Annotated in this window: 39 protein-coding genes, 2 tRNA genes and 1 pseudogene (1 of these 42 cut by a window edge); 25 read left to right on the top strand and 17 right to left on the bottom strand. The window is 67.2% G+C overall.

The window, feature by feature from the left end; all coding sequences use genetic code 11:
- Positions 1-8: 8 nt before the first annotated feature.
- Both VK682_RS17870 and VK682_RS17865 read right to left on the bottom strand, forming a co-directional pair.
- Positions 9-1,130, bottom strand: coding sequence for a YhaZ family DNA alkylation repair protein (locus tag VK682_RS17870; protein ID WP_324782298.1), 1,122 nt, complete (start codon positions 1,128-1,130; stop codon positions 9-11).
- Entirely contained in the window at positions 1,130-1,909 is a 780-nt protein-coding gene (locus tag VK682_RS17865) for an SDR family oxidoreductase (protein ID WP_324782297.1), read from the bottom strand. The genes VK682_RS17870 and VK682_RS17865 overlap by 1 nt, the downstream gene beginning before the upstream one ends.
- A 129-nt stretch (positions 1,910-2,038) precedes the next feature.
- On the opposite strand from VK682_RS17865, the gene VK682_RS17860 reads away from it, so the two are divergent.
- Entirely contained in the window at positions 2,039-3,055 is a 1,017-nt protein-coding gene (locus VK682_RS17860) for a Hint domain-containing protein (protein WP_230797859.1), read from the top strand.
- Between the two features lie 144 nt (positions 3,056-3,199).
- On the opposite strand, the gene VK682_RS17855 is transcribed toward VK682_RS17860, so the two are convergent.
- A complete protein-coding gene (locus tag VK682_RS17855) occupies positions 3,200-3,463 on the bottom strand; it encodes a DUF7218 family protein (protein ID WP_230797858.1) in 264 nt (87 codons plus the stop codon).
- A 122-nt stretch (positions 3,464-3,585) separates the two neighbouring features.
- Here VK682_RS17855 and VK682_RS17850 point away from each other — a divergent pair, with 122 nt between their 5' ends.
- From VK682_RS17850 to VK682_RS17835, 4 genes and pseudogenes are all read left to right on the top strand, one after another.
- A complete protein-coding gene (locus VK682_RS17850; protein WP_230797857.1) occupies positions 3,586-5,193 on the top strand; it encodes a peptide chain release factor 3 in 1,608 nt (535 codons plus the stop codon).
- A 141-nt stretch (positions 5,194-5,334) separates the two neighbouring features.
- A complete protein-coding gene (locus VK682_RS17845) occupies positions 5,335-5,826 on the top strand; it encodes a GNAT family N-acetyltransferase (protein WP_230797856.1) in 492 nt (163 codons plus the stop codon).
- 155 nt (positions 5,827-5,981) lie between these two features.
- Positions 5,982-6,149, top strand: coding sequence for an apolipoprotein acyltransferase (locus tag VK682_RS17840; protein ID WP_089851051.1), 168 nt, complete (start codon positions 5,982-5,984; stop codon positions 6,147-6,149).
- A 126-nt stretch (positions 6,150-6,275) separates the two neighbouring features.
- Positions 6,276-7,079: pseudogene (locus VK682_RS17835) on the top strand (VWA domain-containing protein); the annotation flags it as partial.
- Between the two features lie 384 nt (positions 7,080-7,463).
- Here the strand turns inward: VK682_RS17835 and VK682_RS17830 are convergent.
- The gene (locus VK682_RS17830; protein WP_230797854.1) at positions 7,464-8,120 is read right to left on the bottom strand and encodes a glutathione S-transferase family protein; all 657 of its coding nucleotides are present in this window, start codon (positions 8,118-8,120) and stop codon (positions 7,464-7,466) included.
- A gap of 101 nt (positions 8,121-8,221) precedes the next feature.
- On the opposite strand from VK682_RS17830, the gene VK682_RS17825 reads away from it, so the two are divergent.
- Complete coding sequence (locus VK682_RS17825; RefSeq protein WP_324782295.1) at positions 8,222-9,433, top strand: polyhydroxyalkanoate depolymerase; 1,212 nt, start codon at positions 8,222-8,224, stop codon at positions 9,431-9,433.
- Between the two features lie 656 nt (positions 9,434-10,089).
- Here VK682_RS17825 and VK682_RS17820 read toward each other — a convergent pair.
- A tRNA-Val gene (locus VK682_RS17820) sits at positions 10,090-10,165 on the bottom strand.
- 222 nt (positions 10,166-10,387) lie between these two features.
- On the opposite strand from VK682_RS17820, the gene VK682_RS17815 reads away from it, so the two are divergent.
- The 6 genes from VK682_RS17815 to VK682_RS17790 all read left to right on the top strand — a co-directional run bounded on the left by VK682_RS17815 (position 10,388) and on the right by VK682_RS17790 (position 16,758).
- A complete protein-coding gene (locus tag VK682_RS17815) occupies positions 10,388-13,489 on the top strand; it encodes a CheR family methyltransferase (protein WP_230797556.1) in 3,102 nt (1,033 codons plus the stop codon).
- Positions 13,490-13,611: 122 nt separating this feature from the next.
- Complete coding sequence (locus VK682_RS17810) at positions 13,612-13,770, top strand: hypothetical protein (protein WP_165616937.1); 159 nt, start codon at positions 13,612-13,614, stop codon at positions 13,768-13,770.
- Positions 13,771-13,908: 138 nt separating this feature from the next.
- Positions 13,909-14,493 carry a response regulator gene (locus VK682_RS17805; RefSeq protein ID WP_230797555.1) on the top strand — a complete coding sequence of 195 codons (585 nt, stop codon included), beginning with the start codon at positions 13,909-13,911 and terminating at the stop codon, positions 14,491-14,493.
- 76 nt (positions 14,494-14,569) lie between these two features.
- Positions 14,570-15,130 carry a DUF421 domain-containing protein gene (locus VK682_RS17800; RefSeq protein ID WP_230797554.1) on the top strand — a complete coding sequence of 187 codons (561 nt, stop codon included), beginning with the start codon at positions 14,570-14,572 and terminating at the stop codon, positions 15,128-15,130.
- A 377-nt stretch (positions 15,131-15,507) separates the two neighbouring features.
- Entirely contained in the window at positions 15,508-16,425 is a 918-nt protein-coding gene (locus VK682_RS17795; protein WP_324782294.1) for a sulfotransferase, read from the top strand.
- A 138-nt stretch (positions 16,426-16,563) separates the two neighbouring features.
- Positions 16,564-16,758 carry a hypothetical protein gene (locus VK682_RS17790; protein ID WP_089852210.1) on the top strand — a complete coding sequence of 65 codons (195 nt, stop codon included), beginning with the start codon at positions 16,564-16,566 and terminating at the stop codon, positions 16,756-16,758.
- Positions 16,759-16,844: 86 nt separating this feature from the next.
- Here VK682_RS17790 and VK682_RS17785 read toward each other — a convergent pair whose 3' ends face one another.
- Entirely contained in the window at positions 16,845-17,594 is a 750-nt protein-coding gene (locus VK682_RS17785) for a PRC-barrel domain-containing protein (RefSeq protein WP_324782293.1), read from the bottom strand.
- A gap of 314 nt (positions 17,595-17,908) precedes the next feature.
- Entirely contained in the window at positions 17,909-18,304 is a 396-nt protein-coding gene (gene copM / locus VK682_RS17780) for a CopM family metallochaperone (protein WP_230797569.1), read from the bottom strand.
- Positions 18,305-18,455: 151 nt separating this feature from the next.
- Here copM and cueR point away from each other — a divergent pair, with 151 nt between their 5' ends.
- The 4 genes from cueR to VK682_RS17760 all read left to right on the top strand — a co-directional run bounded on the left by cueR (position 18,456) and on the right by VK682_RS17760 (position 22,352).
- Positions 18,456-18,914: a Cu(I)-responsive transcriptional regulator gene (gene cueR / locus VK682_RS17775; protein ID WP_324782292.1), complete on the top strand. Its 459-nt coding sequence runs from the start codon at positions 18,456-18,458 to the stop codon at positions 18,912-18,914.
- 691 nt (positions 18,915-19,605) lie between these two features.
- Complete coding sequence (locus VK682_RS17770) at positions 19,606-19,863, top strand: hypothetical protein (RefSeq protein ID WP_230797550.1); 258 nt, start codon at positions 19,606-19,608, stop codon at positions 19,861-19,863.
- Between the two features lie 531 nt (positions 19,864-20,394).
- Entirely contained in the window at positions 20,395-21,507 is a 1,113-nt protein-coding gene (locus VK682_RS17765; RefSeq protein WP_230797549.1) for a zinc-binding dehydrogenase, read from the top strand.
- A gap of 473 nt (positions 21,508-21,980) precedes the next feature.
- On the top strand, positions 21,981-22,352 hold the full coding sequence (locus VK682_RS17760) for a hypothetical protein (protein WP_230797548.1): 372 nt from the start codon (positions 21,981-21,983) through the stop codon (positions 22,350-22,352).
- A gap of 671 nt (positions 22,353-23,023) precedes the next feature.
- Here VK682_RS17760 and VK682_RS17755 read toward each other — a convergent pair.
- From VK682_RS17755 to tgt, 4 genes are all read right to left on the bottom strand, one after another.
- Positions 23,024-23,098, bottom strand: a tRNA-Val gene (locus VK682_RS17755).
- A gap of 170 nt (positions 23,099-23,268) precedes the next feature.
- Complete coding sequence (gene lon, locus VK682_RS17750; protein ID WP_089844120.1) at positions 23,269-25,674, bottom strand: endopeptidase La; 2,406 nt, start codon at positions 25,672-25,674, stop codon at positions 23,269-23,271.
- A 262-nt stretch (positions 25,675-25,936) separates the two neighbouring features.
- A complete protein-coding gene (locus tag VK682_RS17745) occupies positions 25,937-27,028 on the bottom strand; it encodes an alkene reductase (RefSeq protein WP_089844123.1) in 1,092 nt (363 codons plus the stop codon).
- Positions 27,029-27,155: 127 nt separating this feature from the next.
- The gene (tgt, locus tag VK682_RS17740) at positions 27,156-28,283 is read right to left on the bottom strand and encodes a tRNA guanosine(34) transglycosylase Tgt (RefSeq protein WP_324782291.1); all 1,128 of its coding nucleotides are present in this window, start codon (positions 28,281-28,283) and stop codon (positions 27,156-27,158) included.
- A gap of 136 nt (positions 28,284-28,419) precedes the next feature.
- Here tgt and VK682_RS17735 point away from each other — a divergent pair, with 136 nt between their 5' ends.
- The 3 genes from VK682_RS17735 (at position 28,420) to VK682_RS17725 (ending at position 31,493) form a co-directional block, all read left to right on the top strand.
- On the top strand, positions 28,420-28,695 hold the full coding sequence (locus tag VK682_RS17735; protein ID WP_242656630.1) for a hypothetical protein: 276 nt from the start codon (positions 28,420-28,422) through the stop codon (positions 28,693-28,695).
- 84 nt (positions 28,696-28,779) lie between these two features.
- Positions 28,780-30,552: a glycosyltransferase family 2 protein gene (locus tag VK682_RS17730; protein ID WP_324782290.1), complete on the top strand. Its 1,773-nt coding sequence runs from the start codon at positions 28,780-28,782 to the stop codon at positions 30,550-30,552.
- Positions 30,549-31,493 (top strand): glycosyltransferase family 2 protein, encoded by a 945-nt coding sequence (locus tag VK682_RS17725; RefSeq protein WP_324782288.1) that lies wholly within the window; start codon positions 30,549-30,551, stop codon positions 31,491-31,493. The genes VK682_RS17730 and VK682_RS17725 overlap by 4 nt, the downstream gene beginning before the upstream one ends.
- On the opposite strand, the gene VK682_RS17720 is transcribed toward VK682_RS17725, so the two are convergent.
- From VK682_RS17720 to VK682_RS17710, 3 genes are all read right to left on the bottom strand, one after another.
- Complete coding sequence (locus VK682_RS17720; protein WP_324782286.1) at positions 31,490-32,575, bottom strand: ABC transporter ATP-binding protein; 1,086 nt, start codon at positions 32,573-32,575, stop codon at positions 31,490-31,492. The genes VK682_RS17725 and VK682_RS17720 overlap by 4 nt on opposite strands.
- A gap of 212 nt (positions 32,576-32,787) precedes the next feature.
- Positions 32,788-33,330 (bottom strand): RSP_2648 family PIN domain-containing protein, encoded by a 543-nt coding sequence (locus VK682_RS17715; RefSeq protein ID WP_230797541.1) that lies wholly within the window; start codon positions 33,328-33,330, stop codon positions 32,788-32,790.
- Positions 33,327-34,523, bottom strand: coding sequence for an RSP_2647 family RNA methyltransferase (locus VK682_RS17710; RefSeq protein WP_230797540.1), 1,197 nt, complete (start codon positions 34,521-34,523; stop codon positions 33,327-33,329). The genes VK682_RS17715 and VK682_RS17710 overlap by 4 nt, the downstream gene beginning before the upstream one ends.
- A gap of 271 nt (positions 34,524-34,794) precedes the next feature.
- On the opposite strand from VK682_RS17710, the gene edd reads away from it, so the two are divergent.
- Together edd and eda are read left to right on the top strand one after the other, a co-directional pair.
- Positions 34,795-36,600 carry a phosphogluconate dehydratase gene (gene edd, locus VK682_RS17705; RefSeq protein WP_230797539.1) on the top strand — a complete coding sequence of 602 codons (1,806 nt, stop codon included), beginning with the start codon at positions 34,795-34,797 and terminating at the stop codon, positions 36,598-36,600.
- A 73-nt stretch (positions 36,601-36,673) separates the two neighbouring features.
- Entirely contained in the window at positions 36,674-37,318 is a 645-nt protein-coding gene (gene eda / locus VK682_RS17700) for a bifunctional 4-hydroxy-2-oxoglutarate aldolase/2-dehydro-3-deoxy-phosphogluconate aldolase (RefSeq protein ID WP_089844625.1), read from the top strand.
- A 92-nt stretch (positions 37,319-37,410) separates the two neighbouring features.
- Here the strand turns inward: eda and VK682_RS17695 are convergent, their stop codons facing one another.
- On the bottom strand, positions 37,411-40,215 hold the full coding sequence (locus VK682_RS17695; RefSeq protein WP_324782285.1) for a [protein-PII] uridylyltransferase family protein: 2,805 nt from the start codon (positions 40,213-40,215) through the stop codon (positions 37,411-37,413).
- Positions 40,216-40,315: 100 nt separating this feature from the next.
- On the opposite strand from VK682_RS17695, the gene VK682_RS17690 reads away from it, so the two are divergent.
- The 4 genes from VK682_RS17690 to VK682_RS17675 all read left to right on the top strand — a co-directional run bounded on the left by VK682_RS17690 (position 40,316) and on the right by VK682_RS17675 (position 42,968).
- Entirely contained in the window at positions 40,316-40,822 is a 507-nt protein-coding gene (locus tag VK682_RS17690; protein WP_230797537.1) for a YbaK/EbsC family protein, read from the top strand.
- Between the two features lie 102 nt (positions 40,823-40,924).
- Positions 40,925-41,359: a DUF2852 domain-containing protein gene (locus VK682_RS17685; RefSeq protein ID WP_089844140.1), complete on the top strand. Its 435-nt coding sequence runs from the start codon at positions 40,925-40,927 to the stop codon at positions 41,357-41,359.
- Positions 41,360-41,442: 83 nt separating this feature from the next.
- Positions 41,443-41,898, top strand: a complete 456-nt coding sequence (locus tag VK682_RS17680) for an RDD family protein (protein ID WP_089844142.1) — start codon at positions 41,443-41,445, stop codon at positions 41,896-41,898.
- A gap of 257 nt (positions 41,899-42,155) precedes the next feature.
- A complete protein-coding gene (locus VK682_RS17675) occupies positions 42,156-42,968 on the top strand; it encodes an arginyltransferase (RefSeq protein ID WP_230797536.1) in 813 nt (270 codons plus the stop codon).
- A 246-nt stretch (positions 42,969-43,214) separates the two neighbouring features.
- Here VK682_RS17675 and VK682_RS17670 read toward each other — a convergent pair whose 3' ends face one another.
- Positions 43,215-45,569 (bottom strand): TRAP transporter large permease, encoded by a 2,355-nt coding sequence (locus VK682_RS17670; protein WP_324782284.1) that lies wholly within the window; start codon positions 45,567-45,569, stop codon positions 43,215-43,217.
- Between the two features lie 17 nt (positions 45,570-45,586).
- On the bottom strand, positions 45,587-45,643 hold the end of the coding sequence (locus VK682_RS17665; RefSeq protein WP_089844147.1) for a TRAP transporter small permease subunit. It continues 873 nt past the right edge of the window; 57 of the gene's 930 nt are visible here — the last part of the coding sequence; its start codon lies off the right edge, out of view — the gene reads right to left on this strand; it ends in the stop codon at positions 45,587-45,589.

Genomic DNA, 45,643 nt, shown 5'->3' with positions numbered 1-45,643 from the left:
CCCCGGGATCACGCCTCCAGCTGAAATGCCGCTTCGGCCACGTCCCGGCCATTGACCTGCAGGATCACCGCATGTCGTCCGGGATGCAGGGTAAAGGTGGTGGCATCGCCCTTCAGCCGGTGACGTTTGACCACGCGCAGCGGCGCCTGCCCCGCCTTCAGCTTGAACACCTTTTCCGCCGGGCCCCCGGGCCGGTGAAAGCGCAGCCGGTAATCGACCAGCACCGGCCCGCTGCCTTCGATCTCGGCGGTGAATTCCAGCACCTCGCCGATGCGCAGACGGTCCTGCGCCAGCACCAGCCGCCCCGTCACCGCCAGATCCGCCGCATAGCCCAGATGTGCCAGCGCCCCCGGCTCGCCACGCTTGACGGCGGTGCGCAGCGCGTGGCGCGTCAGCCAGTCCAGCTCTGCCGCCTTTGCCCTGCGCTCGGCACGCCAGCGCGCCAGCCGCTCCAGCACCGCCTCGGGCGCGGGACGGCTGAGGTCATTGAGGTGATTGGCCACCGACCGCGTGACAAACCGGGTGGGATCGGCATGCAGCACGTCCAGCCAGCGCAACGGGACAAGCGGATCCAGCGTGATCCCCGCGCCCCATGGCAGCCGGGGCCGCGTGCCTTCCGACACCAGCCGCCGCACATGATAATGCGGATCCTCCACCCACTGATCCATCCGCGCCGCCACCTGATCCGGCCAGCGGTTGAGGAAGGGCCGGATCGCGTATTCCATGCTGAAGCGCTTGGTCGCCGCGTAGAGCAGATCCAGCGCCTCCTCCGGATGATCGAGCCCGTGCCGCGCCGCCAGAACGCCGGGCACGGCATGGATGAAGCGGCCAAAATCATCGTCGCGGCGCGTGGGATCAAGCTCGGGCGGCAGCGCGGCCTGCACCCGTTCGGCCATGGCCGGAAACTCCTGCGGCAGCTGCCGCGCCAGTTCCTCGGCCAGCACCGCCAGCCGCGCATGCACGCCCAGCCCCGGCAGACGCGGCAGCGCGGCTTCAACAAAGCGCTCCGCGTCAAAGCCGGGCAGCACCACAAAATCGCGCGCCAGATCGCTCAGCGACGCGCGGTTGAAAAGCTGGTCGGCGAGCGAGAATCCCGCGCCGCCGCCGGTGCCGTCCGGTCCGCGTGCCATCAGATCGTGGCGATGGTTTCGCCGCCATCCAGCACGATGTTCTGCCCGACGATGTAGCGGGCATGGACCGAGCAGAGGAAAGCGCACATCCGGCCAAAATCCTCGGCCTGACCGTAGTGCCGGGTGGGGATACCTGCCGCGCGCGCAGCGCTGACCTCGGCCAGCGCTTTGCCGGTGGCTTTCGACTCATGCGCGTCCATCTGGCGGATGCGGTCGGTCTCGTGCACGCCGGGCAGCAGGTTGTTGATGGTCACGCCCTTTTCCGCCACCTGCCGCGAGGTGCCCGCGACAAAGCCGGTCAGACCCGCCCGCGCCGAATTGGACAGGCCAAGCGCAAGGATCGGCGCCTTGACCGACCGCGAGGTGATGTTGACCACCCGGCCCCAGCCGCGCTCCATCATGCCGGGCAGCAGCGCCTGCATCAGCGCCACCGGCGTCAGCATGTTGGCATCCAGCGCCTTGATGAAATCCTCGCGGTCCCAGTCGGACCACAGCCCCGGCGGCGGGCCGCCCGCATTGGTCACGAGGATCTCGGCGCCCTCAGCCTTCTCCAGCACCCGGGCGCGGCCCTCGGGCGAGACGATGTCGGCGGCCACCGTCACCACCTCGACGCCATAGCTGGCGCGGATATGGGCGGCGGTCTCCTCCAGCGCCTCGGCGCCGCGGGCGTTCATCACCAGACGGCAGCCCGCTTCGGCCAGCGCCTCGGCGCAGCCGCGCCCCAGCCCCTTGGACGAGGCGCAGACCAGCGCCGTCTTTCCTGAAATTCCCAGATCCATCTCAATCCTCCTCGTGCCGGCAAATGGCCGGATGCAAACCCATATGATGACACATTTTAATCGGATACAATGGGGACAGGTCCAGCGGACCGCCGCAGAACCGCCACCCCCACAGGGAGAAGACAGGGCATGGCCGAGGCCTTGCAGAGCGTCCCCGCCCATAGCGTCGCGATCTATTGCGCCGACCAGTTCCGCGTCTGCGAAGGCGCCAATCTGGGCGATGGCGTCAGCTTTGCCGCAGAGCTGGAGCTGAACGACATCTACCAGCTGTCGCCCCGGGCGGAGCCGCAGCGGCTGAGCCTCATTCCCACCGCCGCCTCTCCCTTCCGGCTTGCGCCCGGCACAAAGACCGGAACGCCGGGTGCGGCGCTGCATCTGGACTGCTGCCTGACCTTCATGACCGGGTCCGGCGCCACCACCGAAGCGCTGGTGCTGGTGGAAACCGACGCGCAGGGCGGCGTGGTGGCGGTGTTCCTGCTGCCGCTGGGGCCGCTGGTGGCGCGACAGGATTACGCGCTGGTGGGCATCTCGACCGAGGAGGCGCTGGGGCGTTTTGCGCAGGCCGCCTGCACCGCCTTCAGCCGCGGCACCGCCATCACGCTGGCCACCGGCGCGCAATGCCCGGTGGAGGCGCTGCGCGTGGGCGACATGGTCCTGACCCGCGATGACGGCCCGCAGCCGATCCGCTGGATCGGCCAGCGCACCCAGCGCGCCACCGGAGATTTTGCGCCGGTGCTGATCCGGGCAGGCACGCTCAACACCGCGCGCGACCTGCTGGTGAGCCCCGATCACCGGCTGTTCATCTATCAGCGCGAGGACCGGCTGGGCGCGGGCCGGGCCGAACTGCTGGTGCGGGCGCGGCATCTGGTCAATGGCCGCAGCATCCGCCGCGTCGATGGCGGATTCGTCGAGTATTACCAGATGCTGTTCGACCATCACCAGATCATCTACGCCGAAGGCATCGCGGCGGAATCGCTGCTGGTGGACAGCCGCACCCGTGCCGCCCTGCCCGGCGAGCTGACCCCCGCGCTGGCAGCGCTGCTGCCGCGCCACAGCCAGAGCGACCAGAGCGGGTTCGAAGTGCAGGAGGCGCTGCTGCGCCGCAGCGACGCGGCGGATCTGCTGCGGCGCGCCTCCACCGGCTGAGGCGCGGGGCGGAGGGGAAGCCGGGGGCGCTGCCCCCGGCCGCGCAGGCGCGGCCTCCCCCGGGATATTTGGGGCCAATGGAAACGCGCAGGCTTCATCTTGCCCGGCAAACTCCCGCCGGAGGCTTCAGGCGCGCGGCGCGGATCAGTGGCGGCGCAGCGCCGCGATCAGCTCGTCCTTGGTCATGTCGGACCGGCCTTCGATGCCGATCTCGCGGGCGCGGTCGTAAAGCTCGTCCTTGGTCCAGTCCTCATAGGCCGGGGCCGCACCGCCCTTGCGGGACGGGTGCATGTCGGGATTGGCCTTGGCATTGGCGATGCGGGCGGATTTCTCCTTGGAATTGCCCTTCTCGCGCAGGTCTTCGTAAAGCTTGTCATCCTTGATGGCGGGGCCGTGGTCGCGGGTCATGACGTCTGTCCTTTCGGGCTGAAGCTTGGGCCGGATCCGGGGCCAGTTCTGAGGCAGGAACCGCCCGGCGCGCGCTTGGTTCCCCATGGACAAGCGGGCGCGCGCGCCCTATAGCCGCCTCCATGCTGGACAGTGCCTCGAACCGCCCCGACCTGCCGCCCGAAATCGCGCGGCGCCGCACCTTCGCGATCATCTCGCATCCGGATGCGGGCAAGACCACGCTGACCGAAAAGTTCCTGCTGTTCGGTGGCGCGATCCAGATGGCGGGACAGGTGCGCGCCAAGGGCGAGGCCCGGCGCACCCGCTCTGACTTCATGAAGATGGAGCAGGAGCGCGGCATCTCTGTCTCCGCCTCGGCCATGTCGTTCGATTACGGGAATTTCCGCTACAATCTGGTGGACACGCCCGGTCACAGCGATTTTTCCGAAGACACCTATCGCACGCTGACGGCGGTGGATGCGGCGATCATGGTGATCGACGGCGCCAAGGGGGTCGAAAGCCAGACCCGGAAGCTGTTCGAGGTCTGCCGCCTGCGCGATCTGCCGATCCTGACCTTCTGCAACAAGATGGACCGTGAGGCGCGCGAGACTTTCGAGATCATCGACGAGATTCAGGAAAACCTTGCCATCGACGTGACGCCGGCAAGCTGGCCCATCGGCATGGGCCGCGAGTTTCTGGGCTGTTACGACATGATCCATGACCGGCTGGAGCTGATGGACCGCGCCGACCGCAACCGGGTGGCGGAATCGATCAAGATCTCGGGGCTCGACGATCCCAAGCTCGCCGAGCATATCCCCGCCGACCTGCTGGAGAAGCTCCGCGAGGAGGTGGAGATGGCGCGCGCGCTGCTGCCCGCGCTTGACCCGCAATCGGTGCTGGAGGGGCATATGACCCCGATCTGGTTCGGCTCGGCCATCAACTCCTTCGGCGTGAAGGAACTGATGGACGGCATCGGCGAACTGGCCCCCGAACCGCAGCCGACCCGCGCCACCCCGCGCGAGATCGCCCCCGAAGAGACGAAGGTCACCGGTTTCGTGTTCAAGGTGCAGGCCAATATGGACCCCAAGCACCGCGACCGCGTGGCCTTTGTCCGGCTCGCCTCCGGGCATTTCGAGCGCGGCATGAAGCTGACCCATGTGCGCAGCAAGAAGCCCATGTCCATCTCCAACCCGGTGCTGTTTCTGGCCGCCGACCGCGAACTGGCCGAAGAGGCCTGGGCGGGCGACATCATCGGCATTCCGAACCATGGCCAGCTGCGCATCGGCGACACGCTGACCGAGGGCGAGGTGCTGAAGGTGACGGGCATTCCGAGCTTTGCGCCGGAACTGCTGCAGACCGTGCGCGCGGGCGATCCGATGAAGGCCAAGCATCTGGAAAAGGCGCTGTTCCAGTTCGCCGAAGAGGGTGCCGCCAAGGTGTTCAAGCCCGCCATCGGGTCGGGGTTCATCGTGGGCGTGGTGGGCGCGCTGCAGTTCGAGGTGCTGGGTGCGCGGATCGAGCAGGAATATGCCCTGCCGGTGCGGTTCGACATGTCGCAGTTCACCTCTGCCCGCTGGGTGCATGGCGAGAAGGCCGCCGTCGACCGGTTCGTGACCGCCAACAAGCAGCATATCGCCCATGACAATGATGGCGACATCGTCTTCCTGACCCGCCTGCAATGGGACATCGACCGCGTGGTGCGCGACTATCCCGACGTGCGGCTGTCGGCCACCAAGGAAATGATGGTCTGAGGCAGGCTGCCGCCCCCGGGTCGGGGCGGCGGGATCCGGGCTTGCGCCGCAGGGGGGCTTTGCCCCTATAGTCGGGGCATCAGGCAGACATGCGCCCCGATCCGCAGGCATCCGGGGCCCCAGACAGGCAGGCCCCGCCCCATGACCCATTCCGACACCCCGTCTTCCGCGCCCGCCCCGGGTGCCTCCTCCGGCATCGTCGTGCGTCCGCTTTTGGCGCAGGACCGCGAGGACTGGGGGCGGCTCTGGGCCGCCTATCTGGAATTCTACGAGACCTCCGTGCCGCTGACCGTGGCCGACACCACCTTTGCCCGGCTGCTGGGGGACGAGGCGCAGGATTTCCGCGCGCTGGTCGCCGAACTGGACGGGCGCCCGGTGGGGATCGCGCATTATCTGATGCACCGGCACTGCTGGCGGATCGAGAATGTCTGCTATCTGCAGGATCTTTATGCCGATGCCTCCTGCCGCGGGCGCGGCGTGGGGCGCGCGCTGATCGAGGCGGTCTATGCCGAGGCCGATGCTGCGGGCGCGCCGCAGGTCTACTGGCTGACGCAGGAGTTCAACACCCCGGCCCGGCAGCTTTACGACCGCATCGGCCGCGTGACCCCCTTCATCAAGTATCAGCGCAGCTGAGCAGAGCCTTGGCGCGGCGGGACACTCTGCCGCGCCCCGGGCGGCGCGGCTGGACTTTCGGGGGGGACCGGGATAGGGCTCCGGCTCTGATCGGGCCCTGCGGCGCCACCCGCGCCGCCCGTCGCCCGAGGCTGTGAGAGGAAGCTGAGACCGCCATGATCGTGATCGCTGCCGCCCTTCTGGGCGCTGTCATCGGCGGGCTGACCGCCCGCCGCCGCAAGGGCAACCGGGCCGATATCGCGCAGTTTGCCGCCGTCTATGCCATTGCCTTCGGGCTGGGCGGGGTCATCCTGACGCTGATCCTTGAAAAGCTTCTCGCCTGATCCCGACGCCGAGGGGGCTCTGCCCCCAGCCCGCCTGCGGCGGTCTTCCCCCGGAGTTTTTCCGGCAAGATGAAAGCGGGTTGTGGCGCGGGCTGCGGGGCGCCATGATGGGGCGCGAGGTGGCGCATGTTTCTGACCTTCTTCGACAGGCTGCGGCGCGCCGGGGTGCCGGTATCGCTGCGCGAATTCCTGACCTTTCTGGAGGCGCTGCAGGCGGGGCTGGCGCGCTATGACGTGGAAGGGTTCTATTATCTGGCGCGCGCCGCGCTGGTGAAGGACGAGCGGCATCTGGACCGCTTCGATCAGGCCTTTTCCGAAAGCTTCAGGGGCGCCGAGGCGCTGACGCTGGAGCAGGTGCTGGAGGCGGTGGATCTGCCCGCCGACTGGCTGGCGCGCATGGCGGAGAAACATCTGACCGAGGCGGAGCGCGCCGAGATCGCGGCGCTTGGCGGGTTCGAGGCGCTGATGGAGACGCTGCGGGCGCGGCTGCGCGAGCAGCACGACCGGCATCAGGGCGGCAGCAAATGGATCGGCACGGCGGGCACCTCGCCTTTTGGCGCCTTTGGCTACAATCCCGAGGGCGTGCGCATCGGGCAGGACCAGAGCCGCCACCGCCGCGCCGTCAAGGTCTGGGACCGGCGGGAGTTCCGCAATCTGGATGACGGTCTGGATCTGGGTCCGCGCACGCTCAAGATGGCGCTGCGCCGCCTGCGGGCCTGGGCGCGGGAGGGGGCGGCGGAGGAGCTGGATCTGGATGGCACCATCCGTGCCAGCGCCAAGGCCGGATATCTGGACGTGATGACCCGGCCCGAGCGGCGCAATGCGGTGAAGGTGCTGCTGTTTCTGGATGTGGGCGGGTCGATGGACGACCATGTGCAGGCGGTCGAAGAGCTGTTTTCCGCCGCGCGCAGCGAGTTCCGGCATCTGGAGCATCATTATTTCCACAACTGCCTGTATGAAGGCGTGTGGCGCGACAACCGCCGCCGCTGGGACGCGCAGACCCCCACATGGGAGGTGCTGCACCGCTATGGCCCGGACTGGAAATGCATCTTTGTCGGCGATGCCTCGATGAGCCCTTACGAGATCGCCTATCCGGGCGGCGCCAACGAGCACTGGAACCCCGAGCCCGGGCAGGTCTGGCTGGAGCGGGCGCGCGACCAGTGGCCGGACCATCTGTGGATCAACCCGGTGCCGGAACGGCAATGGGAGCAGACCCAGTCCATTACGATGATCCGCGAGATCTTTGCCGGGCGCATGGTGCCCATGACGCTGGCGGGGCTGGAGCGCGGCATCCGCGATCTGGCGCGCTAGGGTCTAGAACTCCACCTCCAGTTCCACGATCTCTTCGGGCTCGGCCAGCGCTGCCCTGGTCCAGTCCAGCATCGGCGGCCAGGTCAGGATCGTGTCCGCATAGGCCTGCAGCGCCGGATCCAGCGGCACGGCATAGGTGCGGAAGCGGGTGCAGACCGGGGCATACATGGCATCGGCCACGCTGGGGCGGGCGCCGAACAGGAACGGCCCGCCGAAGCGGTCAAGGCAGTCGTGCCAGATAGCCTTGACCCGTTCCACATCGGGCCGCGCGCCGGAGAAGATCCGGAATCTGTCATGCCGCGCCCTGAGGTTCATCGGCAGCGCCGAGCGCAGGTTGTAAAAGCCCGAATGCATCTCTCCGGACACTGCGCGGCAGAGCGCGCGGGCGGCCACATCCGCGGGATAGAGCCCGGCCTTGGGGAAGGTCTCGTGCAGGTATTCGGCGATGGCCAGCGTGTCCCAGACCGCGACATCGCCATGGGTCAGCCGCGGCACCAGCACCGAGGGCGTGAGCAGCAGCAGTTCCTGCCGCGCCGAGGCTTCGGTCATGTCCACCGGTTCTTCGGTGACGTCGAGCCCGGCCATCCGGCACAGCAGCCAGCCGCGCAGCGACCATGAGGAGTAGTTTTTCGATGAAATGGTGAGCGTTGCCTTGGACATGATGTCTCCACGCGCGACGGGGCCGGTCTGCCTGCCGGAATTTTGTCGCAGGCGCCCGGCGATGTGGCTAGCGTTTTTGCAGGACAACGGGCGAGGCCGCCGTGCTTTATGCAACTTATCAAGGCTTTGATGATTTTGTGGCGCCTTTTCGCACCGCAGCGCTGCTGGGGCTTGCGGGGATGCCGCGCCCGGCGGGGCCATGGGCCGATCTGCTGCGGCGGCAGGCGGCGCTGGCGGAGATGGTGTCGCGCTTCCGGCTGAGCCACAGCCGCCCGGCTTTTGGCATCACCGGCGTGCCGGTCGACAACCGCGTGGTGCCGGTGACCGAGGAGGTGGTGCTGGATCTGCCCTTTGCGCGGCTGCTGCGCTTTGCCAAGGACATGGACAGCCCGCAGCCCAAGGTGCTGGTGACGGCGCCGCTGTCGGGCCATTTCGCCACGCTGCTGGCGGGCACGGTGCGCACCCTGCTGCGCGATCACGAGGTCTATGTCACCGACTGGAAAAACGCCCGCGACGTGCCCCGCACCGAAGGCGCCTTCGGCGTGGATGACTACGTGGCCTATGTGATCCGCTGTCTGGAGGAGATCGGCCCCGGTGCGCATGTGCTGGCGGTCTGCCAGCCCTGCGTGCAGGCGCTGGCGGCGGTGGCGGTCATGTCCGAGGACGGCCATCCCGCCACGCCGCGCAGCATGGTGCTGATGGCGGGGCCGGTGGATGTGCGCGAAAGCCCCACCGCCGTCAACGCGCTGGCGCAGGAGAGGCCGCTGTCATGGTTCGCGCGCAACGTGATCGCCACCGTGCCCGGGCGCTATGCGGGCGGCGGGCGGCGGGTCTATCCCGGCTTTCTGCAGCTGACCGCCTTCATGGCGATGAACATGGACCGGCATCAGGCGCAGCACCGCAAGCTTTACGATCATCTTGCCGCCGGAGAGCAGGCGCCTGCCGCGCGCATCAAGGAATTTTATGACGAGTATTTCGCCGTTCTTGATCTGACCGAGGAATTTTATCTCGAAACCATAGACCGCGTGTTTCAGAAAGCCGATCTGGCGCGGGGGGAATTTTACTGGCGCGGGCGGCGGGTCGATCCGGGCCAGATTCGCAAGACCGCGCTGCTGACCGTGGAGGGCGGGCGCGACGATATCTGCGGGCTGGGGCAGACCTCTGCGGCGCATGATCTTTGCGGCAGCCTGCGCCCGCATCTCAAACGCCACCATCTTCAGGCCAATGTCGGCCATTATGGCGTGTTCAACGGGCGGAAATGGGAAAACGAGATTTATCCGGTGGTGCGGAACATGATTCTGGCGATGGATTAGGGTGGCGCGGGTTGCATGAGGCGGGACCGGGCGAGTGCCGTAAACAGGCCCTGCCCCGCCTCATGGCTTCAGGCAAGCTGCACTATGGCAATCCACATCGCGAACAGCACCACGGCCAGCCCCACCAGCCACCAGACCCAGACACGGTTATAGACTGGTGCTGGCTGATAGCAGGAGCCACAATGCGAAGCCCCAAATCGCATCATGTGATTGCAGAACCGGCATTGGAAATAGCGCCTTACTTGTGCGGCCATCATTTTTGTAACCCCGTTTTCTTCTGATAAGTCGATCACCGGTCAAACGGTTGTGCGGGCTGGTCTGCCCAGAACCTGATACAGAAAGCCCAACCCTAGATCTCAACCTCACCAGCAATTGCACAGTTTTTACAAACTACGTGAATACTCGTATTCTTGTTTCGCAACAAAAGCATATCGTTCGCGCGCGAGCGGCGGACAGACATATCTTTTCCAGACCGCATGCGGATGCGATCTGACTGCGTCGGCCAGATTTAGGGATCATTGTCCCGCATTTTTCGGAATTTTGATAAGGCCGTGTGAGAACGCAGTAGGTGAAATGTCGATCTGCAAGCTTATTCCGCAGCGAGGAAATGCCACGCACACGGATCGCACACTCGTTTCAGCAACTGACCACCGAACTGGTGGGTGATGAGAGACTCGAACTCCCGACATCTTCGGTGTAAACGAAGCGCTCTACCAACTGAGCTAATCACCCGATGGGCTGCGGTGTAGCTCTCCTGACGGCGGGGTTCAACGGTTTTGAAACTATCCGCTCGGATTTGATCCTATCCATAGGGATAGGATCACCCCTCGCCTCACCACGGGTTGGCGCGACCTTGCCGCCTGCCGCTGCAGACCTCATAAGCCGTGGACAGCGCCCTTGGGATGCGGTGCAACTGGGCTTGAACCTTGTCCTGCCTGCTGGAAGGATCGCCGGATGACCTCCAACACTCCTCTTGTCGTGGGCATTGGCGCCACTGCTGCCGGGATTTCGGCCCTGGAAGGGTTTTTTGGCGCGCTGCGGGACGCGCAGGGCATGGCCTTTGTGGTGGTGACCCCGGCGGGGGCCGACCAGCAGGGCCCGCTGGCCGAGCTGCTGGGGCGGGCCACCCGCCTGCCGGTGCGTCTGGCCGAGGACGGGCTGAAGCTGCGCGCCGAAACGGTCTATGTCCTGCCCGAAGGTGCGGTGCCGTCGCTGCGGCGCGGCTGCCTGCTGCTGCGCCATGACCTGCCCGGCGGGCGTGACCGCAAGCCCATCGATACCTTCCTGTCCTCGCTGGGCCGCGATCAGGGCGAAAATGCCGTGGCGGTCGTGCTGTCCGACCGCACCGTCGACGGCATGCTGGGCGCCAAGGTCGTGAAGGAACATGGCGGCATCACCATGGCGCAGCTGCCGGAGGATGCCACCATCCCCGGCGGCAAGCCGGACCCGGACAGCGTGATCGCAAGCGGCCTGATCGACTTTGCCGAACCCGCCCACCGGATGCCGGAGCGGCTGCTGCAGATCCGGGATGGCATCAACCTGCTCGACGTGCTGGCCGAAGGCGATGCAGAGCATCTGCAGGGCGCCGAGGCGGAGCGGGTGCAGGCCACCATCTCCACCCTGCTGCACAGCCATTCCGGCCATGATTTTTCCGGCTACAAGCCCCGCACCTTCATGCGGCGGGTCGGGCGGCGGATGAAGGTGCTGCAGCTTCAGGCGGTGGATGACTATATCGCGCAGCTGCGCGAGGATCCCGCCGAGGTCATGTCGCTGTTCCGCGACCTGCTGATCAACGTCACCAATTTCTTCCGCGACCCCGACGCCTTTGCGGTGCTGCGCACGCAGGTGATCCCCAAGCTGTTCGAAGGGCGCGGCGCCGAGGAGACGATCCGGCTCTGGGTGCCGGGCTGTGCCACCGGCGAGGAGGTCTATTCGCTGGGCATCCTGATGCGCGACCACATGGCCGGGCTGGAGGGCCCGCCGCGGGTGCAGATCTTTGCCACGGACATCGACGAGGATGCGCTGGCCGTGGCCCGTGCCGGGCAGTATCCCGAACCGCTGCTGACGGATATGGACGACGCGCTGCGCCGCGCCTTCTTCACCAAGCAGGGCAGCAGCTATACCATCTGCAAGGAGGTGCGCGACCTGTGCATCTTCTCGCCGCATAACGTCATTTCCGATCCGCCATTTTCGCGCATGGATCTGGTCTCCTGCCGCAACCTGCTGATCTATCTGGGGCCGGTGCTGCAAAATCAGGTGATCCCCACCTTTCACTATGCGCTGAAACCGGGCGGCTACCTGTTTCTGGGCACGTCGGAAAGCGTCAGCCGCCACAGCGACCTGTTCGCGCCGGTGGACAAGACGCACCGCATCTTCCAGAGCCGCGACCATGGGCCCCTGCCCCGGCGCCTGCCCATGACGCTGGAACAGCCCAATGCGCCGCGCCCGGCACTGGCCGACCGCAGGCCCGGCGCGCCGCTGCGCCAGAACCTGCGCCAGCGGGTCGAGGCGCAGGTGCTGGACCGCCATGTGCCCGCGCATGTGGTCACCACCCATAGTGGCGAGATCCTGTATTTCTCCAACGGCACGGGCAGCTATCTGCAGATGCCGCGCGGCGCGCCCAACCGGCAGCTGTTCGAACTGGCGCGGCGCGAACTGCGCGCCGAACTGCGCGCCCTGCTGCGTCGCGCCATGGAAACCGCGGCCCCTGTCGACCGGCAGGTGCTGCTGCCCGACGCGGATGGCGAAACCGGTCGCGTCATCACGCTGAAGGTCGAACCGCTGGACGGCCCCGGTCAGGGCGAGGCGCTGTATCTGGTGCTGTTCCTGCCCTCGGCCACGCGACAGCCGGTGCAGGCCCGCCCCGGCACTGGCAGCGGCGGATCGGATCAGGAGGCGGCGCTGGAGCAGGAGGTGCGCGATCTGCGCGAACGGCTGCAATCCACCGTCGAGGAATACGAGACCGCGCTGGAGGAGCTGAAATCCTCCAACGAGGAACTGATCTCGGTCAATCAGGAGGCGCAGTCCACCAACGAGGAACTTGAAGCCTCCAAGGAGGAGATGCAGTCGCTCAACGAAGAGCTGTCGACGATCAACAGCGAGCTGGCCAGCAGCATCGAGGATCTGGACCGCACCCATACCGATCTGCGCAATCTTTATGCCGCCACCGAAATCGCCACGGTGTTTTTGGACGGCAACCTTGTGATCCGCAGCTTCACCCCCGCCGCCTCCAAGGTGTTCAGGCTGCGCGACAGCGATCTGGGCCGTCCGCTGACCGATCTTTCCGGCCCGCTGGATCATCCGGATCTGCAGGCTCTGGTCCGGCAGGTCTGCGATACCGGCCAGCCGCTGGAACAGCGCCTGCCCCCCGATGCCGAGGACCGGCATTTCCTGCTGCGGCTCATCCCCTATCGCACCCATGCCGACGAGGCGGAGGGGGTCGTGGTGACGATCCTCGACATCACCACGCTAGCCCGCGCCGAGCTTCAGCAGCAGGTGCTGATTTCCGAACTCAACCACCGGGTCAAGAACATGCTGTCGGTGGTGATCAGCGTCGTGAACAACACCCGCAAGATGGCGCCCTCGCCCGAGGAATTTGCCGACAAGCTGATCGCGCGGCTGCATGGCATGGCGCGGGCCTATGCGCTTCTGGCGCAGTCGCACTGGTCTGCCGTAGCGCTGCGCGATCTTGTCCAGACCGAGGCCGATGTGTTTGGCCGCGAGCGCATCAGGACCGAAGGCCCGGATCTGCGGCTGCCGCCGCGCGACGCGCTGGCGCTGGGGATGGTGCTGCACGAACTGGCCACCAACGCTGCCAAATATGGTGCGCTGTCCAATGACGCCGGTCTGGTGCAGATCATGTGGCGGCAGGAGGCGCAGCAGGTGCTGCTGCACTGGCAGGAAAGCGGCGGCCCGCAGGTGCGGCCCCCCGTGGAAAACGGATTCGGCTTCAAGCTGATCGACGGTCAGGTCACCGCGCAGATGGATGGCGAGATCGACACCACCTTCGCCCCCGAAGGGCTGCAGATAAAGCTGCGGTTTCCGCTGCGCGTGTAAGCGTTGGCGCAACAGCGGGCAGGCTTTGCTGCGGCAGGACGTGAAGCGGCACAAAAAACCTGCTACACCGGACTACACGCTTGGGGTACCTCCCTCTGGCGCGACAATCAGAAGAGTGACCCATGGCTCAGGACCAGAGACCCATTCGCGAGGACGACCAGCGGGATTTAGAGCTGCCGCTGTCGCAATTGCTGAATGCGATCCAGAAAGAAGAACCGCCCGAGCGGCTGCAGGCGCTGGCCCGCAACCTGCAGGATCTGCTGGCCCGGCGCAGCGAGTAGACAGGCCGGATTTTTCCCTCATTTCAGGGCATTTTTCGGGAACCAGACACCCGAAAACGCGTTGGACCACATAAGATGGGTTCCGCCCGACACCTGCCCGCCCTGCGGCGCAGGGTCGGGCAAGCGTGAAGGATCATGATGCCCCCCCTGTCCCGACGTGTCCTCGTCGTCGAAGACGACTATCTGCAAGCTCTGGATATCGGACGATTCGTAAGTGGGACGGGTGCCAGTGTTCTGGGCCCTGCCACCACGCTTGAAAAAGGTCTGCGGCTTGCGCCACAGGCCGATGCGGCGGTTCTGGACATTGATCTGGGCGACCATCAGGTGTTCCCGCTCGCCGATCTGCTGCTGGATCGCGGCGTGCCCTTCATCTTCTATTCCGGCGCCACCGGCGAGACACCGATGCCGCAGCGGTTCTGGCATGTGCCGCTGATCCGCAAGCCGGTGCAGACCCTGACCGATGCCGCCATCGTCACGCTGACCGCCTTTCCCGCCGACCGCGAGCCCGACATCGAGGTGCTGCTGCCCAAGCTGCGGCTGGCGGCGCGGCTGATCTATGGCGAACAGGCCGTGGCCGACCGGCTGGTGGAACGGCTGCTGGTCGATGCCATCCAGCATGTGCAGGCCGGGCATGATCTGGGCCCGCGCGACTGCCGGGCTGACTGGCTGCTGCGGCGGATGCGGCTCATCCTCAAGGAAAGCGGCAGCAGCCTGATGAACTGAGCCCGGCCCGCACGGGAACCTTGCCCCGCCGCGCCTGTTCCTGTCCCGGGGACAGGCCCGGCAGGAAAGGCACCGCATGGACTGGAGCGAGATGATCTATCAGGACTGGAGCGGTCTGGTGCGCACGGTGATCGTGGGCACGCTGGCCTATGCCGCGCTGGTCGCGGCGCTGCGCGCCTCCGGCAAACGGACGCTGGCCAAGCTGAACGCCTTTGATCTGGTGGTGACGGTGGCCTTGGGCTCCACCCTGTCGGCGATCCTGCTGAACGAAAGCATCGCTCTGGCCGAAGGTCTGGTGGCGCTTGGCCTGCTGATCGGGCTGCAATACGCGGTGGCCTTCTTCTCTGTCCGCTCGAAGGGGTTCGCCCAGCTGGTCCGCTCGGAACCCAGCCTGCTGATGCGCCGGGGCACACCGCTGCCCGCCGCGCTGCGGCAGGCGCGGGTCACCCGCAGCGAGCTTGATTCCGTGATCCGCACCCATGGCAGCCAGAACCGCGATGCGGTGGCTTCGGTCATTCTGGAATCGGACGGCTCGTTTTCGGTCATTCTGGAACAGGACGGTCAGCGCGTCACGCCCCTGCCCACCGCGGATTTTGATCCGCCCTCTGCCGCAGACCCAGCCCCCAAAGCGGGCTGAGCGGCAAGCCCGTCAGGCGCTGCCGTCCCCGTCCAGACGGACATAGTGACAGCGCAGCCCCTCCGCCGCCGCGAAGACGAGCGCAAGACAGATCAGTTTCACGACTACGACGGTCATCGGCAGGCCCGGTGGTGAGTCTTCGTTCAGCAATCCCTGGGAGAGTGCTAGACACGAGGCGCAGCCGAAACGAGTGCCCAAAGGGAGGGGAGGCCTATCCCTTCGGATAGGACTCTCGCTGCCGCCCATCCGGATCCCGGCCCCGCGCTGGCATTGCCACCCGGCTGACGCGGATCAGCTTGACGGCGAACCGCCGGCGCATAAGGTGCCGCTGCCCGACCCATCCTCAGGCCGGACGCCGTTCAGCGCGCAGGATGACGATGACCCTCCATACCCCCACGGCGCCCCTGTCGACCGGACAGGCAGACCAAAGCGCGTGCGTGCCCGCGTCCCTCGGATCGCACGCCCCCGCCCGCCAGCCCGCGCTCAGGACCCGTGTCGTCACCATCCTTGGGCTTGAGCATAGCGGCACGACGCTGCTGGCGCGGATGCTGGGCACACATCCCGATGCGGTCGCCATCGGCGGGCTCAAGAACTTCGCCAGCTTCGTGCAGCACAGGAAACGCTGCTCCTGCGGCGGCGACCCGGACAGCTGCGCGTTCTGGCTGCCGGTGCTCGACCATCTCCGCAAGGACGGGCGGGATCCAGCGGAGCTCGCCACTGCCCTGTCGGGGCGCCGAACCGCCGCTGTCCCGGCGCGGCAGGCCGCAGGCCAGCTGATCGCCGCCATCGCCGCCGCCAGCGGTGCCGCGGTGATTGTCGATGCCTCCCGCGATCCGGAATGGTCGCAGCTGCTGCGCCCGCTGGCCGGGATCGAGGTGGTGCCCGTGCATATCTTCAAATCCCCGCTGGCGCAGGCCGCATCGGCCAAGCGGAAAGAACGGTCGGTCTATGGCGAGCTTGCCAAATACATCTCGCGCAGCCGCGCCTGCCGGGCGGAGACGCGCCGCGCCACCGCCGCCGTCACGCTGGCGCATGAGGATCTTTGCGCCTCGCCCGGACCGCTGATCGCGCGGATCATGGACAGGCTCGGACTTGACCCCGACCCCCGGCAGGTGGCGGACTGGGGCAGCCGCCCGCTGCATATGCTGGGTGGCAACCGGATGCGCAGGTCCACCAGCTCCGACATCCAGTCCGACCGGGGCTGGTCCGGCATCCTCTCCCCGCTGGAGATCACGCTCGTCCGGATCGCCGGGGGCGCTGCCTATGCCGCCAACCAGCGCCAGAGCCAGCGCTAGGCGCCGTCCTGCGCGCCAAGCCGCCTGCCCCGCCGACCGATGCAGGCACCGCTGGGGCGACTCGATCTTCTCTGCTACCCTTGCTTCAGGCAGCCCTGCGACCGGTCGAGCAGTGAGGCACGACACAAGGAGAGCGCAATGCAGGACGTCTGGATCACGACCCGCGTGGTGGAATGCTGCGCGACGAATGGCGAACGTATCACGGTGATCGAACAGGGCGACGGAACCCGGCCGCGTTACGTTCTGGGCAATGGCCGCGCCGTTGTGGCGCAGCAGGACGGAAGCTTTGTCCTGCCCGGCACCGATGCGGTGCTGCGGGCGATAGCGTCCTGAGGCCATGACAGACATGAACGCGCCCGGCAGAGGGGATCCTCGCCGGGCGCGTCAGGGAGCGTGATATCCTCAGCCGGTCGGGCCGGTCACTCGGTCGCGGGGGCGCCGCCGGTCATGCCGCTGCCGGTGCCGGTGCCAGTGCCAGTGCCCATTCCGGAGCCCGTGCCGCCCGTGCCCATGGCATCCCCGGCGGGCTGCGCCGAAGGCGGCGTTTCCTTTTCGCGATACTGGTATTCAGGCGCCTCTTCCGCCTGTTCACGGGTCATCGCAAGCTCGATCGCGTCGCCGTCATACTGGATGTCCAGCTGGCTGTAATCGACCGCGATGTCCTTTTCGCCAATGCCAAGGAAGCCGCCGACCCCAAGGATGACGCCGGTGATCTGGCCCTCCTCGGTGATGATGAAATCCTTGATGCTGCCGATGGTCTCACCCTCGGGCGAGATCACGCCGGTGCTCAGCAGCCAGTCGCCCAGCATCTCGGCGCTGTCCTGCTGCGACACGACCGCATCCGCATTCTCCGCGCCGCCTTCCGACGGCACGGCGTCTGCGGGGGCATCGCTGGCCATCTCGCCGGTGGCGGGGGCGTCCCCGGTCATGTCGGTGCCCTCGGCGTCCATGTCGCCCTCGGCGTCCATCTCGCCTTCGGCCTCCATGTCTTCCGTCATGTCCTCTGCCGGAGCCTGATCGGTGGACATGCCCGTCGCGCTGTCAGGGCTTTCGCTGTCCATCTGCTCCGTCGGCGCCGGATCGGCGGGCGGGGTGGTGGTGTCCTGTGCCCAAGCCGAACCGGCGGCAAAGGGCAGCGTGATGGCGGTGATGTAAAGATACTTTTTCATGGTTTCGGTCCTCCTGCCAAACCCACCTAGGGTCTTTCCGGCAGAGGACAGGGCCGCCCAGCGATCCCGTGCCAGAAGGGCCGATCTTTGCCGATCCCGACCCGCCGCTGCGGCAGATAAGCGCCTGTTTTTGCACGCACGCCGCGCCACCGGAACCCCGGCTTCATGCCCGGCGTTAACTCTTTTGGCTGAAGGTGGCGGGACCGGGCAGGCCATTGGCGTCAGGCGCAGGACGGACAGCATTTCCCGCCGAAGGCATCCCGGATCACGCAGCTTTGGTGACCCGGGATCCCCTTGGCTACTCCGGCCAGGCCCTACTCTTCCCGCTCGGCGAGCCACGCCCGCATCATCGCGATCTCGGCTTCCTGAGCGGCGATGACCTCCTCGGCCAGCGCCCGGACCTCCGGATCGCTGCCATGCTCCAGCACGATGCGCGCCATGTCGATCGCGCCCTGGTGATGCGGGATCATGCCGCGCATGAAGTCGATATCGGCATCGCCGCTATAGGCCACATCCATATCGGTATGCATCTGCGCCATGGCGGCGCGATAGGCGGTGGTCGACGGGCCGTCATGCGACATGGCGCTGTCGCCATGGGTCGCATGATCCGTCTGCGCCATGCCCCCATGGCCGGAATGGTCTGCCGCCTCTTGGGCAAAGCTCGGCACCGCGACGGCAAGGCCGGCCAGCAGAACGGGGACAAATCTCATCATGGCGATTACGCTCCTCTATTGCAGTCTGACAGAGATAGTCCTTCCCAGTGTTGTAAGGTCAACGGCACCACGGATCTTTGATCGGGCTCTTGACCTTCCTATGATGGGAAGCCCCAGATCCCGGCTGTCTGCAAGATGGAGCCCTGCCATGAACATCGGAGATGCCGCGACCCGCTCGGGCGTATCGGCCAAGATGATCCGCTATTACGAACAGATCGGCCTGATCCCGCCCGCCGCCCGGACCGCGTCCGGCTATCGCAGCTATGGGACCAGCGAGGTGCACATGCTGCGCTTCATCGCCCGCGCCCGAGATCTGGGCTTTTCGATTCGCGAGATCACCGGCCTGCTGGACCTGTGGCGCAAAAAGGACAGGCGCAGCGCCGATGTGAAGGCGCTGGCGCAGGCCCGGGTCCGGGATCTGCGCGACAAGATCGAACGCATGCAGGACATGGCCGATACGCTGGAGGATCTGGCCAATGCCTGCGCTGGCAACGAGCGCCCCAGCTGCCCGATCCTCCAGCGATTGGAAACGACGGAAGCCTCTGGTGAAGACAGCCCGGCCCGGCCAAGCAGAAGCGGGGGGTTCAAGGACAGGGGCGGGTCATGAATGTCACCGCAGGTTTCTGCGGCTGACAGAATTGCTGCGGACAAGAGTCATCTAAAAAAACAGCTTAAAACCCGAAAACCCGCACGGCGAAAGATTCCAGGAATAGTTACATTCTGAACCGCCGGCACGGCTCTGCAGAGGCCGACCTATCCTTATGGATATGTCTTCCCTCATAAGGGTAGATAACTTTTTCTTGTTTTGCCAAAGCCCTGCTTATACAACGGCTAACAGACCAACCGGGACTGTGTTTTTCCGGTATCCCGACAGGACCGGCGCAGAGTGGCCAAGTCCTGTTAGAATGGTCAGTAAGGTTTTCCAAATCACAAAAGAGTTTGGGCCGTTCCGAGTGTTCCACTCGCTGGATTTTCTGCAGTCATGCCTTTTCTCCGACCTAGAAATACAAGCCATCCGGCTCAGGCACTGGAGTTTTAAGTTGCTGGAACGAAACGGCGATCGCATTCACACATCTGATGGCACAAAACGCTATTTCAGCTGTCATTACTGCGAACACCAGCTCAGATTTGGCTCGGCCTATTGCGGGTCCTGCTATCAGCCGACGCCGCTTTATAACCGTCGCTGGATCTGGATCCTTGGCGCATTGAGCGCAACAGTTGGCGTCTTGGTCTTGGCACTGCTGACGCATGTCTAATTAAATCACCCTTCAGAAGACGCCAGACCAAGGAAGCCGTGGATGGCCGCATACGAAGACTGCCGCGCAAGATCCCGTCACGGACGCGTACCCGCAAAACAACAGCGCCCCGCACGTCCACGCGCCATTCCCGCTGATATGGCCTCAGAGGTCGAGAAGGCCGCCTGGTTTTACCTTTCCGCCCAGCAAAGCGCTGCCGCCGCACAGGCGGCACCCTCTTATACGGCTTTGAAGCAAAAGCATGGCGAGCAGTTTGACGTGGTCCTCGCCCGCGTCTGGCCCATCTTTGCAGACAGCTGACCCGTGACAACGCGGCCTCAGCGCCTCGCCATGGACCGCCAAGGCGAGGTGCTTTTCTCCCCGACCTTCGACCGGCGGGTTCTGAAATCTGCCGCCTGTCTGATACTGACGGGTGGCGCCAGCGGGTAGGGCATCGGGCACGGCGCTGTCCATCCGCGCTGTGGGGGCTGATCTTTGGGATCGCGTTCAGGCTCAGGCCTCCTCCCGGGAAGAGGACAGGCGCTGTTTTACGCGGCGCGTCCGCTCCATCGGCTGAACCCAACGGGGTCTCAGGCCACAAGATGAAACGACTGAAGGGGCATTCCGGGCGGATCAGATGCCTGCGCCCGGGCCCCTGCGCGACGACATCGGGGCACCGCGCGAGTGATCCAATAAAGGTCGCTGGCATCGCTGGCGCTTTCCGTTCGTCTTGGCCAGCGCCAGCGCTATCTGACAGCGCGACAGCAAGTCGGGCCAAGGCTGGGCTCCGGGTCATTCCGGCGGCCAGTACGGCCGTCTTGCATCGCGAAACTGGAACGTGGAGATTCCGCAATGGCAACCACAGGCAAGCAACTGTTCACAACTCTGGACGCGGACGGCACCCTGACCGTCGCGATCGAGGACGTGACCTTTCCCGATCCGACCGGAAATCAGGTGCTCGTGAAAATGGAAGCGGCACCGATCAACCCCTCGGATCTGGCCATTCTGGTCGGCGCCGCCGATCTGGAAAACGCGAGCTACACGCCGGGCAAGTTCGTCGCGACCGTGCCCGAGCCGTTCAATGCAGGCTCGAAAGCCCGCCACGGCCTCAAGCTGCCCGCCGGGAACGAAGGCGCGGGCACGGTGTTCGCGGCGGGCGACAGTGACGCGGCCAAGGCGCTGGTCGGGCAACGCGTCTCCTGTGTTCCGGGCAATGCCTACAGCCAGTACTGTATCGCCGATGCGTCCATGTGCCTCGCCCTAGGCGATCACACAGCCGAAGATGGCGCAAGCGCCTTCGTCAATCCCATGACTGCCCTCGGCTTTGTCGAGACGGCCAGAGCCGACAGGCAGGACGCGATGCTGCACACGGTCGGGGCCTCCAATCTGGGCCAGATGCTGACCCGCATCTGCAAGGAAGATGGCATCGGTCTGGTCAATATCGTCCGGAAGACCAGCCAGGCCGACCTGCTCGCAGGGCTGGGATCCACGCATGTCGTCAATTCTTCGGAAGACGGTTTCATGCAGCAGCTGTGCTCTGCCATCGAAGACACCGGCGCCTTTTACGGCTTTGATCCGATTGGCGGCGGTCATGCGGTCGACACGGCCTTCAAGGCCATGGAACAGGTCGCGGTCAGCAGAATGACCGAATATTCGCGCTATGGCTCGAACCAGCCGAAACGCATGTTCATCTATGGGCGTCTGGACACGGGCCCCACGATCCTGACGCCAAGCTACGGCTTTGGCTGGACCCTGTCGGGATGGCTGCTGTTTCCCTTCCTCCAATCCGCCGGGAGCGAAACGGTCGACCGCATGCGCAAGCGCGTGCGTGACAATCTCACCACCACCTTCGCCAGCGCCTACAAGGCGCGCGTCAATCTCGATGAAATGCTGACCAAGGAGGCCGTGACCGACTATCGCGGCATGAAGACGGGCGAGAAATACCTCGTCACGCCTTGGTCGTGATCCTCTGAGGCAAAGGCGGCGGGGCCCTGGTCAGGCCACCGGGCAAACGCCTGCCTTGCCTCCATCACACCGGGCGCAGCTTGATGCGCCCGGCACGACAAGGCGAAGGTGCCGCCATCCTAGAACAGCACCGCAATGGCGAGGGTGGCGGCTCGGCAGGCCTGGCAGCGCCTGACCGTTCTGCAGCACAGGCGTCCCTGCCGCGCCGCGCGCAGCATCTGACGCCCGGCGCGGGCCTTCGGGCGACAAGGACCGTTTGGCAGGCCCGGCGCGAAACCAAGCACCGACGCTGCCTCCAGCAGGCGGATGTTCCTCTCCTCACAAGAAAAATCTCGCGCAAAGGCGGGGTTGTCATGGAAGTTTTACGCTGCGGGCTTGACCCCCGCCTGCGGGTGCCGCCTCGTGCCAGAACGGAGGCAGGGCGGGAGGGCCCTGCACGCCGCCCCGTAACCGACATGGCCACAGGAGGCGCAATGCCCCGCGCCCCTCTCCTGACCGCTTTCCTGACGGCGCTGCTGATGGTGGCGATCGTCGTTCTGGAGCTGACCCCGCAATGGGGCTTTCACAGCGGCACCCGGCTGGTCGCGCTGCTTGACCATGTGCTGGCCTATGGCCTGCTGATGCTGCCCGCCGCCCTGCTGCGCCCGGGTTGGCTGCACGCGCTCTGGCCCTTGGCCGCCGCTTTCGCCGGGCTGATGGAGGCACTGCAGCCCGCCGTCCAGTGGCGCGGCGCCCTGAGCCACTGGCTCGCCGCCTGCTTCGGCATCCTGATCGTGACGCTGAGCTGCTGGCTGGTGATGGGACTCATGGAACTGGTGAAAGCCGGGAAGGATCGCGACTGGTAGGTCCACGCTGCCGCTCGACAGCCTAAACCCGTTGCACACAATCCCGCAACAAAGCCGGTGATTGTTTCCAACATTTCGGATTATCAGCTTAAATTATAACGTTATGGTGATTTCGCGAACGCGGCTGCAGATCAACCTGCGTACCCCCACCCCAAAGCCGCGTTCGCAACACTGCAGGTGCAGCATAGCAAAAACTTCACTCGCCTTCCTTGTCGTCTGCGTCATCTTGTCCCCCGTGAGCGCAGCCTGAAGTTTTCGAGTATGGCCGCACGCGGTAGCCGCTGCGCTCACGCGGCCCATCCCCTCCGTCGCATCTCCCCCGCTCGCGCCCGGCTGGAACACCGGTCATCATCTGCGGAGCCGTCGGTCTGTGGTGGTGACTGTGGCCGAGTCCGGCACCGGTGGCGCCCCGAGTGTCAGGAGCCGCATGTGTGGCGGGTGGAGGCCGATCTGCGACGGTGACGGTGCTGTGCCGCTGGAGAAGGTGAGCCAAGTGCCGGGCCATTTCAACACCGCCACGGTCTTATCGACCTAGCCCGTATCCTGCCGCAGCAGATGCGGGGATGCGGTAGACATGCGCGACTTTGGCAGCGTGATAACGGAGGCTCGGGGGCAAGGAGCAGCACCGCTTCGGGAAGCTGCGCACCGCGCCTAGGATACTAAAGAGAGAATGGTGGGTGATAAGAGATTCGAACTCCTGACATCTTCGATGTGAACGAAGCGCTCTACCACTGAGCTAATCACCCGGTAGCGCGGGGTTTACCCAGAGCGGCGGGGGTCCGCAAGGGGGTTTTCGCAAAAAATTCACGCCTTTTTCGCCCCCTGTCCTCACGTCATTTCCCGCCTCCGCCGCAGGGGGCCAAAAGCAAAAAGGGCGCCCCGCGGGGCGCCCTTGATGGGGACCAAATGGCCGGGATCAGTGCGCGGTGGCGCCCTGCCCCTTGTCTTCCTGCGCGCGGGCGAGCAGCGCTGCCTCTTCGGCGGCCTCGTCCCAGTCGATGGGCTCGGGCTTGGACAGCAGCGCCATTTCCAGCACTTCGGACACGTGGCGCACCGGAATGATCTTCAGCCCGGTCTTCACGTTGTCCGGCAGTTCGGCCAGATCCTTTTCGTTCTCCTGCGGGATGAACACCGTGGTGATGCCGCCCCGCAGCGCCGCCAGCAGCTTTTCCTTCAGCCCGCCGATGGCGCTGGCATTGCCGCGCAGCGTGACCTCGCCAGTCATGGCGATGTCCTTGCGCACCGGGATGCCGGTCAGCACCGACACGATCGCCGTCACCATGGCCAGACCGGCCGAGGGGCCGTCCTTGGGCGTGGCGCCGTCCGGCACGTGGACGTGGATGTCCATTTTGTCGAAGCGCGGCGGCTTGACCCCGATCTGAGGGCTGATCGAGCGGACATAGCTTGCCGCCGCCTCAATCGATTCCTTCATCACGTCGCCCAGCTTGCCGGTGGTCTTCATCCGGCCCTTGCCGGGCAGGCGCAGCGCCTCGATCTGCAGCAGATCGCCGCCCACCGAGGTATAGGCCAGCCCCGTGACCACCCCGACCTGATGCTCCTCTTCGGCCAGACCATAGCGGTATTTCTGGACGCCGAGGAAATCAGCGAGATTGTCGGAGGTCACCTCCACATGCTTCTCGTCACCCTTGACGATCTTGGTGACCGCCTTGCGCGCCAGCTTGGCGATCTCGCGCTCGAGGTTCCGCACGCCCGCCTCGCGGGTGTAGTAGCGCAGGATGTCGGTCAGCGCGCCATCGGTCACGCTGAATTCGCCCTTGCGCAGCCCGTGCGCCTTCACCTGCTTGTCGAGCAGGTGGCGCTTGGCGATCTCCAGCTTCTCGTCTTCGGTGTAGCCGGACAGCGGGATGATCTCCATCCGGTCCAGCAGCGGTCCGGGCATGTTGTAGCTGTTCGACGTGGTCACGAACATCACGTCCGACAGATCGTATTCCACCTCAAGATAGTGGTCGACGAAGGTCGAGTTCTGTTCGGGATCCAGCACCTCCAGCATGGCCGAGGCCGGGTCGCCGCGGAAATCCTGCCCCATCTTGTCGATTTCATCGAGCAGGATCAGCGGGTTGGTGGTCTTGGCCTTTTTCAGCGCCTGAATGATCTTGCCGGGCATGGAGCCGATATAGGTCCGGCGGTGGCCGCGGATTTCCGATTCATCGCGCACGCCGCCAAGGCTGATGCGGATGAATTCGCGCCCCGTGGCCTTGGCCATCGACTTGCCAAGGCTGGTCTTGCCGACGCCCGGAGGGCCGACGAGGCAGAGGATCGGGCCCTTGAGCTTGGCGCTGCGCGCCTGCACCGCCAGATATTCGACGATGCGCTCCTTGACCTTGTCGAGGCTGTAATGGTCGTCATCCAGCACCGACTGCGCGCGGCCCAGATCCTTCTTGACGCGCGACTTCACGCCCCACGGGATCGACAGCATCCAGTCCAGATAGTTGCGCACCACGGTCGCTTCGGCGGACATCGGGCTCATGTTGCGCAGCTTTTTCAGCTCCGCCTCGGCCTTTTCCTGCGCCTCTTTCGACAGCTTGGTGTTGGCGATCTTCTCGGCCAGTTCGTTGATCTCGTTCTGGCCGTCCTCGCCGTCGCCCAGCTCCTTCTGAATGGCCTTCATCTGCTCATTCAGATAATATTCGCGCTGGGTCTTCTCCATCTGGCTCTTGACGCGGGTCTTGATCTTTTTCTCGACCTGCAGGACGGAAAGCTCCCCCTGCATCAGGCCATAGACCTTTTCCAGCCGCTCGCTGATGGCAAGCGTCTCCAGAAGCTCCTGCTTCTGCTGCACCTCGATGCCCAGATGGCCCGCCACCAGATCGGCGAGCTTGGCAGGTTCGGTGGTTTCCGAAACGGCGGACAGCGCCTCTTCGGGGATGTTCTTCTTGACCTTGGCGTAGCGTTCGAATTCTTCGGACACCGTGCGCACCAGTGCGGTGATCGCGGCGGGATCGCCCGGCATCTCGGTCAGATATTCGGCCTTCGCCTCAAAGAAGCGGTCATTGTCGAGGTATTCGGTGATGCGCACCCGCGCCTGACCCTCGACCAGCACCTTGACGGTGCCATCGGGAAGTTTCAGCAGCTGCAGCACGTTGGCGAGCACGCCCGCCTTGTAGATCCCGCTGGCATCGGGATCATCGACCGCAGGGTCCATCTGGGCGGCAAGCAGGATCTGCTTGTCATCCGCCATCACCTCTTCCAGCGCCTTGACCGACTTTTCCCGCCCGACAAAAAGCGGCACGATCATGTGCGGAAACACCACGATGTCCCGCAGCGGCAGCACCGGATAGGATGTATTGAGTGGCTGTTGCATGCGCGTTCCTTGGTTCTTGGCAGGACGGACCGGCCCCGGTCATCGGCAGCCCCCGCCGTCCCCGTCGTGAGAAGTGTTAACGTGGGGCGCTTGTCCCCCCGTTTCAAGCGTGGCGCGACCCAGCCGCCAATGTGACCCTGCGCCGCGGCGGGCGCAAGCGGACAAATGTGGCGGATCCGGCGTTTCGCGGCCCGCCCCCGCCCCGCATGGGGGCAGACCCTGCAGGGACCGCGCGGGCCCCTGCAGAGACAGGATCAGCGGATCACTTGGCCTGATCCAGCGTCGGGTAATCGGTATAGCCCTCGGCGCCGCCCCCGTAGAAGGTGGCGCTGTCGCCCTCGTTCCACGCGGCGTCGCGGCGCAGCCGCTCCACCAGATCGGGGTTGGAGATGAAGGGCCGCCCGAAGGCCACCAGATCGGCATGGTCCTTGGCCACGGCATCCAGCGCCATCTGCCGGTCATAGCCGTTGTTGACCATCCACGGGCCGTGGAACAGCTGGCGCAGCGCCGCCATGTCCTCGCCGGGCTGCAGGTCGCGGGTGCCGCCGGTCGCACCTTCGATCACATGCACATAGGCCAGCCCGTAGCGGTTCAGCCCCGCCACCACATGTTCGAACAGCGGCTGCGGATCGGCGTCGGAAATGCCGTTGGCGGGCGAGAAGGGCGACAGGCGCAGCCCGGTGCGGCCCGCGCCGATCTCTGCCGTCACCGCGTCCAGCACCTCGAACAGGAAGCGCGCGCGGTTCTCGACCGAGCCGCCATAGCCATCGGTGCGCTGGTTGCTGCCGGTCTTGAGGAACTGGTCGATGAGGTAGCCATTGGCGCCATGCACCTCCACCCCGTCAAAGCCTGCGGCGATCGCCTGCTTGGCGGCGTGGCGGTAATCCTCGACGATGCCGGGGATCTCGTCGGTCTCCAGCGCGCGCGGCATGGAGGTGTCCTCGAACCCGTTCTTGGTGAAGGTCTTGCCGCCCGCCGCGATGGCCGAGGGCGCCACCGGCGCCTGACCGTCCGGCTGCAGCGAGGTATGGCTGATCCGGCCCACATGCCACAGCTGGATGACGATCTTGCCGCCTTCGGCATGCACGGCATCGGTCACCTTCTTCCACGCGGCAACCTGACCGTCGGTCTGAATGCCCGGGGTCTGGATGTAGCCCTTGCCCTGCGGCGTGATCTGCGAGGCTTCGGTGATGATCAGCCCGGCGCCCGCGCGCTGCCGGTAATACTCCACATGCAGCGGCCCCACTTCGCCGGTGACGTCATCGGCCCGGTTGCGGGTCAGCGGCGCCATGACCACACGGTTGGCCAGCGCCATGTCCCCGGCGGTGAAGGGGGTGAAAAGTGCCTCGGTCATCGGATGTCCTCTTGCTGACGTGCCGGTGCACGGCACCGGCTGACGCTCTCCACATAGGTATGCGCTGCGGCACGGCAAGCGCACAGAACCCTGTGCGCCGCCGCACCAAGCCGCACCTGACCGCCGCCTAGAGCGGGGGGATGTCGCCCTGCGCCCGGTCGGCGTGAAACTTCGCCTCCCATGCCGCAAACCGCCCTTCGGCGATGGCGTCGCGCATGCCCTGCATCAGATCCTGATAATAGTGCAGGTTGTGCCATGTCAGCAGCATGCCCGAGATCATCTCCTGCGCGCGGAAGACATGGTGCAGGTAGGCGCGCGAATAGCCCCGGCAGGCCGGACAGCTGCAAGCCTCGTCCAGCGGGCGCGGATCGTCCTGATGCCGGGCATTCTTGATGTTGACCACACCCTGCCGGGTAAAGACCTGCCCGGTGCGGCCAGAGCGCGAGGGCAGCACGCAGTCCATCATGTCGATGCCGCGCTTGACGGCGCCCACGATGTCGTCGGGCTTGCCCACGCCCATCAGATAGCGCGGCTTGTCCACCGGCAGATGGCCCGGCGCGTGGTCCAGACAGGCGAACATCGCCTCCTGCCCCTCGCCCACGGCAAGCCCGCCCACCGCATAGCCGTCAAAGCCGATGCCGGTCAGCGCCTTGGCCGATTCCTCGCGCAGGTCAGGCTCCAGCCCGCCCTGCTGGATGCCGAACAGCATATGCCCGGGCCGGTCGCCGAAAGCGTCGCGCGACCGCTGCGCCCAGCGCATCGACAGCCGCATCGAGGCTTCGATCCGCGCGCGGTCGGCGGGCAGCGCCGGACATTCGTCAAACGCCATCACGATGTCCGATCCCAGCAGGCGCTGGATCTCCATCGACCGTTCCGGGCTCAGCATGTGCCTGGACCCGTCCACATGGCTGCGGAAGGTCACGCCCTGCTCGGTCAGCTTGCGCAGCCCGGCCAGCGACATGACCTGAAACCCGCCCGAATCCGTAAGGATGGGCCGGTCCCAGTTCATGAAGCGGTGCAGCCCGCCCAGCCGGTCGATGCGTTCCGCGCCGGGACGCAGCATCAGGTGATAGGTGTTGCCCAGCAGGATGTCGGCGCCGGTGGCGCGCACCGACTCGGGCAGCATCGCCTTGACGGTGGCGGCGGTGCCCACGGGCATGAAGGCAGGCGTGCGGATCTCGCCCCGGGGGGTGGCGATCACCCCGGTCCGCGCGGCGCCATCGGTGGCATGAAGGGTAAAGGAGGTCTGGCTCATGCGCTGACCTGTGCCGCACCGCGCGGGCTTTGCCAAGTCCCGAGCGCAGGCGCAAAGAAGCGCGCATTCGAAATTTTGAGGCGGCGTTCATCTTTGGGGGCGAGTCTGGCGCCATTCCGGCCAGAGGGAGCCCGCCATGATGACCCGACTGATCCTTGCCCCCGCGCTTCTGCTGCTGATGGCGCTGCCCGCGCAGGCCCAGCCCGACAGCCCGCGCCTGTCCACCCGCGATGCCATGGCCCAGCCCCCCGCCACCGGCGGACAGGGCCAGACATGGGTGTCGCCGCAGGGCTGCACCTATTCCCGCGCGCAGGCGCCGGGCTATCCCGCCACATGGCATCTGATCCTGAACGGCGCCGATATCGGGCTGACCAATGCCCATCGCCGCTGCCCCGGCATGCTGGGCGGCTGAGCGCTGTGGCGGCGCGGGCACGCGCCCGCTGCGGCACCGCGCGCCCGATTGCGCGGGCGGCGGCAAAAGGCCACTCTGCCGGGCATGGACGAGCCGAAGACTCAGACCTATCCCGGCGGAATCGCCGCGCTGCTGACCCAGATGGAAGGGCGGCGCGACCCCATGGACTATGCCCCCGGCGAGGGACTGCCGCCGCCGGATCTGGATCTGGCCCCGCTGGCCACGCAGACCGTCGCCGATCCCGATGCGGATCCCGCCGAATGCGGCCCGTTCCGGTCCGGCTATCACCGCAAGCGCCACGCGCTGCGCAAGGAACTGGCGGGCCGGTCCGAACTGGTCTTCCTCAACGCGCTGCTGATCGCGCATCTGCGCAGGCGCCGCTGGCCCGATCACGCCCCTGCGCTGTTCCAGCGGCTTTGGGCCGAACAGGGCGCCGCCCTGCTGGACCAGCTTGATCCCCGCTGGGCGGTCTCTGCGGTCACCACCTTCGGCGATCACGGCCTGACCCCGGCGCAGCGGTCGGTCGGGCTGGCGCTGAGCGTGCTTTTCAGCACGATCAAGCTTTACGAATCCGAACGGCTCTATTCCGGCCAGCCCCCCGACCAGCCCTTTGCGCTGGAACACAGGCAGCGGGGGCGCCTGCCGCTGGACATGGATCCCTATGCGCTGGCCCATGGCGGGCTTGACGTGAACATGATCGGCCGTCTCTGGCTGGAGGCGGAGGAGGATTCGGTCATCGCTCCGCTCGCGCATCATCTGCTGGAGCGGCTGATCGCCGAACCGCGCGGGCTGCTGCACCGGCTGGCCCGGATGCGCGCGGATCTGTCCCGCCGCAAGGAGATCCCCCCACCCGCCGAGGGCGAAGCCAAACCCGCCGCGACCCCGCGCAATGACGCGCCGGTGCCGCTGGCACAGCGCCAGCTTGAGCCAGATCAGCTGCGCTGGGGTCTGGTGGCGCTGATCCGCGCGCCACTGCCCGCCATCGCCCGCTTTGCCGCGCATCACCTCGATCTGGGGGCGCAGGCGCTTCACCTTTACCTTGATGACCCCGATCCCGACACCATGGCCTTTCTCTCCGGCCATGCCCGGCTGCATGTCACCGCCTGCGACGCGGCCTTCTGGCGGGACAGCGGGCGCCCCCGCCCCGAGGAACATCAGCTGCGGCAGGTCCATGTGGCCAGCCGTGCGCTGCGGGCCGCGGGCGGGCTGCACTGGCTCGGCCATATCGACGTGGACGAATTCCTGCTGCCCGCCCGCCCCATGGCCGACCTGCTGGCCGAGGTGCCCCCCGACTGCGCCGTGGCCCGCATCGCCCCCGCCGAGGCGCTGGCCCCCTCCGACGGCTGGCCCAGACATTTCAAGATCACCCACCGGCAGGCGGGCCTGCCCAAATCCCGCCTGCAGGAGGTCTATCCCACCTTCGGCGCGCATCTTTATGGCGGCTTTCTAAGCCATACGGCGGGCAAGATCTTTGCCCGCACCGGCATTCCCGACACCCGCCTTGGCATCCACACGCTGAAATACAACGGGGCGGAGGCCACCAACCGCCACCGTCTTCCCGCGATCTGGCTCGCGCATCTGCACGCGCCGTCATGGCAGCAGTTCCGCGACCATCTGGAATTTCGCCGGACGAAGGGATCCTACCGCCGCGCCTCCTCCCGCCCCGAGATGGGACAGGCCGAACTGCTGCGCTATCTCATGGAAGAAGAAGGCGAGGCCGGGCTGCGCGCGCTTTTCGACGAGGTCTGCGCCGACACGCCCGAGCTGCGGCGCAGGCTTGCCGCGCAGGGCATGCTGGTCCATGCCGAATTCGACCCGGACGCGGCGGTGGCCCGGATCTTCGGCGCCCTGCCGTGATCCGTTGGGGCACCGTCACCACCACCAACGCGCCGCTGCCGCGCATCCTCGATTTCGCCGCATGGCATCTGGATCAGGGGGCGGCGCGGGTGGTGATCTATCTCGACGCGCCCGATCCCGGGGCCGAGGCGGCGCTGCGCGCCCATCCCCGCATCCGGCTGCATGTGACCGATGACGCGTGGTGGCAGGCGCGCAAGGGCCGCCCCGCCAAGCACCAGCTGCGGCAGGGCGCCAATGCCCGCCACGCCAATACAACCTGCGCCGATCTGGACTGGCTCGCCCATATCGACGTGGATGAATTCCTGCTGCCCGCCACGCCGCAGGCCGCCCCTCTGGCCGATCAGCTGGCCGCCCTGCCCGCCCGCTGCCTCTGCGCCCGCATCCGCCCGGTGGAGGCGCTGGCCCCTCCCGAAGGCCAGACCTCCGCCGAGACGCTGTTCAAGGCCTTTCCGCTGGACCAGCAGGCGCGCCGCCGCGCCGCGGAGGCCTGTTTTCCCATCTGGGGGCGGCATCTGTCGGGCGGCTTTCTCAGCCATGTGGCGGGCAAGCTGATCTTTCGCCCCGGCAGCAAGGGGCTGCAGATCCGCATCCACAACCTCACGCTCGACGGCATCCAGAACCCGGGCGAAGAACCGCTGCCCGGCATGGATCTGGGCCATTTCCACGCCCCCGGCTGGGAGTCCTTCCTTGCCGCCTACCGGTTCCGGCTGGCGCAGGGATCCTACCGCGCCGAACTGACCCGCAGCGGCACGCTCAGCCATCACGACCTGCTGCGCCAGATCGAGGCGACGGGGGGCCAACCCGCGCTCCGCGCCTTTTTTGACGAGATCTGCACCGCGAGCCCCGATCTTGTGGACCGGCTCGCCGCGCATGGCCTGCTGCGGCGGCACCAGATGGATCTGCCCGCCCGGGTGGCGCGGCAGTTTCCGGGCCTCTCCTAGGCGTCTGCCGGGAAGACGAAACAGCGGTCCCGCCGCACCGTCAGCCACAGCGGCGTGCCGGGCTTGGGCAGGAACACGTTGGGCACCGTGGCGCGCAGCGGCCCGCCGTCAAAATCCATGCGGAATTCCACAAGACTTTCCGACCCCATGAAGCGCGAGCGCTCCACCACGCCCCGGGCGGGCGTGCCCGCGCGCTCGGTGGGGTTGGGCCCGCGCCCGGCCCGGTCGAAATCGATGCCCACATGCTGCGGGCGGAACACGATCTCCACCTCGGTGCCGTCCGCGACCCCGGGGGCCAGAAACTGGCCAAAGGGCGTGTCGACCAGCGCCCCCCGCACCCGACCGCGCAGCACGTTGACGTCGCTGAAAAAAGCCACTGCCGCCTTGTCGGCGGGGGCGTTGTAGATGTTGTAGGGCGCGCCACGCTGCACGATCCGCCCGTCGCGCATCAACGCGATCTCGTCGGCCATGCGCATCGCCTCCTCGGGCTCATGCGTCACCAGCAGCACCGAGGTGCCCTCTTCCTTCAGCAGCGCCAGCGTCTCGTCGCGGATGCCGTCGCGCAGCCGGTTGTCCAGACCCGAAAACGGCTCGTCCATCAGCATGATGCGTGGGCGCGGCGCCAGCGCCCGGGCCAGCGCCACGCGCTGCTGCTCGCCCCCCGACAGCTGGTGCGGATAGGCGTCGACAAAATGCCCCAAGCCCACCCGGTCCAGCAGCACCTCGGCCCGCGCGCGCTTCTCCGCGCCGCTGCCGCTCAGGCCGAAGCCGACATTCGCCCCCACGCTCAGATGCGGGAACAGCGCAAAATCCTGAAACATCAGCCCGATGGCGCGGCGCTCCGGCGGCACCCGGAACACCGTGTCGCAGATCAGGTCGCCATCGACATAGATCTGCCCCTGATCCTGCCGGTCCACGCCTGCGATCATGCGCAGCGTCGTGGATTTGCCGCAGCCCGACGGACCCAACAGGCAGGTCACATGACCCGGCGCGATCTCAAGGCTCAGATCGTCCACCACCGCGCGCCCGTCGATGCGGCGCACAAGGTTGCGGACGTCCAGTCGCGGATGCGGAGTGTCCAAGCCTGCCCCTCCTGCAAGTCTGATAAATTCCCTCGGGATGTCCCGCCCGATACCAGCGCACCCGCCCCCCCGCAACCCGCAGCGACGCCCTGCCGCAGCGGGCAGAGTCCCGGCACGGGTTTCGGATTTCATCTTGCCCCTAAACTCCGGGGGTGAATTGGCCGCAGGCCAAGAGGGGGCAGCGCCCCCTGCTCCGCTCCAGCCGCGCGGCCTCAGGCCGACAGCGCCTTGGCGATCCGCGGCAGATGCGCCTTTTTCAGCAGCGCCCGCATCTGCCAGTCCTCGCCGGAGATCTGCCGCGCCCGCGCCAGCACCTCCTCCCCGGCCTCGGCCACCAGCCCGGGCTGCGCCTGCCAGATGCCATGCAGGAACGCATCGGGATCGGCGCGCGACAGGCCTTCTTCGGCCAGCGTGCCGCGCGGAAAATCCCGGGCGTTCAGGGTCACGATCAGATCGGCATGGCCCGCGATGGCGGCGGCCAGCACATGGATGTCGGCGGGATCGGGCAGCCAGAGCCGCGCTTCCAGCGCCGCCCCCGCCCGGATCTCGGCCTCGGGCCATGCCGCGCGCAGCAGGGCGACCTCGCCGCGCGCCTGCGCCTCGCCTGCGGGACCAAGCTTGCGCGCCGCCCGTGCCCATTCCTCAAGGATGCGCGCCGACCAGAGCGGGGTGAAGGCGCCGCGCACCGCCACCGCCAGCAGCATCTCGCGCATGACGGTGGGGTAGATCACGCAGGCGTCCAGCAGCACCTTCACAGGCGGAACACCAGCGCTTTCAGATAGCCCGATTCCGCCAGCTGCGGCAGCAGCGGATGGTCGGGACCGGCAAAGCCCGTATGCAGCAGCTGCGCCCGGCGCCCGGCCCGTCCGATGCCGCGCAGGCAGGCGCCGGTGAAGCTCGACAGATCCGCGGCATGCGAACAGGAGCAGAGCACCAGATAGCCGCCCTCCTCCACCAGCCCGGCAGACAGCCGCGCCACCCGCTCATAGGCGCGCAGCCCCGCCTCCAGCGCGGGTTTCGACGGCGCAAAGGCGGGCGGATCGCAGACCACCAGCCCGAAGCGCGCCTCTTCCTGACCCATGGCGGTCAGCACGTCAAAGGCATCGCCCTGCCGCGTGGCAAAGCGGTCCTGCGCGCCCATGCGCGCCGCGCCGTCGCGGGCAAGATCCAGCGCTGCGGCGGATCCGTCCACCGCCAGCGCCGCCTGCGCGCCCTGCGCCAGTGCCGCCAGCGCGAAGCCGCCCACATGGCTGAACACGTCCAGCACCTGCTGCCCCTCGGCCAGACGCGCGGCAAAGGCATGGTTGGGACGCTGGTCGTAAAAAAGCCCGGTCTTCTGCCCGCCGGTCAGGTCGGCCATATAGGTGGCGCCGTTCATCTCCACCGGCAGCGGGGCTGCGGGCGCTTCTCCCAGCAGCACGGCATCGGCATCGTCGAGCCCTTCCAGCGCGCGGCCCCGCCCGCCGGCGTTCTTGAGGATGGTGGTCACCCCGGTGACCTCGGCCAGCGCCGAGGCCAGATCGGCCAGCAGCACCTCGGCCCATGCGGCATTGGGCTGGATCACCGCCACATCGCCGAACCGGTCGATGATGACGCCGGGCAGCCCGTCAGCCTCGGCATGGACCAGCCGGTAATAGGGCCGGTCGAACAGCCGCGTGCGCAGCGCCAGCGCGCGGGCAAGCTTGGCCACCAGCCAGTCGCGCCCGATCACCGCTTCGGGATCGGGATCCAGCATCCGCCCCGCGATCTTGCTGTCGGCATTGAAGCCCACCAGCCCCAGCACGCCGCGCTCGGCATCCTCCAGCCGCACCACGGTGCCGGCGGGGATGCCACGGCTGCGCCGGTCCATCACCAGTTCATTGGCATAAATCCAAGGGTAGCCACGGCGGATCGCCTGCGGCTTGGCCTTGGGGAGAAGTCGGATCACGGGGAAATCGGCATCTGTCATGCCGCTCCTTTACGCCTCCGCCGCGCGCGAGGGAAGCGCCTTCGCATCCTGTCTGCGCAGGCCCGCGCGGGCTTGCCGGGACGTGCCGCGGCGGCTATCCCGAAGACGGGCCGCAGCGGGGGCGGCAGACCCGCGTTCACCCCCCGCCGCGGCTGCGGGTTTTGCCGGGCACGGGCCCGATGTGCGGGTTTACTGATAGCGCTAACTGCATTACATGCAGCGACAGACAGGTCGTCACTCAGGCCGGGCCGCCCGGCGGAAGGGAGCCAGCATGACACTCAATGCCAGCATCGCGGATGTGACCGCACGGATCGAGGCACGGTCCGAACCGCTGCGCCGCCGCTATATGGACCAGATGCGCCGCGCCGCCGAGGAAGGCCCGCGCCGGGGCCATCTGGCCTGCGGCAATCAGGCCCATGCCTATGCCGCCATGGGCGCGGACAAGGACGCGCTTGCCACCGGACAGGCGCCGAATCTGGGCATCGTCACCGCCTATAACGACATGCTGTCGGCGCATCAGCCCTACGAGACCTATCCCGCCCTGCTGCGCGAGGCGGCGCGGCAGGTGGGCGGCACCGCGCAGGTGGCGGGCGGCGTGCCTGCCATGTGCGATGGCGTCACGCAGGGCCAGACCGGGATGGAACTGTCGCTGTTTTCCCGCGACGTGATTGCCCTCGCGGCGGGCGTGTCGCTGTCGCACAACACCTATGACGCGGCGGTCTATCTGGGGGTCTGCGACAAGATCGTGCCGGGTCTGGTGATCGCCGCCGCCACCTTCGGCTATATTCCCGGGCTGTTCCTGCCCGCGGGGCCGATGACCAGCGGCCTGCCCAATGACGAGAAATCCAAGGTCCGCCAGCAGTTCGCCACCGGCGAGATCGGCCGCGACAAGCTGATGGAGGCCGAGATGGCCAGCTATCACGGGCCGGGCACCTGCACCTTCTACGGCACCGCCAACACCAACCAGATGCTGATGGAATTCATGGGGCTGCACCTGCCGGGCGCGTCCTTCGTCAATCCCGGCACGCCGCTGCGCGAGGCGCTGACCGTCGCGGGCGCGCAGCGCGCGCTGGAAATCACCCGGCTCGGCAATGATTACCGCCCGGTCTGCGACGTGCTGGATGCCAAGGCGTTTGTAAACGGCATCGTCGGGCTGATGGCCACGGGCGGGTCCACCAACCTTGTGCTGCACATGCCCGCCATGGCGCGGGCGGCGGGCATCGTGCTGGATCTGGAGGATTTTGACGCGATTTCCAACGCCGTGCCGCTGATGGCCAAGGTCTATCCCAACGGGCTTGCCGATGTGAACCATTTCCACGCGGCGGGCGGGCTGCAGTTCCTGATCGGCGAATTGCTGGAGGCGGGGCTGCTGCACGAGGACGTCAAGACCGTGGCGGGCGACGGGCTGCATCTTTACACGCAGGAGCCGAAGCTGCGCGATGGCGTGCTGAGCTACGAAGAGACGCCACGCGTCACCCAGAACGACCGCATCCTGCGCCCGGCCTCCGATCCGTTCCAGCCCACCGGCGGGCTGCGCCAGCTTGACGGCAATCTGGGGCATGGCATCCTCAAGATCTCGGCGGTGAAGCCCGAGCATCATCTGGTCGAGGCGCCGGTGCGGATTTTCCACGATCAGGGCGAGGTCAAGGAGGCGTTCAAGCGCGGCGAATTCACCACCGACACCATCGTGGTGGTGCGCTTTCAGGGGCCGAAATCCAACGGCATGCCGGAACTGCACAGCCTGACGCCGACGCTGGCGGTGCTGCAGGATCGCGGGCTGAAGGTGGCGCTGGTCACTGACGGGCGCATGTCCGGGGCCAGCGGCAAGGTGCCCGCCGCCATCCATGTCAGCCCCGAAGCCGCCGATGGCGGCCCGCTGGCGCGGCTGCGCGATGGCGATCTGGTGCGGCTGGATGCCAAGGCGGGCACGCTGATGTGCCTGACCGAAGGCTTCGAGACCCGCGAGCCCGCCAGTGCCGATCTGTCCGGCAATGGCGCGGGCGTGGGGCGCGAGCTGTTCGAGGCGTTCCGCCGCAATGTCGGCCTCGCCTCCACCGGGGCGGCGGTGGTGGTGTGACGCGCTTGCGCTTTGCCCGCCCTGCCCCTACGCCTCTGCGCACCCTTTCCCCCAAGTCGGAGACCCGGCCATGATGACCCCCGCTGACGCCAGCCGTTCCAACGAAGCCCTCTGCCGTATGGCCCCGGTGATCCCGGTGCTGGTGATCGAGGATGTGTCCTATGCCCGGCCTCTGGCCGAGGCGCTGGTCAAGGGCGGCCTGCCGGTGCTGGAGGTGACGCTGCGCACCCCGGCGGCGCTGGATGTGATCCGCGAGATGGCCAGCGTCGAAGGCGGCGTGGTTGGCGCGGGCACGCTGCTGACCCCCGAGGATGTCAGCGCCGCCATCGCGGCGGGCGCGCGCTTTGGCGTGTCGCCCGGTGCCACCGACCGGCTGCTGGACGCCTGCGAGGCGCAGGATCTGCCGCTGCTGGCGGGCGCGGCCACCGCCACCGAAAGCATGGCCCTGCTGGAGCGCGGCTATACCGTGCAGAAATTCTTTCCTGCCGAGGCCAATGGCGGCGTGCCCGCGCTGAAGGCCATCGGCGCGCCGATCCCGCAGGTGCGCTACTGCCCCACCGGCGGCGTCAGCATGAAGAATGCCCGCGACTATCTGGGGCTGAAGAACGTGCTCTGTGTCGGCGGCAGCTGGGTGGCCCCCGCCGACATGATGGCGGCAGGTGACTGGGCCGGGATCACCGCGCTTGCCGCCGAGGCCGCAGGGCTGGCGCGGGGCTGAGCCCCCGCTTTTTCGGAGGGGGCGGAGGGGGCGCTGCCCCCGCCCGCTGACGCGGGCCCCCCGGGATATTTGGGGCCGCTGGAAGCGCCGCCTCAGCTTTCGGGGCGCGGGGTTTCCGCGTTTCTGGTTTCGGGCGCGGGCAGCGCCGCGTCGATGATCGCGGCGGATTTGTCGGCCATCTCCGCGAGGCGCAGGCGCAGCGCGTCGGGGCTGTCGATGCCCGCGAGCCGGGTCAGGAAGGCGCAGCCGCCCGCGCCCAGATCCTCGGGATCAAGCGCGCCGTCGGCAATGAGCCGCGCGCCGATCTGCAGGCTCCAGAGCAGGCGGTGGGTGCTGGCGAGGTGATCGGCGCCTGCCCGGTCGAGCCAGCCCAAGCGCGCGGCGGCGGCAAGGCCGCGCGCGGTGCGGCGCGGCGCCTGCCCCGACAGCAGCGCCCCCGCCTGCGCCACCAGTTCGATGTCCTGCATCCGGCCCCGGCCCAGCTTCGGATCCCACGGATCGCCTGCGCCGCGCGCGGCAGCGATGCGGGCGCGCATCTGTGCCAGTTCCGCCAGCACCCGGTCGCGCGGCGGCGGGCTGCCCAGCAGGTCATGGCGCAGCGCCTCGACATCGGCGGCCAGATCGGCGGGGCCCGCCACCACCCGGGCGCGGGTCAGCGCCAGATGTTCCCAGACCCAGGCCTGTCCGCGCTGGTATTCGGTGAAAGCGGTGAGCGAGGTGGCCACCGGGCCCTGATTGCCCGAGGGGCGCAGGCGCATGTCCACCTCGTAAAGCCGCCCCTCGGCCATGGGGGCGGTCATGGCGGTGATCAGCGCCTGCGTGAGCCGCGCGTAGTAAGTGCGGGCGGGCAGCGGGCGGCGGCCTTCGGACGCCTCCACCCCCGCCGGATCGTAGATCACGATAAGGTCGAGATCGGAGCGCGCATGCAGCCGCCCCGCGCCAAGACTGCCCATGCCCAGCACCACGGCGCCCCGCCCCGGCGCAGCGCCATGTTTGGCGGCGAATTCCTGCTGCACCACCGGCAGCAGCGCCGCCAGCACCGCCTCGGCCAGATCGGCGTAATGCTGCGCCGCCTCCTCGGGGTCGGTAAGGCCGCGCAGCAGATGCACACCCGCGCGGAAATGCCATTCCTTGGCCCAGCGGCGCGCCATGTCGAGCTGGCGTTCGTAATCCGCCTCCCGCGCGAGGGTTTCGGCCAGATCGGCGCGCAGCGCCGCCACCCCCGGCCAGGGCGCAAAGAAATCGCCGCCGATCACCGCGTCGAAAACCGAGGCATGGCGGGCCAGATGCCGGGCCAGATCCGGCGAGGTCGACACGATGTCCACCAGCAGATCCACCAGCTGCGGATTGGCGTCGAAAAGCGAGAACAGCTGCACCCCGGCGGGCAGGCCCGCAAGAAAGCCGTCAAAGGCCTGCAGCGCCTCTTCGGGGCGGGCGGCACGGGCGAGACGGCTGAGGATTTCCGGGCGCAGCCGGGTGAAGATCTCCACCGCGCGCTGCGAGCGCAGCGCGGGATAGCTGGTCCAGCGCGCCACCAGCGGGCTGTCCTCCAGCATGTCGGGCACCTGCGCCTCGGCCCGGGCTTCGGGGGCGAAAAACCCCTCGGTCAGGGCATGTACTTCTTCGAGCCGCGCCGACAGATCCGCCTTCAGCTCGCGCAGGTCGCGCCCGGTCATGGCGGCAAGGCGGTGGAATCCCTCCTCGTTGACCGGCAGGGCATGGGTCTGCGCGTCCTGCACCATCTGCATGCGGTGTTCGATCTCGCGGTGAAAGCGGTAATGCCCGGTCAGCGTTTCGGCCACGTCGCCGGGCACCCAGCCTTTTTCGGCCAGCACCGCCAGCCCCGGCACCGTGCCGCGCACCCGCAGGTCGGGATCGCGCCCGCCCGCGATGATCTGCCGGGTCTGGGTGAAGAACTCGATCTCGCGGATCCCGCCCCGGCCCAGCTTCATGTTATGGCCGGGCAGCGTGATCGGCCCCGACAGTCCCTTGGCCTCGCGGTAGCGCAGGCGCATGTCATGGGCATCCTTGATGGCGGCAAAATCCAGATGCTTGCGCCAGACGAAGGGGCGCAGCACCTCCTGAAACCGCGCGCCCGCCTCCAGATCGCCGGCGCAGGGCCGCGCCTTGATCCATGCCGCGCGCTCCCACGCCCGGCCAAGGCTTTCGTAATACCGCTCCGCCCCCTCCATCGCCATGCAGACCGGGGATACGGCAGGATCGGGGCGCAGCCGCAGGTCGGTGCGGAACACATAGCCTTCGCCGGTGAGATCGCTGAGCGTGGCGGTCATCCGCCGCGTGGCCCGGATGAAGGCGGCGCGGGCCTCGTGGTAATCGTCGCGCTCGAACCGGCTTTCGTCAAACAGGCAGATCAGGTCGATGTCGGAGCTGTAGTTCAGCTCTCCGGCGCCCATCTTGCCCATGGCAAAGACCACCATGCCCGCCGCCTGCGGGATGTCCTCCGCCGTGGCGCCGGGCAGCTTGCCGCGCCGGATCTCGCGCCCGATGGCATCGCGCAGCGCCAGATCCACGGCCCGGTCGGCCAGCCGGGTCAGCGCGCCGGTCACCTGGTCCAGCGGCCAGATGCCGCCCAGATCGCAGAGCCCCGCCAGCAGCGCCACCCGGCGCTTGGCCTGCCGCAGCGGGCTGGCGGGATCACCGTCTTCGGGCAGCCCGTCCAGCGCGGCATCCAGCGCCGCCTCGGGTGCGGCAAGCGCCGCTTCCAGCCAGTCCGCCTCCTTGCGCAGCAGGCTCGCCAGATAGGGGCTGGAGCCGGTGGCGCCATGGATCAGGCGGGCGGTGTCGCCGTCGGCCCAAGGGGTGAGGGTCAGCGCCTCCTGCCCCAGATCGGGCTCGTGGGCGCGCGGCAGGCGGGTGATGCGGGGGTCAAGGCTCATGCCGCCACTTTGGCCATGTGCCGGGGAAATGTGCAATCCCGCAGCTTGCGCGGGCGGCGCGCGCGGGGCTATCCCGGGTCCGTCAACAGGGGGACCGGACATGAGCAAAAGCCTGAAACGGGTGCGCGCGGCGCTGGACGCGGCGGGGATCACGACAGAGATCCGCGAGGTGGGATCGTCCCGCACCGCGCAGGAGGCTGCCGACAGCGTCGGCTGCGCGCTGGACCAGATCGCCAAATCCATCATCTTCAGGGCCGAAACCAGCGGCGAGGCGGTGCTGTTCCTGACCGCAGGCGGCAACCGGGTCTGCGCCGAGCGGGCCTCGGCGCTGGCGGGCGAGCCTCTGGGCAAGGCCGATGCCGAACTGATCCGCGCCCAGACCGGCTTTGCCATCGGCGGCGTGTCGCCGGTGGGGCATCTGAGCCCGATCCGGGCATGGATCGACCCGCGCCTGCTGGAGTTTCCGGTGATCTGGGCGGCGGCGGGCACGCCCCGGCATCTGTTTGCGATGGACGCCCATCTGCTGCCCGGCCTCACCGGGGCGGTGCCTGCAGACTTCACCGAAGCCGCCGCCGAGCCCGAGGCCGAGCCCGAGGCAAAAATGTAAAAAACTTTTACATCGCCCCTTGATCCGGGCCGGGTGCATTCCGATCTTCCGTAATGTGAAAGACATTCACATAGATACCCGAACGAAAGGACACCAGACCCGATGACCGCCTCCGCGCCCTCTTACGCAACCCCCGCCAACCCCGGCTGGCTGCGCCGCGCCGAGGGCTGGCTCGACCAGCGGGGCAGACCCGCATGGATCGTCGCCATGATCCTTGGCTTCATCCTTTTCTGGCCGCTTGGCCTTGCCCTTCTTGGCTACATGATCTGGAGCAAACGCATGTTTGGAAAATCCTGCCGCACCCGCCGCACCTCCTCCTTCCAGCAGGGCTATGCCGCCCTGCGCCCCAGCGGCAACAGCGCCTTTGACGCCTACAAGGCCGACACGCTGCGCCGCCTCGAGGACGAGCAGAAAAGCTTCGAGGATTTCCTGCGCCGCCTGCGCGATGCCCGCGACAAGGCAGAGTTCGACCAGTTCATGGAAGACCGCAGCCGCAGCCCGCGCGACGTCAAGGAAGAGGACCGGGCCGAGGCCTGATCCCACCCCGGCCATGGCCCCGCGCGGGCCATGGCCGCCCCGCACGCCCTCCCCCCTCCCGAAAAGGCCGGAGCCACAGAGAGATGTATTTCGACCAGACCCATTCCCAGCTTCCCGATCCTGTGCGCCAGCGGGAATTCTACGACAGTGTGGCGCTGAAACGCGGCCTCGCCTGGCTGATCGACACGGTGATCGTGGCGGGGCTGGTGCTGGTGGCGCTGGTCTTCACCGCCTTTCTGGGGCTGTTCGTGTTCTTCGCGCTGTGGCTGGTGATCAGCTTCGGCTACCGCGTGGCCACCATCGCCAGCGGCTCCGCCACTTGGGGCATGCGGCTGATGGCCATCGAGTTGCGCGACTGGCGCGGCCAGCGGCTTGGCGCCGGACAGGCGCTGCTGCATACGCTGGGCTATACGCTGTCGGTGTCGATGGCACCGCTGCAGGTGGTCTCCATCGTCTGCATGCTGGCCACCGAACGGGGTCAGGGCCTGACCGATCTGGCGCTTGGCACCGCGGCGCTGAACCGCCGCGCACTTGACTGAGGCGCCGAACCGCCGCGCACTTGACTGAGGCGCTCAACCGCCGCGCACTGGACTAAGGCGCTCAACCGCCGCGCACTGGACTAAGGCGCTGAACCGCCGCGCACTGGACTGAGGCGCTGAACCGCCGCGCCGGACGGCTGGCGCAGAACCACCCGGACAAAAGCTGCGACCAAAGACCCGCCCCCCGCCCGCTGCGGGGGGCTTGGCGGAGCGGGCTTTCATTGTTACGTTTTGACGAAACAGCCCACGGGTCACAAATGCGCCATTCGTTGCCCCTCGCGCCGCAGTTCTATGTGACGGCGCCGCAACCCTGTCCCTACCTGCCCGGCCGGATGGAGCGGAAGCTCTTCACCGCCCTGCAGGGAGACTATGCCGAAAAGCTGAATGACAGCCTGTCGCGGCAGGGCTTCCGCCGGTCGCAGAACGTGCTCTACCGGCCCTCCTGTTCGGAATGCAACGCCTGCCTGTCGGCCCGGATCGACGTGGCGCGCTTTGCGCCCAGCAAAAGCCAGCGCCGCTCGCTGCGCCGCAACGATCACCTGAGCCGCCGCGCCTCCAGCCCTTGGGCGACCGAGGACCAGTTCGCGCTGTTCCGCCGCTATCTGGACGCGCGCCACGCCGATGGCGGCATGGCCGACATGGACATCTTCGAATTCGCCGCCATGATCGAAGAAACGCCGATCCGCTCGCGCGTGGTGGAATATACCGACCGCAGCAGCGGCGATCTGGCCGCCGTCTGCCTGACCGACGTGCTGGAGGATGGCGTCTCCATGGTCTATTCCTTCTACGATCCCGACCTGCCGAAACAGGGTCTGGGCACATGGATGATCCTCGATCACGTCGAGATCGCGCGCGAGGCGGGCCTGCCTTATGTCTATCTGGGCTACTGGGTGCCCGGGTCGCCCAAGATGGGCTACAAGGCGCAGTTTTCCGGGCTGGAACTCTATCGCAGGGGCCGCTGGGAACGCATGCGCGATCCCTCCGCCTATGCCGCCGACATGCACCCGCTTTCCACCGATCCCATCGCGGAACAGGTCGCCAATATCTCGCTGCCCGACAGCCGCAGCTGAGCACCGCGCCCTTTTCTGAAAAATCCGTGCCAGCGCCGCCGTCCGGCCTGCCTCCGGCGGGAGTTTGTCTGGCAAGATGAAGCCAGCAGGCCCTCTGCGGTTTCAGACCTTTCATCTTGCCCGGTAAACTCCGGGGGGAGGCCGCGCGGCACGCGCGGGCGGGGGGCAGCGCCCCCCTCTGCCTCAACAACAGGAAAGCCGCCGGGACAGGGCCCCGGCGGCTGGAGGTCAGACAGGTGCCGCGGCTCAGTTCGGGATCAGATCCGGCACGATGGTCACGATGCCGGGCGCGAACCACAGCAGCGCCAGCCCCGCCAGCTGGATCAGCACGAAGGGCACCACGCCGCGATAGATATGCCCGGTGGTGACCGAGGCGGGCGCCACGCCGCGCAGGTAGAACAGCGCGAAGCCGAAGGGCGGCGTCAGGAACGAGGTCTGCAGGTTGACCGCGATCATGATCGTCACCCATTTGGGATCGAAGCTGCCGCCATAGATCACCGGCCCGACGATGGGCACGACGATGTAGATGATCTCGAGGAAATCCAGCACGAAGCCCAGCACGAAGAGCACCAGCATCACGATCAGGAAGACCTTGTGCTCGTCATCGAAGCTGCGCAGGAAATCCTGGATGTAATGCTCGCCGCCGAAGGAGATCACCACGAGGTTCAGCAGCTGCGAGGCCACGAGGATGGTGAAGACCATCGAGGTGACCTTGGCGGTCTCGCGCACCGCAGGCGCCAGAACCCCCTGTTTCAGCAGCACCCAGCAGCCGAAGAGCAGGCCGAAGATGGCGTAGAGATAGGCGCCATAGGCCAGCAGGAAGGCGATCCACGTCTCCACGCCCGCGCCTTCGGCATTCACCCGCAGGTCGAAATTCACGCCGAGCAGGATCATCACGATCAGCGCGAAGGTCGACATCAGGATGATGCCCGGCGAGCGGTCCATCTCGCCCAGCTTGCGCCATGCGGCCAGCATGATGGCGCCCGCCGCCCCCAGTGCCGCAGCGGGCGTGGGGTTGGTGATGCCGCCAAGGATCGAGCCCAGCACCGCCACGATCAGCACCAGCGGCGGGAAGACCACGCGGATGATCTCGTTCTGCGCCAGCCGCTGCGCCGCGGCCTTGCAGCCCCAGAACGCCACGGCCCAGGGCAGCAGCATCAGCAGCACCGTGACCCCCGGCGAGGTGTCGGGCCGGATGAACAGGATGTCCATCAGCAGACCCGCCACCACGCCGCCCGCGCCCACCACCAGCGGCATCGGATCGGAGGAGGGAGACACGCCCCGCGCCAGCGCCAGCACCAGCGCGAACATCACCGCGATGATGGCGATGCCGGTGCCGATGGGGGCGGCATTGGCGATCTTGTCGGCCAGCGCCTGCACCCGCTCTTCGGGGCTCAGACGGTGGCTCTGTTCCACGCCGCCTGCGGCGTCGATGGCGGTCTGCTGGGCCACGGCCTCGTCCCAGGCCTCCTGCCCGTGCAGGTCGATCATCGAGGCCTGACATTCCGGGCCCACATTGGTGCGCAGGCTGGCCATCTGGCCGCTTGCCGAGAAGCTGTCGATCTGGGTCGACTGCGAGCCGATGACGCCGACCTGACCCAGCGCCAGCGCGCCCACCACGATCAGCGCGGGCACGCCCAGATACCAGGTCAGCGCCTCGCCGCGGGTGACGGGTTCGGACATGGCGCCGCCCAGCTGCACCGGCGGTGCCGCTTCGGGGCGCAGCAGCGCGAAGCCGAAGGCATAGGCGGCGTAAAGCACCGCCAGCAGGATGCCCGGCAGCATCGCCGCCTGAAAGAGCGTGCCCACCGACACCACGGCAGGTTCGCCCAGCAGGGTCAGCGCATCGGTGCAGCCCGCAAGCTGCGCCCGGCTTTCCTGTGCAGAGGAATAGAGATCCCCCGCCAGCGTGCCCAGAAGCACGATCACGATGGAGGGCGGAATGATCTGCCCCAGCGTGCCCGAGGCGGCGATGACCCCGGTGGCCAGTTCCGGCGAATAGTTATTGCGCAGCATGGTGGGCAGCGCCAGCAGCCCCATGGTGACCACAGTCGCGCCGACGATGCCGGTGGAGGCGGCAAGGAAGGCCCCCACCACCACGATGGACACCGCAAGGCCGCCGGGCAGCGGGCCGAACACCCGCGCCATGGTGGTCAGCAGGTCATTGGCGATCTTGGAGCGTTCCAGCACGATGCCCATCATCACGAACATCAGCACCGCCAGCAGCGTCTCGATGCTCTGGCCCGCGATGACGCGTTCGTTGATGCGGTTGACGATGAAGGCGAGGTTGCGGTCCATCGCCACTTCCCAGCCGCGTTCAAAGACCGGCATGCCGATCCGCGGCAGGTCCGGATTGCGGAAGATGGATATGGCATCCTCGCGCACGCCGGTGGCCACCAGCGCGCGATAGGCGTCCGACCCGGTGTCGATCGCCTGATGAATGAGCAGCCCGGCGGAATCGAGCGCCGCGATGATCCCGAAGGAGATCACCCCGGCGCCGCCGATGGCGAAGGCCACCGGAAAACCCGACAGGATCGCGGCAAAAAGCGTGAGGAAGACGATGATCAGCCCGATCTCGACGCCATCAAGTCCGAATAACATGGTTCTGTCCCGTCCCCTCAGAATTCCGCGTGATCGTAGGCGTCTTCGCCCTGCTCGATCCGGTCATGGTCGTG

This window comes from Salipiger marinus (assembly GCF_035481585.1).
Classification (GTDB): domain Bacteria; phylum Pseudomonadota; class Alphaproteobacteria; order Rhodobacterales; family Rhodobacteraceae; genus Salipiger; species Salipiger marinus.
The sequence above is the reverse complement of the archived record's forward strand: the minus strand, read 5'-3'. Positions and strand labels throughout refer to the sequence as shown.

Bases quoted from the DNA above. Each gene is read 5' to 3' on its own strand.
- VK682_RS17870 (WP_324782298.1), bottom strand. From the start codon at position 1,130: ATGGCACGCGGACCGGACGGCACCGGCGGCGGCGCGGGATTCTCGCTC.
- VK682_RS17865 (WP_324782297.1), bottom strand. From the start codon at position 1,909: ATGGATCTGGGAATTTCAGGAAAGACGGCGCTGGTCTGCGCCTCGTCC.
- VK682_RS17860 (WP_230797859.1), top strand. From the start codon at position 2,039: ATGGCCGAGGCCTTGCAGAGCGTCCCCGCCCATAGCGTCGCGATCTAT.
- VK682_RS17855 (WP_230797858.1), bottom strand. From the start codon at position 3,463: ATGACCCGCGACCACGGCCCCGCCATCAAGGATGACAAGCTTTACGAA.
- VK682_RS17850 (WP_230797857.1), top strand. From the start codon at position 3,586: ATGCTGGACAGTGCCTCGAACCGCCCCGACCTGCCGCCCGAAATCGCG.
- VK682_RS17845 (WP_230797856.1), top strand. From the start codon at position 5,335: ATGACCCATTCCGACACCCCGTCTTCCGCGCCCGCCCCGGGTGCCTCC.
- VK682_RS17840 (WP_089851051.1), top strand. From the start codon at position 5,982: ATGATCGTGATCGCTGCCGCCCTTCTGGGCGCTGTCATCGGCGGGCTG.
- VK682_RS17830 (WP_230797854.1), bottom strand. From the start codon at position 8,120: ATGTCCAAGGCAACGCTCACCATTTCATCGAAAAACTACTCCTCATGG.
- VK682_RS17815 (WP_230797556.1), top strand. From the start codon at position 10,388: ATGACCTCCAACACTCCTCTTGTCGTGGGCATTGGCGCCACTGCTGCC.
- VK682_RS17810 (WP_165616937.1), top strand. From the start codon at position 13,612: ATGGCTCAGGACCAGAGACCCATTCGCGAGGACGACCAGCGGGATTTA.
- VK682_RS17805 (WP_230797555.1), top strand. From the start codon at position 13,909: ATGCCCCCCCTGTCCCGACGTGTCCTCGTCGTCGAAGACGACTATCTG.
- VK682_RS17800 (WP_230797554.1), top strand. From the start codon at position 14,570: ATGGACTGGAGCGAGATGATCTATCAGGACTGGAGCGGTCTGGTGCGC.
- VK682_RS17795 (WP_324782294.1), top strand. From the start codon at position 15,508: ATGACCCTCCATACCCCCACGGCGCCCCTGTCGACCGGACAGGCAGAC.
- VK682_RS17790 (WP_089852210.1), top strand. From the start codon at position 16,564: ATGCAGGACGTCTGGATCACGACCCGCGTGGTGGAATGCTGCGCGACG.
- VK682_RS17785 (WP_324782293.1), bottom strand. From the start codon at position 17,594: ATGAAAAAGTATCTTTACATCACCGCCATCACGCTGCCCTTTGCCGCC.
- copM (WP_230797569.1), bottom strand. From the start codon at position 18,304: ATGAGATTTGTCCCCGTTCTGCTGGCCGGCCTTGCCGTCGCGGTGCCG.
- cueR (WP_324782292.1), top strand. From the start codon at position 18,456: ATGAACATCGGAGATGCCGCGACCCGCTCGGGCGTATCGGCCAAGATG.
- VK682_RS17770 (WP_230797550.1), top strand. From the start codon at position 19,606: ATGGCCGCATACGAAGACTGCCGCGCAAGATCCCGTCACGGACGCGTA.
- VK682_RS17765 (WP_230797549.1), top strand. From the start codon at position 20,395: ATGGCAACCACAGGCAAGCAACTGTTCACAACTCTGGACGCGGACGGC.
- VK682_RS17760 (WP_230797548.1), top strand. From the start codon at position 21,981: ATGCCCCGCGCCCCTCTCCTGACCGCTTTCCTGACGGCGCTGCTGATG.
- lon (WP_089844120.1), bottom strand. From the start codon at position 25,674: ATGCAACAGCCACTCAATACATCCTATCCGGTGCTGCCGCTGCGGGAC.
- VK682_RS17745 (WP_089844123.1), bottom strand. From the start codon at position 27,028: ATGACCGAGGCACTTTTCACCCCCTTCACCGCCGGGGACATGGCGCTG.
- tgt (WP_324782291.1), bottom strand. From the start codon at position 28,283: ATGAGCCAGACCTCCTTTACCCTTCATGCCACCGATGGCGCCGCGCGG.
- VK682_RS17735 (WP_242656630.1), top strand. From the start codon at position 28,420: ATGATGACCCGACTGATCCTTGCCCCCGCGCTTCTGCTGCTGATGGCG.
- VK682_RS17730 (WP_324782290.1), top strand. From the start codon at position 28,780: ATGGACGAGCCGAAGACTCAGACCTATCCCGGCGGAATCGCCGCGCTG.
- VK682_RS17710 (WP_230797540.1), bottom strand. From the start codon at position 34,523: ATGACAGATGCCGATTTCCCCGTGATCCGACTTCTCCCCAAGGCCAAG.
- edd (WP_230797539.1), top strand. From the start codon at position 34,795: ATGACACTCAATGCCAGCATCGCGGATGTGACCGCACGGATCGAGGCA.
- eda (WP_089844625.1), top strand. From the start codon at position 36,674: ATGACCCCCGCTGACGCCAGCCGTTCCAACGAAGCCCTCTGCCGTATG.
- VK682_RS17695 (WP_324782285.1), bottom strand. From the start codon at position 40,215: ATGAGCCTTGACCCCCGCATCACCCGCCTGCCGCGCGCCCACGAGCCC.
- VK682_RS17690 (WP_230797537.1), top strand. From the start codon at position 40,316: ATGAGCAAAAGCCTGAAACGGGTGCGCGCGGCGCTGGACGCGGCGGGG.
- VK682_RS17685 (WP_089844140.1), top strand. From the start codon at position 40,925: ATGACCGCCTCCGCGCCCTCTTACGCAACCCCCGCCAACCCCGGCTGG.
- VK682_RS17680 (WP_089844142.1), top strand. From the start codon at position 41,443: ATGTATTTCGACCAGACCCATTCCCAGCTTCCCGATCCTGTGCGCCAG.
- VK682_RS17675 (WP_230797536.1), top strand. From the start codon at position 42,156: ATGCGCCATTCGTTGCCCCTCGCGCCGCAGTTCTATGTGACGGCGCCG.
- VK682_RS17670 (WP_324782284.1), bottom strand. From the start codon at position 45,569: ATGTTATTCGGACTTGATGGCGTCGAGATCGGGCTGATCATCGTCTTC.